Genomic DNA, 56,249 nt, shown 5'->3' on the forward strand with positions numbered 1-56,249 from the left:
ATGGATGCTTGGTCCCGTAGTCTCGAGCGCCTCGAAGCGGAGTTCCCGCCGGAAGACGTTCATACCTGGTTGAAGCCGCTGCAGGCCGATCTGCGCGTGGACAGCCTGGTGCTGTATGCACCGAATGCCTTCATCGTCGACCAGGTCCGCGAGCTGTACCTGGCCCGGATCCGCGAACTGCTGGCCCATTTCGCCGGTTTCAGCGACGTTTTTCTTGAAATCGGCTCGCGCCCGCGTCCCGTGGAGGCGCAGAACGCGCCGGTTTCCACGCCGTCGGCGCATGTGTCCAGCGAACCGCAGGTGCCGTTTGCCGGCAACCTGGACAATCACTACACGTTCGCCAACTTCGTCGAAGGCCGCAGCAACCAGCTGGGCCTGGCCGCCGCCTTCCAGGCAGCGCAGAAGCCGGGCGACCGCGCGCACAACCCGCTGCTGCTGTACGGAGGCACGGGCCTGGGCAAGACCCACCTGATGTTCGCCGCCGGCAATGCCATGCGCCAGGCCAATCCGGGTGCGAAGGTGCTGTACCTGCGTTCGGAACAGTTCTTCAGCGCGATGATCCGGGCTCTGCAGGAAAAGACCATGGATCAGTTCAAGCGCCAGTTCCAGCAGGTGGACGCGCTGCTGATCGATGACATCCAGTTCTTCGCCGGCAAGGACCGCACCCAGGAAGAGTTCTTCCACACCTTCAACGCGTTGTTCGATGGCAAGCAGCAGATCATCCTGACCTGCGACCGCTATCCGCGCGAGGTCGAAGGCCTGGAAGCACGCCTGAAGTCGCGGCTTGCCTGGGGCCTGTCGGTCGCGATCGAACCGCCGGACTTCGAGACCCGCGCCGCGATCGTGCTGGCCAAGGCACGCGAACGCGGTGCAGAGATTCCCGATGATGTTGCGTTCCTGATCGCCAAGAAGATGCGCTCCAACGTGCGCGACCTCGAAGGTGCGCTCAATACCCTGACCGCCCGCGCCAATTTCACCGGCCGCGCGATCACCACCGAATTCGCCCAGGAAACCCTGCGCGACCTGCTGCGCGCCCAGCAGCAGGCGATCAGCATTCCCAACATCCAGAAAACCGTTGCCGACTACTACGGCCTGCAGATCAAGGATCTGCTGTCGAAGCGTCGGACCCGCTCGCTGGCCCGCCCCCGCCAGGTCGCCATGGCCCTGACCAAGGAACTGACCGAGCACAGCCTGCCCGAGATCGGCGACGCCTTTGCCGGTCGCGACCACACCACGGTGCTGCATGCCTGCCGCCAGATCCGGACCCTGATGGAAACCGACGGCAAGCTCCGCGAGGACTGGGACAAGCTGATCCGGAAGCTGAGCGAATGATGCACGGATGCCGATGAGGCGTCATCGCACAAAACGGTGCAGAATCCGGTAGCAAGCGCGGGACACGTTGTGGATAAAAATGGCGTCTGAAATCGCGTCGAATTTATCCACAGCTTTCCCCACCCCCTGGGGGTCGGTAATACAGAGGGTTTCGAGGCATGAAATTCTTTTACTTACAAAGACTTAGCGTTGTTTTCCAGCGATTCTGTCTCTACCAGCACCACCAAGCTTTTGATTTATTCCACATTTTTTAAAGCATAGGGGCACGGAACCACATGCGTTTCACACTGCAGCGCGAAGCCTTTCTCAAGCCGTTGGCACAGGTCGTCAACGTGGTCGAACGCCGCCAGACCCTTCCGGTTCTGGCCAATTTCCTGGTCCAGGTGCAGAACGGCCAGCTGTCGCTGACCGGTACCGACCTGGAAGTGGAGATGGTGTCGCGGATCGCGGTTGAAGATGCCCAGGACGGCGAAACCACCATCCCCGCCCGCAAGCTGTTCGAGATCATCCGCGCCCTGCCCGACGGCAGCCGGATCACGGTCTCGCAGACCGGTGACAAGATCACCGTGCAGGCCGGCCGCAGCCGCTTCACCCTGGCCACCCTGCCCTCCAACGACTTCCCGTCGGTTGACGAAGTGGAAGCCACCGAGCGCGTGGCCATCGGCGAAGCGACCCTGAAGGAACTGATCGAACGCACCGCGTTCGCGATGGCCCAGCAGGACGTGCGCTACTACCTCAACGGTCTGCTGTTCGATCTGCGCGGCGATGCGCTGCGTACCGTCGCCACCGACGGCCACCGCCTGGCGCTGTGTGAAACCGATCTGGCCAAGCCCAGTGGTTCCAAGCGCCAGATCATCGTGCCGCGCAAGGGCGTGACCGAACTGCAGCGCCTGCTGGAGAGCGGCGATCGCGAGATCGAGCTGGAAGTCGGCCGCAGCCACGTCCGCGTCAAGCGCGACGATGTCACCTTCACCTCGAAGCTGATCGACGGCCGTTTCCCGGATTACGAAGCGGTGATTCCGATCGGTGCCGACCGCGAAGTGAAGGTTGATCGCGAAGCACTGCGTGCCTCGCTGCAGCGTGCCGCGATCCTGTCCAACGAGAAGTACCGCGGCATCCGCGTGGAAGTCTCGCCGGGCAACCTGAAGATCAGCGCGCACAACCCGGAACAGGAAGAAGCCCAGGAAGAGATCGAAGCCGACACCACGGTCAGCGATCTGGCCATCGGCTTCAACGTGAACTACCTGCTGGATGCCCTGTCTGCCCTGCGCGACGAGGAAGTCATCATCCAGCTGCGCGACTCCAACTCCTCGGCGCTGGTGCGTGAATCCAGCAGCGAGAAGTCGCGCCATGTGGTGATGCCGCTGCGTCTCTAACGGCAGCCTGTTCCACGTGGAACCGAACGACGCCCGGGATCTTCCCGGGCGTTTTTTTTTTGCAGGTTCCACGTGGAGCATCGCGATGGGCGGATCTCCAGGTGTGGGTGAATGGCTTCCTTGAGATCGCTGGTTGCCGATTGATCCTGGCTGCCCTTCCGATGCAATCGGCGCTGAGCGATTGGAATCCAGGTTGTGAGCTTGGGCGCTGTCCAGCCGCTCTCGATCGAGTATGCCGTTCTGGGTCTTCAGCCTGATGCACGTTCCCCGAACTTGCCGGAGGGGTGAAGCAGATCGTGGGTCGCAACGCTGCGGTTGCTTCATCTGCAGACGCCACTGTCCACAGGTCTCGTTGGGGTCGGATCGGGGCCGGCCTAGCTTCTAAATCTGGGTATAAATCTAAAGCATGGTGGTGATGGTAGGCCCAGATTTCGTGGAGAAATGCATTATCTAGTTGATTTTGAAGAGATTTATGCACCTGAAACCCCCTGTATAGAGGCCCCTCAGGCTGGGGGGGAACCTGTGGATAGTTTCGCAGGTCGGGCAAAAGGGCTTTTTTATCCACAGTTTGCCCATACCTTGTGTATAAGTCATACAGACCTGCTGTGGACAGTGTGAAACGGCGGGCTCGAAATCCTTGAAATCTGTGGAACCCTCCAGGGCATCGCATCGTAGATTTCAAGAAATCTGCGCGGTGTTCGCGCAAACCACCGTCGGGGCACCTGGCGATGCTCGCGGAATGAGGCTGAAATCGCTGAAATCTGAGGGCCGGTACCCTGCGCCGGCGCTCAGAATTCAAGGATTCCCGGGCGTATCCAGACCCAGGCGAGCCCAGGTGAGGGAGCGCCACCACGTGGAACACGCGTAGGGTTGCCAGACGGAGTCTTCAGCACAGTGGCGATGTCTGGCGCGGCACGGCTGGCTTGACCGATGCAGTAAGCTGATGGATTCCCTGCCCCTCTACCGCCTTGTGCGGATGGTCTTTCGCGCCCCATGCAGATCCGCCGCCTCGCCTTGCATCAACTGCGTCGTTTCAGTGCGGTGGACCTGTCGCCCCAGCCGGGATTGAACCTGCTGACCGGCGACAACGGTGCCGGCAAGACCAGCGTGCTCGAAGCCCTGCACTTGATGGCCTATGGCCGCAGCTTCCGTGGCCGGGTGCGTGACGGTCTGGTACGCCAGGGCCAGGAAGCGCTGGAAATCTTCGTGGAATGGGACGAACAGCGTGCCCATCACCCGCCCCACCGCCGAAAAGCCGGCCTGCGCCACAGTGGTCAGGACTGGAAGGGGCGACTGGACGGCGAGGATGTCGCACAGCTGGGTAATCTCTGCGCAGCGCTGGCCGTGGTGACGTTCGAGCCCGGGAGCCATGCACTGGTCAGTGGTGGTGGTGAACCCCGCCGCCGCTTCCTCGACTGGGGCTTGTTCCACGTGGAACCGGATTTTCTGTCCCTGTGGCGTCGCTACTCCCGGGCGCTGAAGCAGCGCAATGCCCTGCTCAAGCAGGGCGGGCCGTCGCGGATGCTCGATACCTGGGATCACGAGCTGGCCGAGGCAGGAGAACCACTGACCAGCCGCCGCCAGCACTACCTGGAGCGTCTGCAGCAGCGCACGGTCGCCTTGGCCGCCAGCCTCGCTCCACAGCTCGGTATCCAGGGATTGGGGCTGAGCCCCGGTTGGCGGCGGCACGAGCTTCCCTTGGCCGATGCCCTGCTTCTGGCCCGGGAACGTGACCGGCAGGCCGGGTATACCTCGGTGGGCCCGCACCGCGCGGACTGGAGTGTGGATTTCCACAGCATTCCAGGTCGTGATGCGCTGTCCCGCGGCCAGGCCAAGCTGACGGCGTTGGCGTGCCTGTTGGCACAGGCGGAGGACTATGCGGAACAGCGAGGCGAATGGCCGGTGATCGCATTGGACGATCTGGCCTCGGAGCTGGATCGCACCCATCAGGCGCGGGTACTGGAGCGCCTGCTCAATGGGCCGGCACAGATCTTCATCACCGCCACCGAAACCCCGGCGGCGCTGCAGGAACTGACCCACATCGCCCGGTTCCACGTGGAACATGCACAGATCGTGGCTGTGCCATAGTGGGCACACCAGGGCCGCTCGACCCCGGCTGGTATAATTCGGGTTGGAATCCTTTCATTCTCGGCGCATCGCCCCAAGCGGTGCCCGACCTGCGGAGCCTACGGCAAGCGCAATGAGCGACGAACAGAACACCCCGGCAAACAACGGCAATTACGACGCCAACAGCATTACCGCCCTGGAAGGCCTGGAGGCTGTCCGCAAGCGTCCCGGCATGTACATCGGCGACGTGCATGACGGCACCGGTCTGCACCACATGGTGTTCGAGGTCGTCGACAACTCGATCGACGAAGCGTTGGCCGGCCACGCCGACCACGTTGCAGTGACGATCCACGCCGACGGCTCGGTCTCGGTGTCCGACAACGGCCGTGGTATTCCGACCGGCAAGCACGAGCAGATGAGCGCCAAGCTCGGTCGCGAAGTGTCTGCGGCCGAAGTCGTCATGACCGTCCTGCACGCAGGCGGCAAGTTCGACGACAACAGCTACAAGGTTTCGGGCGGCCTGCACGGCGTCGGCGTCAGCGTGGTCAACGCGCTGTCGCAGAAGCTGCTGGTGGACGTGTTCCAGAATGGCTCCCACTACCAGCAGGAATTCAGCAACGGCGCAGCCGTGACTGCGCTGGCCAAGCTGGAAGCCACCACCAAGCGCGGTACCACCGTGCGCTTCTGGCCGTCGACCGTCGCCTTCCACGACAACGTGGAATTCCACTACGACATCCTGGCCCGCCGCCTGCGCGAGCTGTCGTTCCTGAACTCCGGCGTCAAGATCGTCCTTGCCGACGAGCGTGGCGACGGCCGTCGCGATGACTTCCACTACGAAGGCGGCATCCGCAGCTTCGTGGAGCATCTGGCCCAGCTGAAGACCCCGCTGCACCCGAACGTCATTTCAGTCACCGGCGAGCACAACGGCATCGTCGTGGACGTGGCGCTGCAGTGGACCGACTCCTACCAGGAGACGATGTACTGCTTCACCAACAACATTCCGCAGAAGGACGGCGGTACCCACCTGGCCGGTTTCCGCGGTGCGCTGACCCGTGTGCTCAACAACTACATCGAGCAGAACGGCATCGCCAAGCAGGCCAAGATCAACCTGACCGGCGATGACATGCGCGAAGGCATGATCGCAGTGCTGTCGGTGAAGGTGCCGGACCCGAGCTTCTCCAGCCAGACCAAGGAAAAGCTGGTCAGCTCCGACGTGCGCCCGGCGGTGGAAAACGCCTTCGGTGCGCGGCTGGAAGAGTTCCTGCAGGAAAACCCGAACGAAGCCAAGGCGATCGCCGGCAAGATCGTCGATGCCGCACGTGCACGTGAAGCCGCGCGCAAGGCCCGCGACCTGACCCGCCGCAAGGGCGCGCTGGACATCGCGGGCCTGCCGGGCAAGCTGGCCGACTGCCAGGAAAAGGATCCGGCGCTGTCCGAACTGTTCATCGTCGAGGGTGACTCGGCAGGTGGTTCGGCCAAGCAGGGCCGCAACCGCAAGAACCAGGCGGTGCTGCCGCTGCGCGGCAAGATCCTCAACGTGGAACGCGCGCGTTTCGATCGCATGCTGTCCTCCGACCAGGTGGGTACGCTGATCACCGCGCTGGGCACCGGCATCGGCCGTGACGAGTACAACCCGGACAAGCTGCGTTACCACAAGATCATCATCATGACCGACGCCGACGTCGACGGCGCCCACATCCGCACCCTGCTGCTGACGTTCTTCTACCGCCAGATGCCGGAGCTGATCGAGCGCGGTTACGTCTACATCGGCCTGCCGCCGCTGTACAAGATCAAGCAGGGCAAGCAGGAGCTGTACCTGAAGGACGACCCGGCGCTGGACAGCTACCTGGCCAGCAGCGCAGTGGAAAACGCTGCACTGGTGCCGGCCACCGGCGAGCCCGGCATCGAAGGCCTGGCGCTGGAGAAGCTGCTGCTGGCCTACGCGGCGGCGCTGGATTCGATCGAGCGCAACGCACACCGCTACGACCGCAACCTGCTTGAAGCGCTGGTCGACTTCGTCCCGATGGACCTGGAAAGCCTGCGCGCTGCCGGCGAAGGCGAGGGCCTGGATGCACTGGCCAAGCGTCTCAACCAGGGCAGCCTGGGCAGCCCGCGTTTCACGCTGGAACTGCAGGACGCCAACGATGAGCGCCCGGCCGCTGTGCTGGTGACCCGTCGCCACATGGGCGAACAGCACATCCAGGTGCTGCCGATGTCGGCCTTCGAAAGCGGCGAACTGCGCGCGATCCACCAGGCATCGAAGCTGCTGCACGGTCTGGTCCGCGAAGGCGCGACCATTTCCCGCGGTGCCAAGTCGATCGAAGTCGACAGCTTTGCCAAGGCACAGAACTGGCTGCTCGAGGAGGCCAAGCGCGGCCGACAGATCCAGCGATTCAAGGGTCTGGGTGAAATGAATCCGGAGCAGTTGTGGGACACCACGGTGAATCCGGAAACCCGTCGACTGCTGCAGGTGCGCATCGAAGATGCTGTCGCTGCCGACCAGATTTTCAGCACGCTGATGGGCGATGTCGTCGAACCGCGTCGCGACTTCATCGAAGACAACGCGCTGAAGGTCGCAAACCTGGATATCTGACACAATCGGGACACGGCCGGTGCGCGGGGAGGCGCGCCGGCCTTCGACTCTTGAACGCAGGTACCTGATGTCCGCATCCGCCCCGGTTTCCGCTCCGCCCCCGGTTCCGCCGGCTTCTGCCGCGCCGCGTGCCGTTTCGCCGTTGGCGGGGTTTTTCATCGACCTGGGTATCGCCGCTGTCACCCTGTTCGGCCTGAGCCTGATCAGCGGCCTGCTATGGGGCCTGTACCGTGGCGTGGTGGTTGGTTACGCGAACGCGCAGGCCGGCGCTGGCGCCCCCGACGCCAGTTCGGTAGCGGCATCACTGGGCCAGCCGGGCGCGCTTGCGCAGATTCTCATGGCGCTGTTTGCCACCGGCGGCGCCGCGCTGCTGCTGTACTTCTGGCGACGGCCGGCCAATGCCGCCGAGCGCCACGCGTCGCGCCAGGCGCTGCGCCGTCCCTCCACCTGGGGCTGGACCCTGCTGGTGGCGACCCTGATCGTGCTCGGCAGCAATGGCATCGCCTTCCTGGCCAAGCAGTTCGGCATCGAGCCGGTTCCCACCAATCTGGCGCTGATGCAGAGTGCGATCGCGCGCTTCCCGTTGTTCCTGGTGCTGTTCGCGGTGGTACTGGCACCGGCCTACGAGGAGCTGCTGTTCCGCCGCGTGCTGTTTGGCCGCCTGTGGAAGGCCGGACGCCCGTGGCTGGGCGTGGTACTGAGCAGCCTTGCTTTCGCCCTGATCCATGAAATCCCTGGCACCAGTGCCAACGGCCCGGCCGAGATCGCGCAGCTGTGGCTGGTCTATGGCGGCATGGGTGCCGCGTTCTGCTGGCTGTACCAGCGCACCGGCACGCTCTGGGCCGCGATCACCGCGCACGCGCTGAACAACGGCGTGGCGCTTGCCGCGCTTGTGTTCTTCGGGGCAACGTAACGCCGTGTCCGCTTGACGAAAGATTAAGCCGCTACGCTACACACTGCGCATATGAACACGGGGGTGGATCCATGAAACAACTGCTGCTGGCCCTTGTCATCACCACCCTGGTCAGCGCCTGCGCGACCACGACCTCCCCTACCGGCCGTCGGCAGATGGTGGGCGGGGTGTCGCAGGCGCAGCTGGACCAGCTCGGCGCACAGGCGTTCGCCGAAACCAAGCAGAAGGAAAAGATCAGCACCGACGGCCGCCAGAACGGTTACGTGCAGTGCGTGGTCAACGCCCTGGTCGCGCAGCTGCCGCCTCAATACCGTGGCGTACGGTGGGAGACGGCCGTGTTCGTCGACAAGGAGCCCAACGCCTTCGCCCTGCCCGGCGGCAAGGTCGGCGTGAACACCGGCATCTTCACCGTCGCCAAAAACCAGGATCAGCTGGCTGCCGTAATCGGCCATGAAATCGGCCACGTCATCGCCCGCCACCACGAAGAGCGCATCACCCGGCAGATGGGTGCGCAGACCGGGCTGGCCGTGCTCGGTGCGCTGGCCGGCGCGGCCTACGGAGAAGGCGCTGCCAGCACCGTCAACCAGCTCGGGGGCATGGGCGCGCAGACCGCCTTCCTGCTGCCCGGTTCACGCACCCAGGAAAGCGAGGCCGACGTGATCGGCCAGCGACTGATGGCCCAGGCCGGTTTCAACCCGGCGCAGGCGGTCGACCTGTGGCAGAACATGATGGCCGCCAGTGGCGGCCGCAGCCCGCAATGGCTGTCCACCCACCCCGATCCAGCCAACCGTATCCAGGAACTGCGACGCGATGCACCGGGACTGACGCCGGTCTATCAGCAGGCGCAGGCGGCCGGGCTGCGGCCAAAGTGCGGATGAGTGCGCAGTTCTATGCTGTATTGCAGCACATAAAACGATTTCTCACGCCATCTGTTTCTGATACGTTTGGCGGCTCAGATTTTTCTGACAGTCCGACTTTGCCGCTATCCGGCGGTTCGATCGAGGTGAACGATGATTTTCCGTAACCACAAAGCTGTGCTTTCCGTCCTCGTCGCGACCGCCCTGACCGGCGCCGTGGTCACCGATGCCTTCGCGCAGTCCTCGCGTTCCTCCGAGCGTGGCAACCGCGGCGGCAAGCAGGCCAAGGCCGAAGCGCTGTACCCGAACGCGACCCGCGAGGAGCCGACCGTCAAGGCATCGGCCAAGCTGGGCAGCAAGCTGCAGAAGATGATCGACAGCTACAACAAGGAAAAGTTCCCGGAGACGCGCACGCAGGCCGACGCGATCCTGGCTGACAGCGCCGCGAACGAGTACGACAAGTCGCTGGCCGCGCAGCTGGCCTCGCAGGCCGCCTACCAGACCGACGACACCCCGGCTGCCGTGGCCTACCTGAAGCAGGTCCTGCAGTTCAACGGCCTGGACAACAACGGCCACTTCCAGTCGATGCTGATGCTGGGCCAGCTGCAGCTGCAGGAAGACCAGACCGCCGAAGGCCTGGCGACCCTGGACAAGTACTTCGCCGAGAGCAAGTCGACCAAGCCGGAAGAGCTGATCGCCAAGGGCCAGGCGCTGTACCAGCTGGAGCGCTACCAGGAAGCGATCCCGGTGCTGAAGCAGGCCATCGCCGGTGCCACCGAACCGAAGGACAACTGGAACCAGCTGCTGATGGCGGCCCTCTCCGAAGCCGGCCAGTCCGGTGAAGCGGTGAAGGAAGCCGAAGCACTGGCCGCCAAGAACCCGAACGACAAGAAGGCCCAGCTGAACCTGGCCAGCATGTACATGCAGGCCGATCAGATGGAGAAGGCTGCCGCGGTGATGGACAAGCTGCGCAGCAGCGGCCAGCTCACCGAAGAGCGCGAGTACAAGCAGCTGTACTCGATCTATGCCAACACCGAACACAAGGAAAAGGACGTCATCGCGGTCATCAACGAAGGGTTGCAGAAGGGCATCCTGAAGCCGGATTACCAGGTCTACCTGGCGCTGGCCCAGTCCTACTACTACTCCGACCAGGTGCCGCAGGCGATCGATGCGTGGCAGAAGGCTGCCCCGCTGTCCAAGGACGGTGAGACCTACCTGAACCTGGCACGCGTCCTGCATGCCGAAGGTCGCATCCCGGAGGCCAAGCAGGCCGCCCAGCAGGCGCTGGCGAAGGGTGTGAAGAACCAGGCTGATGCCAAAAAAATCATCAACCTGAAGTAAGTAGGAATAACGCCTGAATGCCTGCACAGTTGATGCGCAGGCGCTCAGGATTGGTATAAGCTTGGAGGTTCCTGCGGTGTCATGCACCGCTGATCAGGGATTCCGCCCCCGGCATCCCGGCCCCACTATTGAGCTCTTGGCGCATGACGGAACAACTAGTCGTTCACCGGTACGAACAACCCGATGACAAGGGGCTGAGCTGGCCTCGCATCGTCGGCATCGCGTTTGTAATTGCCCTGCATCTGGCCGCGTTCATGATGCTCCTGATCCCCGCCGTGGCTCCCAAGGCCGTGGCTGAGAAGGAGCGCAACGTCATGGTGACGATCGTCGACGCCCCGCCGCCGCCGCCACCGCCGCCGCCGCCGCCGCCGCCGACGGATACTCCGCCGCCGCCGGTGAAGAACCTGTCGCCGCCGAAGCCGTCGCCGGTCCCGCCGCCGCCGCAGGCGCCGGTCGTGGACGTGCCGGAACCGCGCCCGAGCGATATCGTCACCCCGCCGTCGCCTCCGTCGCCGCCGGCTCCGCCGACCTCGATCGAGGCCAGCGTGGACATCTCGTCGAAGGCCATGAACCCGCCGCGCTACCCGCCGGCAGCCTTCCGCGCGGGTATCCAGGGCGAAGTGATCCTGATCATTGATGTCGATGCCAGCGGCAACGTCACCAATGTCACGGTGGAAAAGTCCAGCCGTAACCGCGACCTGGACCGTGCTGCGATGGAAGCAGCTCGCAAGTGGCGCTTCAACGCCGCTGAATCTGGCGGTAAGAAGGCGGCAGGTCGCGTTCGCGTCCCGGTCAACTTTGCGCTGAACTGATGCGTCCGGGTGGCCGCCTGGCCACCCCCGCTCCCAGTTCGATTGTTTAGCTTAGCTACACCCTTTATCACCACACACAACAAAGGTAAGCGTCATGCTGCAGGAAATTTTCATCGCCGCTGCTGCCGGGGGCAATCCGTCCAACGCCCTGTCGCAGATGGGCTTCGAGCACCTGATCCACGAAATGACCACCAAGCCGGGTGATTTCGCGGTTTCCTGGGTCGTGCTGCTGACCCTGGTCGTCATGTCGGCCATGTCCTGGTACTGGACCGTCATCAACATCTTCCGCGCCACCCGCCTGAAGAGCGCCGCTGATCGCGTCGTCAGCCTGTTCTGGGATACCCCGAACGCGCAGGACGCCATCCGTGCGATGGAAGAACAGCCGGCTTCCGAGCCGTTCTCCAAGATCGCCCTGGACGCTGCCCAGGCGGCTGCCCACCACCAGCGCGCTGAAGGCGGCGCCACCGGCGGCGTGGGTGAGAACCTGAGCCGTTCGGAGTTCGTCGACCGCGCTCTGCGTCAGGCCGTGACCCGCGAAAGCAACAAGCTGCAGTCGGGCATGACCCTGCTGGCCACCGTCGGCGCGACCGCTCCGTTCGTCGGTCTGCTGGGTACCGTGTGGGGCATCTACGGCGCGCTGATCAAGATCGGTGCCACCGGCTCCGCTTCGATCGACGCCGTTGCCGGCCCGGTGGGTGAAGCGCTGATCATGACCGCGATCGGTCTGTTCGTCGCGATCCCGGCCGTGTTCGCCTTCAACTTCTTCAGCAAGATCAACAGCGCGACCATCAGCAAGTTCGATACCTTCGCGCACGACCTGCACGACTTCTTCGCCACCGGTTCGCGCGTCCGCTAATTGCGACGCGCTGTACCCAGCGAGAACGTAGTCAACACGATCTAGACGGAGCCCGTTATGGCTTTCAGTAGTGGTAACAGCGGCGGCCCCATGGCCGACATCAACGTTACGCCCCTCGTGGACGTGATGCTGGTGCTGCTGATCATCTTCATCATCACGGCGCCCCTGATGTCCCACAAGGTCAAGGTGGATCTGCCGGAGGCCAACCTGGTCCAGAAGCCGGACGACACCAACGACCGCAAGGGCCCCATCACCCTGGCAGTCAAGGAAGATGGCTCGATCTACTGGAACGACGAAGAAATCAACAAGCAGACTCTCGAGTCGCGCTTGGCGACCGCCGCCCAGCAGACCCCGCAGCCGCCGTTGAACCTGCGTGGTGACCGCACCACCAAGATGCGTGTCATCAACGAGATGACCAAGATCGCGCAGGAACAGGGCATGCTGGACGTCGGCTTCGTCGCGACCAAAGAGAAGGGGCAGTAAGCCATGGCATTCAGTAGTGGTGGTGGCAAAGGCCCCATGGCAGACATCAACGTCACGCCCCTCGTGGACGTGATGCTGGTTCTGCTGATCATCTTCATCGTGACCGCGCCGATCATGACGTACCCGATCGCCGTGGACCTGCCGCAGCGCGTGCTCAACCCACCGCCGCAGCTGGTCGAACCGCCGCCGCCGATCGAACTCAAGATCGACGCCAGCAACCAGGTCTCGTGGAACAACAGCCCGATCAATGCGAGCGAGCTGCAGCAGCGGATGGAGAACGAGGTCCAGAAGGACCCGACCAACCAGCCGGAACTGCGCATCGATGCGAGCCCGGATTCCGAGTACGACGTGATGGCCAAGGTTCTGGCTGCCGCGAAGAACGCTCAGATGAAGAAGATCGGTTTTGTGCAGCAGTAACTGCTACACCGCAATACAACAGTCATGACGCGACTGCAGACGCCCCTGGAAACAGGGGCGTCTTTTTTATGGTTCTTCACCCAACTCCGGGGAAGGCGGCTCGGATTTTGAGGAAGAAATAGGCGTCGTCCCGGTATCCGTAGGCGACGCGCTTTATGACCTTTATCTTGTTGTTGATCCCCTCGACCAGATTCGTTCCGAGGGGCCACCGGCAATGAGCCAGAATGCCTGCCAGATAGGGCTGTAGGCGACGGACAAACGTTCGCAGGGGCTCCAGGCGGCTACGCAATGCGCGCTGTCGCCAGCTCTTCCACGCTTTTGCTGCCCAAGCCTGGCTGCGGTAGCGCCAGAGCTGCTTCAAGTCGTCTTTCAGCACATAGGCCGTCAGTAGTGCCTTGTTGGCAGCCAGCAGCTCCTTGAGCTTCACTCGTTGATCCGCCGGGACATTCTGCCGGTTGCGCAGCAAGAGCCAGCGAGAGGTCTTCACCACACGCCGAGCAGGTTTGTCCTGGCGCAGCCTGTTGGCTTCATCCACGCGGACCCTGTCGATGACCTCCCGGCCGTATTTGGCCACCACATGGAACAGGTCGTAGACCACTTCGGCATTTGGGCATTGGGCTTTCACTTCTAGGTCGAATGCCGAATTCATGTCCATGGCGACCGCTTGGATACGTTCGCAGCCCTCCCGGCCCAACAGCTCGAAAAAGGGGCGAACATCCGCTCGGCTACGACCACGCCCAACCCATAGCACTCGTTTGCGGGACGGCTCTACTATCACCGTGGCGTAGCGATGGCCCTTCTGGATCGCGAATTCGTCCATTGCAAGAATACGGATTCCGGAGAGGTCCACCGGTCCCAACGTCTGCTGCAAGTGCCTGAAATCAAGCGCCTTGACGGTTTTCCAGTCCAGTCCGTGCCATCTGGCTGTGGCATGGATCGACGTGGTAGCACACATCTGTGCAACGCTCTTTGCGAGTCGTTGCGTGACCCGGCAGTGCCGATCCAGCCAGTCCAGATGCTCCAGCTTCGGCCCGCAACGAGGGCAGGCCACGCGCTGCCGCTGCACCTCCAGCTCGACCGGCTCATCGAAAACAGGCAGATCACGGATACGCCGGATCACATGGTCGTGGATGGAGGTAACCCACTTGGAACAGCCGCTGCAGCGGTGCCTGCGGCGTCCATCGGGAAGCAGCGAAAGTACCAGCCACGAGACCCCATGACGAACCTCGCGTCTCCAACCATCCAGGCGATACCCCGCCCAGTCCCCCAACAACGGCATACAATCCAGCTTGGCCACGGCCGGCCCCAGTTTGTAGTCTCGACAACCACAATCTAGCGGGTCGGCCGTGAGCCTCTCCCCTCAGATGGGAGAAGAACCTTTTTTATGCCTGACGGCCTGGACCGTTATGATCGGCGGATGCTCGCCCTCTTCGACTCCCTGCGCCACTGGCTCGACGGCATCGCCCACCTTGGCACGATCCTGGCGGTCGCCTATCTGCTGTACCTGTTCGCGCTGGCGGGCTGGATCATGCTGCAGAAGCGCGAGCCGGTGGCCACCCTGAGCTGGATCCTGTCGCTGGCGCTGCTGCCCTACCTGGGTCTCTTCATCTACTACCTGCTGGGCCCGCAGAAGGTGAAGCGGCAGCGCCTGCGCCGTGGCCGTGCCCGCTCGGGGATGGAGCACTACAGCGATGTCTGCCCACCCGACGCCGACTGCACCGAGCTGGCCAAGGTCGCACAGGCCACGACCGGGCTCGCGCCGAGCAGCGCCACCGAAGTCACCTGGCTGGTGGATGGCGCGGCAACCTACGCGGCCCTGCTGGACGCCATCGCGCAGGCCCGCGATCACGTGCACCTGGAGTACTACATCTTCAACCCGGACCATGCCGGCACCGCGCTGCGCGACGCCCTGGTCGAGCGCGCCCGCGCGGGTGTGCAGGTGCGCCTGCTGCTCGACGCGGTGGGTTCGTCGGCCCTGCCCCGCCGCTTCCTGCAGCCGCTGCTCGACGCCGGTGGCGAAGCGATCTGGTTCCACCCACGGCAGCTGCTGAAGCCATTCAAGCGCCCGTGGTTGAACCTGCGTACCCACCGCAAGCTGGTGATCGTCGACGGCCGCCTCGCCTTCACCGGCGGCATCAACATCACCGACGACGAGGATGAAAGCCGCAGGGCGGATGCCTACCGCGACCTGCACATGCGCATCCGCGGCCACGTGGTGCGCAGCCTGCAGCTGGTGTTCGCCGAGGACTGGCTCTACGCCAGTGGACAGGATCCCTCGCGCATGGACATCGCGCGTCTGTGGCCAGCCGACATGCCGCTGCGCGGCGATGGTGCGATCAACGCCCAGGTGCTGGTCTCCGGCCCGGACTCGGGCTGGGAAACGATCCATCGCCTGCATGTGGCGGCGATCCAGGAAGCGCACGAGCGCGTCTGGCTGGTCACGCCCTACTTCGTGCCGGGCGAAGCGGCGCGGATGGCACTGACCTCGGCCGCGCTGGGCGGGCTGGACGTGCGCCTGCTGGTGCCGAAGATGAGCGATTCCTGGTTCGTCACCCAGGCCGCCCGCTCCTACTTCGACGAGCTGCTGCATGCCGGGGTGAAGATCTACGAGTACGGCCCACGCATGCTGCATACCAAGGCCTTCATCGCCGATGACGACGTCTGCATCGTCGGCAGTGCCAACTTCGATCACCGCAGCTTCCGGCTGAACTTCGAGCTGTCGATGATGATCAGCGACCGTGACCGGGTGGCTGCGCTGGCCGAACTGCTGCAGGGCGAATTCGACCGTTCCACGCGTGTGCACGACCAGGCCGGTCGTTCGCTGTGGCTGCACCGCCTGCCCGAGGCCTTCGCCCGGCTGGCCTCGCCGCTGCTCTGACGCAGCGCTACACTGCGCCGATCATCCGGGGAGCCCGACTATGTACTGGTTGTACCTGCTGCTGGCGCTGGGCTCTTTCGCCTTCGCGCTGAAGACCCCCAGCCCCGGGCTGATGACCCTGTGCCTGCTGGCCGCCCTCGCCTTCCTGTTGGCCTGGGTGCGTGGCCGCTACGTGGCCCGTTTCGGTGATCCACAGCGCGATCCGTCCACACTGGTCGATGCCGAAGAACTGCGCCGCCTGCGCGAACAGGCCCAGGCCCGCCGCGGTGACGACCCCAACGATCACGATCCATCCCCTCTTTCCAAGTAGTTTCGTTCCATGACCCAGCTCAGCGTCAACGTCAACAAGATCGCCGTCCTGCGCAATTCGCGCGGTGGTGCCGAACCGGACGTGGTACGCGCCGCCCAGGCCTGCCTGGATGCCGGCGCGCATGGCATCACCGTGCATCCGCGACCGGACCGCCGTCATATCACCGCCGAGGACGTGCTGGCCCTGTCCACGCTGACCCGTGCGCGTGGGGTGGAGTTCAACATCGAAGGCAATCCGTTCGCACCGCCGCGCGAGGGTTATCCGGGGCTGCTCCCGCTGTGTGCACAGACCCACCCGGCGCAGACCACCCTGGTACCGGATGGCGATGGGCAGATCACGTCCGACCACGGTTTCGACTTCGAGCGCGATGCCGAGCGGTTGCGCCCATTGATCACCGAACTGAAAGCGATGGGTTGCCGGGTCAGCCTGTTCGTCGATGCCGGCAACCCGTTGCTGGAGCAGGCGGCCGAGGTGGGTGCGGACCGCATCGAGCTGTACACCGGGCCCTATGCGGAGGCGCATGCGGCTGGTGATGCTGACGCGATGCTGGCGCTGTTCGCCACTGCCGCACGCCGTGCACAGGCCGTTGGCCTGGGCGTGAACGCCGGCCACGATCTGTCGCAGGACAACCTGCGCGATTTCCTGGCCAACGTGCCGGACGTGCTGGAGGTGTCGATCGGCCACGCGCTGATCGGTGAGGCGCTGTACGACGGGCTGGACGCCACGGTGCGCGGGTACCTGGCGCTGCTCTGACCCCTCCCCTGTAGCGTCGAGCCCTGCTCGACTTCGGTCTTGGGCCACCCTGGGTGGGAGTCGAGCACGGCTCGACTCTACGGGTGGCGCTGAACCCTTCAGGCGGCCGTCGCAGCCACTGAGACGGCCGCGACTTACCCTGCCGCAATGGGTATTGCGATCAAGGGCCGAGGTTCCACGTCCCACCTTGCCGGGCGCTTTGAAAGCACTGTCAGCGAGGCGGTGGACGACGGCTGGGCGGTCGACGAGAGCGAGGAGTTCCTTGCCCCTCGCCTGCGTACCGAAGTGCGTGCCGAGACCGCGCGCAGCATCATCAGCCGCAACACCTCGCCGGACGTCGGCTTCAGCCAGTCGGTGAATCCGTACCGCGGTTGTGAGCATGGCTGCTCCTACTGCTTTGCGCGCCCCTCGCATGCTTATCTGAACCTGTCGCCGGGCCTGGATTTCGAAACCAAGCTGTTCGCCAAGACCAATGCGCCGCAGCTGCTGCGCAAGGAGCTGTCGAAGCCGGGCTACGTGCCGCAGCCGATCGCGCTGGGCATCAACACCGACGCGTACCAGCCGATCGAGCGCAAGTTCAAACTCACCCGCCAGCTGATCGAAGTGATGCTGGAGACCAAGCATCCTTTCTCGCTGATCACCAAGAACGCACTGGTCGAGCGCGATATCGACCTGCTTGCACCGCTGGCGGCGGAGAACCTGGTCAGCGTGCATTTCTCGGTGACCTCGCTGGACCCGCACCTCTCCGCGAAGCTGGAACCGCGCGCATCGGCGCCGCACGCACGGCTGCGCGCGATGAAGCGCCTGCATGAAGCCGGTATTCCGGTGGGCGTGATGGTGGCGCCGGTGATTCCGTGGATCAACGACAGCGAACTGGAAGCCGTGCTGGAGGCTGCACACGATGCCGGTGCCAGCACCGCCGGTTATGTGCTGCTGCGCCTGCCGCTGGAAGTGGCACCGCTGTTCCGCGAGTGGCTGGACACCCATCATCCAGATCGCGCCGCACATGTGATGAGTACCATCCAGCAGCTGCGCGGCGGCAAGGACTACGACAGCCAGTTCGGCACGCGCATGCGGGGCCAGGGCGTGTATGCCGATCTGTTGAACAACCGCTTCAAGCTGGCGCGCAAACGTCTGGGCTTCAATGCGCAGAACAGCCATTGGCCGAAGCTGGATTGCAGCCGGTTCCAGAAGCCGCTGCCGCCGAAGAAGGATTCGCCGCAGGGGTCGTTGTTCTGAGTAGAGTCGAGCTTGCTCGACTGGAGACGTAAAGGCAGTCGAGCAAGCTCGACTCTACCCTCCAAACAACTTCTGCGCACTCTGGAACAGGATCCAGCTGGTCGCGATGAACTTGTCCCCACCCTGCGGCCGGTTGCCACGATGCGTGTGGGTGAACGCAGTCGGCGCAATCAGCAGGCTGCCGGTGCGCGGCGCGATCTTCCGCCCCTGGAACAGGAACTCGGTTTCGCCCTCTTCGAAGTCGTCGTTGAGGTACAGCGTCCACAGCACGTGCCGGTGCAGGGTCTCGGCCTGCGCATCCTTCGGGTACAGCTCGCAATGCCAGTACGGGTAGCCGCCCTCGCCCGCCGCATACCACTGCAGGTTGATCGCACCCGGGCGCAGGCAGGTGCGGGCCAGATCGGCCAGCTGCTGCTGCGGCATGTCGGGGAAGTCCTCGGCAGACAGGCGTCGCGGTTGGCCGTTGCTGTCCTGGATCTGCAACATCAGCGGCGCAATCAACGCCTGTGGATAACGGCGTAGATAAGTCAGCAGGCCGTTGAACACCGCGATCTGCAGCTGCTGATCGACATCCTGCCAGCCGTCCAGGCCACTGATGCGCAGATCCTTGCTGTGCTTGAGTTCCGGGAACACGCCACTGCCCACCGCACCGGGCTGCAGGCCACGCGTAGCGCGCAGGCGCTCAACGATGGCCGCGCAGACCTCGCTGGGGACGGCGTTGTGGATGACTTCGATGAAATCGACCGGGCCCTGCTCGTGCATGCGTGCATTCCTTAGGCGGCAACGGCTTGATGGTGCCGTTTGCCGCCCTCGGTGTCACCCCGCGGTCATGTCATCGAACTGCCATGACCGCTGTCAGGCGATAGGCCGTCAGCCCTGCGCGTCGTCGTGTGCGTGGTGGTAGCGCACGGCTTCAGCCACTTCCTCGCGCGAACCCAGGAACACCGGCACGCGCTGGTGCAGCTGGTCGGGCTGGATGTCGAGGATGCGCTCGCGGCCGGTCCAGGCAGCGCCACCGGCCTGTTCGACCAGCAGGCCCATCGGGTTGGCTTCGTACATCAGGCGCAGCTTGCCGGCCTTGGACGGATCCTTCTTGTCCCACGGGTAGATGAAGATGCCGCCGCGGGTCAGGATGCGATGCACGTCGGCGACCATGCTGGCGATCCAGCGCATGTTGAAGTTCTTGCCGCGCGCGCCTTCCTTGCCCGCCAGCAGATCACCGACATAGGCCTGCATCGGCGCTTCCCAGTGACGCTGGTTGGACATGTTGATGGCGAATTCCTGGGTGGCCGCCGGAATCTGCATGTTCTCGGTGGTCAGCACGAACTCGCCCTTCTCGCGGTCCAGGGTGAAGGCATGGGTACCGTGGCCGACGGTCAGCACCAGCTGGGTGCTGGGCCCGTAGATGCAGTAGCCGGCGGCGATCTGCTTGCTGCCCGGCTGCAGGAAAGCATCATCGCCCGGCAGTTCGACGTTGGTCGGGCAGCGCAGCACCGAGAAGATGGTGCCGACGGAGACGTTGACGTCGATGTTGGAGCTGCCATCGAGGGGATCGAACAGCAGCAGGAAATCACCGCGCGGATAGATGTCCGGCACCGGCTGGCTGTGGTCCATTTCTTCGGAGGCGCAGGCGGCGAGGTGGCCGCCCCAGGCGTTGGCTTCGAGCAGGATCTCGTTGCTGATCACATCCAGCTTCTTCTGCGCTTCGCCCTGCACGTTGCCGGTACCGGCGTCGCCGAGCACGCCACCGAGGGCGCCCTTGCTGACGGCGATGGAGATGCTGGTGCAGGCGCGGGCGACGACCGCGATCAGCTGGCGCAGGTCGGCATTGATGCGGCCGGCGTGCTGTTCCTGGATCAGGAAGCGGGTCAACGAAGTACGGGACATGAGCGGGCAGGTCTCGGCAGCGGGAAAACGCCTATTGTCGCCCGTATGGCGGTGCCGTGCGTGAGCGCGGGAAGGCGTAATCGTTTCCAGATGCGTTGCGCTCGTGGCGCCTTCCTTCATGGAGGCGCAGGGCGAGGCACACCGTGGCCAGGACACGCCGTAAACCCATCCATGGGGGCTCGATCGGCGCATCCATGCGCCTCACGGTCCTGGCCACGGTGTGCCTCGCCCTGCGCTTCAGGGTTCGCCGCGAGCGCGGTGGGGATGGCAAAGGCAAGAGCAAAAGCAAAAAAACAAAGGCGCCTTTCGGCGCCTTTGTCTTCAAGCTACTGGAGCGTTGTTTCAGCCCTTGGCCACAGTGGCCACGGCTTTGGCGACGTATTCCAGGTTGTTCTGGTTCAGCGCGGCCACGCAGATGCGGCCGGTGCCAACGGCGTAGATGCCGAACTCGTCGCGCAGGCGCTCGACCTGCTCACGGCTCAGGCCGGAGTAGGAGAACATGCCGGCCTGTTCGTTGATGAAGCCGAACTGCGGCGCACCGGCGGCAGCCAGCTTCTCGACCAGGCCCTGGCGCAGTGCGTGGATGCGCTCGCGCATCTCGGTCAGCTCCTGCTCCCACATCGCGCGCAGTTCCGGGTTGGTCAGCACGCCTGCCACCAGCGCGGCACCATGGGTGGACGGGCTGGAGTAGATGGTGCGGATCACGCGCTTGACCTGCGACTGCACGGCCTTGGCGTCAGCAGCGGTCGGCGCCACCATCGACAGCGCACCCACGCGCTCGCCGTACAGCGAGAACGACTTGGAGTACGAGTTGGCGACGATGAAGCTGTCGATGCCGGCTTCGGCGATGATGCGCACGGCGGCGCCGTCCTGCTCGATGCCCTTGTCGAAGCCCTGGTAGGCCATGTCGATGAAGGGGAACAGTTGCTTGTCCTTCAGCAGCTGCGCGACCTGCTTCCACTGGGTGACCGTGAGGTCGGCGCCGGTGGGGTTGTGGCAGCAGGCGTGCAGCAGCACCACGGTGCCGGCTTCCAGCTTGCCGAGGTCGGCCAGCAGGCCATCGAAGTTGACGCCATGGGTGGTCGGGTCGAAGTAGGTGTAATCCACCACCTCGAAGCCGGCGGCGCTGAACACCGCTCGGTGGTTTTCCCAGCTCGGGTTGCTCAGTGCAACGGTGGCGTGCGGCAGCAGCTTCTTCAGCACATCGGCGCCGACACGCAGCGCACCGCTGCCACCAACGGTCTGCGCGGTGGTCACGCGGCCAGCGGCCAGCAGCGGCGAATCCTTGCCGAACACCAGCTCACGCGTCGCCTGCGTGTACGCCGGCAGGCCATCGATCGGCAGGTAGCCGCGCGGTTTGGCCTCGGCGGCGAGCTGCTGCTCGATCTGCTTGACGGCGCGCAGCAGCGGAATGCGGCCGCTCTCGTCGTAGTAGATGCCCACACCCAGGTTGACCTTGGTCGGGCGGCTGTCGGCGTTGTACGCCTCGGTCAGGCCCAGGATCGGGTCGCCTGGGACCAGTTCCACGTTTGCAAAGAAGGACACGGCGGTACTCGTTCGGTAGACGGAAAGGGGGAGGAATTGCGCCACGCGGTCTGCGGCTTTTCGGCCGGAAACAGCCCATCGTAACAAAGCCTGCCGGGGCTGGCCGCCGCCATCGTCATCCGCGGCCCCGTACCATGGCGTGCGTTGCCGCCCGATCCATCAACCTGAATCATGAATCCTGCCGCACGACGCCGTTGCCTGCCGCTGTCCGTCCTGCTGCTGTCGCCCTGGGCGGCCATGGCCGAGCCTGCGCCCACCGCCCTGCCTGCGGTGCAGGTACAGGCCGCGCGGGTGCCGGGTATCGACCCGTTCGCGCTGCCGGCCAGCCTGGACACCGTCTGGATCGACGCCAGCCGCGCGGGCACCGGCGCGCAGCTGTCCGAGGCGCTGGCCGGCGTACCGGGACTAGTGGCGCGCGACCGGCAGAACTTCGCCCAGGATACGCAGCTGTCGATCCGTGGCTTCGGTGCGCGCTCGACCTTCGGTGTGCGCGGGGTGCGGGTGCTGATCGACGGGGTGCCGGCGACCATGCCCGATGGCCAGGGCCAGCTGTCGCACGCCAGCTTGTTGGGCGCCGAACGCATCGAGGTGCTGCGCGGGCCGTTCTCGGCGCTGTACGGCAATTCCTCCGGCGGCGTGCTGCAGGTCTGGAGCGCACAGGGCCAGGCCGGCGACCCGTGGCGGCTGCGCGTGAACGCCGGCGCCGACAACACGCTCAGTGTCGGCGCGCAACTGAAGGGTGCCGGCCAAGCGCTGGACTACAACATCGCCGCCAACCACTTCCGTACCGATGGCTGGCGCGACCACAGCCGTGCGCGCCGCGAATCGCTCAATGCGCGCATCGGTGGTGATCTGGGCGGTGGGCGGTTGGAGCTGCTGCTCAATGCGCTGGATGCCCCCGATGCGCAGGACCCGCTGGGCCTGAGCCGCGCCCAGGTGGCGGCGGATCCGCGCCAGGCCACCGCCGTGGCGCACCAGTACAACACCCGCAAATCGGTGCGTCAGCAGCAGGCCGGTCTGCGCTGGACCCGGGAAACCGGCGCGCAGCGCTGGCAGCTGATGGGCTATGCCGGCCAGCGCACGGTGACGCAATACCTGCCGATTCCGCCGACCGCCCAGGCGAACCCGCTGCACGCTGGCGGAGTGATCGATCTGGAGGGCGGCTATGGCGGCCTGGACGCGCGCTGGGGCTGGCACGGTGACCTCGCCGGCCGACCGTTGGACCTGGTGGCCGGGCTCAGCGCAGACCGCCAGCGCCAGCACCGCACCGGCTACGAGAACTTCATCGGCAGCGCCCTCGGCGTGCGTGGGCGCCTGCGCCGCGACCAGATCGACACGGTGCAGAACGTGGACCAGTTCGCCCAGGCCTGGTGGCAATGGAGCCCGCGCTGGTCGTTGCTGGCTGGGCTGCGCCACAGCGCCGTGCGATTCGAATCGAATGACCGCTACATCACCGATCGCAACCCGGACGACAGCGGCCGCCGCCGCTACCAGGCGACTACGCCGGTGGCAGGCGTCAGCTTCGAGGCCAACCCGCAGTGGCGGCTGCACGCCGCCGTGGGCCGCGGCTTCGAGACGCCCACCTTCAACGAGCTGGGCTATCGCGCCGATGGCCTGGCGGGTTTGGCGCTGGATCTGGCCGCTGCGCGCAGCCGCAATCTGGAGGTAGGCAGCAAGTGGCGCGCACAGGATGGAACCCAGCTTGATATCAGCCTGTTCCTCGCAGATACCGACGATGAGCTGGCAGTTGCCAGCAATTCTGGCGGGCGCAGCACCTATCGCAACATCGGCCGCACCCGCCGCCAGGGTGTGGAACTGCAGTACCGACAGCCGCTGGCCGAGCAGCTGGAACTGCAGCTGGCATGGACATGGCTGCAGGCGCAGGTGCGCTCGCCGTACCTGACCTCGAACAGCGTGGTCGCCGCGGGCAGCCGCCTGCCCGGTGTGCCGCGCCAGCAGGCCTTCGCCAGGCTGCAGTGGACCCCCGCCGACTGGCAGTGGGCGCTGGAAGCCTCGGCCAGTAGCGATACCGTGGTCAACGACGTGGCGACCGAACGTGCGCCCGGCTTTGCCCTGCTGCACCTGGAAGGCGGGCGTCGCTGGAACCTGCCGGGTGGCGAGCTGCGGGCCTTCGCACGGTTGGAGAACGTGCTGGACCAGGCCTACATCGGCTCGGTGATCGTCAATGACGGCAATGGCCGCTTCTACGAGCCGGGACCGGGACGGCGGGCCAACGTCGGCCTGCAGTGGTCGTGGCGCTAAAGTGGTAGTGCCAGCCGCTGGCCGGCATCGCGCCGTCCAGGATTTCAGGAAGTTGCCGGCCAGCGACCGGCACTACCCGTAAATCGGTGGCCCTGGCGGCATCGCGCCGTGCAGGACGTCAGGAGGTTGCCGGCCAGCGGCCGGCACTACCGGTCAGTCGGGGGCCTTGGCCGGCACGAACGGCGAGGTCGGGTCGCTGGCCGGGAACGTCTCCTCCAGCGCCTCGTCCTGGTTGTCGCTGGCGCGCTGCTTGCGCTCACGCCGCTTGAGCGGGCTTTCCTGGCCGCCACGATGGCGGTCGCCGCCGTCCTTGCGGTCCAGCGCGGCCTGTTCAGACTCGTGCTTCACCGGCAGATGCTCTCCGGCATGCTCGGCATCGAAGAACGGTGCACCGGTGCCGCGGTAGTCGGCATTGTCGGCATCGCGCTTGCCGCGCTGCTCGCCGGGAATGGGCGGGTGGTTTTCGCGCAGCGGGTCTCGTGAGGTCTCTCGGCTCATGGTCTGGTACCTGCACTCGGGGGCTCCCACTACACCGCCCTGCAGGTAAAGCCGCCGCGAACCTGGCGTCATGAACATCTCGCTCACCCCCCGGTAACGGCACCGCGCGTATTCCTGCCCACCCGCCCCCGCTGCAGGAGCCGGCCATGCCCCGTCTTGAACGACCCGCACCGTCCGTGTTCAACGCCCTGCTCGATCCGCTCGGCCAGCGCACCGCGCAGCGCCGCACGCGCCGCCAGGAAGATCCGCAGGCGGTGGCGCAGGACTACCTGCAGTACATGCTCAGTGACTACGAAGAGCGCCGAGGCCAGAGCCACCGCAACTGGCGCGATCTGTGCCCGGTGTATGCCTTCGCGCTGACCACCCATGCCGCGGATTGGCCACGCGGTGACGCCGCCGATACCTGCGAGGAACTGGCCGAGCATTGGGAGCAGATGCGCGGGCAGTCGCGGTTGAGCTGGTCGCAGGCGAGGCCGGTGGTGGAGGACGCCTGGCGCGCACTGGACCATATTCCGGCGGCGGCGGTGAGGCCGTTGCTGCAGTAGTGCCGGCCGCTGGCCGGCAACCCCAGGAAACTTCAGTCCGCGAGCCTCAGCCGGCCAGCGGCCGGCACTACCGTAGAACCCACGTGCACGGCATGGACACGGCTGGTTTACGCCCTCCGGCCCACGCTGGGCACCCTGCCCTGCCAAAGGTGCGCCCATGGCCCGCCCGATCTGGACCGGCACGTTGTCGTTTGGCCTGCTCAACGTGCCGGTGTCACTGATGTCCGGCGAACGCAAGGTCGATCTGCAGTTCCGCATGCTCGACTCCCGTGATCGCAAGCCGATCCGTTTCGAACGGGTCAACGCCGACACCGGTGAGGAAGTGCCCTGGAAGGACATCGTCAAAGCCTATGAGTACGACAAGGGCAGTTATGTCGTGCTGGAGGAAGGTGATATCCGTTCGGCGGCGCCGGAAAGCCACGAAGCGGTGGAGGTGGAATCGTTCGTGGATGCGGCGCAGATCGACCCACGCTACTACGAGAAACCGTATCTGCTGGTGCCCGGCAAGAAGGCCGAAAAGGGCTATGTGCTGCTGCGCGAAACGCTGCGCAGTACCGGCAAGGTGGGCATCGCGCGGGTGGTGGTGCGCACGCGCGAATACCTGTGCGCGGTGATGCCGCATGAGGACGCGCTGGTGTTGATGATCCTGCGCTATCCGCAGGAGCTGGTGGATCCCGAGGACTACAAGCTGCCCACCGGAAAACTGTCCGACTATCGCATCACCAGCAAGGAAACGGCGATGGCCGAACAGCTGATCGAATCAATGGCCGGTGACTGGGATCCTTCGGATTATCACGATGAGTTCCGCGAGCGTCTGCAGCTGGTATTGAACAAGCGCATCAAATCCAAGGGCGGCACTACCCGGGTGGAAGACGAGCCCGCACCGCGTGAAGATGCCACCACCAATGTGGTGGATTTCATGGCGTTGCTTCAGAAGAGCCTGGACGCGAACAAGCGCACGCCGGCGAAGAAGACGGCAATGCGCAAGGCACCGGCGAAGAAGGCTGCGAAGAAGGCCGCCAAAAAGGCCGCCAAAAAGGCCGTAAAGAAGACCACGCGGCGCAAGGCAGGTTGAACCATGTCGCTGCACCAGTACCGGCGCAAGCGCAGACTGGGTGGTGGCGCCGGGCAGACGCCGGAGCCTGACGACACGCCCGCACGCGGGAATCCGAAGCGGCGGCCGACCTTCGTCATCCAGCTGCATCACGCAAGCTCGCGTCACTATGACTTCCGCCTGGAAATGGACGGCGTACTGAAGAGCTGGGCCGTGCCCAAGGGGCCTTCGCTGCGCGTCGGTGAGAAGCGGCTGGCCGTGGAGGTGGAAGATCACCCGTTGTCCTACGCCGGTTTCGAAGGAGACATTCCTGAAGGCCACTATGGCGCTGGCCACGTGGATGTCTTCGATCACGGCACCTGGGCCTGTGAAGGTGATCCACTGCAGGCGCTGGCGGCTGGAAAGATCGACTTCGTGCTGCACGGGCAACGCCTGGCCGGTGGCTGGAAGCTGGTGCGTACCGCGATGAAAGGCCGTCAGGTGCAGTGGCTGCTGATGAAGCGCGACGACGGCGAAGCGCGCGACGCGGAGGCGGATGACCTGCTGACGGCACCCACGCCGAAACGAGCATCTGCGGCGAAGAAGCGTTCCACAGCGAAGGCGGCGCGTGCTGCACCCGTCGCACGCACGACCACGCGCAAGGCCGATGCGCGTTGGCATGCACGCGCGCTGCAACTGCACGGCGCACGTGATACGCCCTATCCCCTTGGGTTCAAACCGCAGTTGACCGATCATCGCGACAGTGCCCCCGAGGGCGAGCGCTGGCTGCACGAGATCAAGTGGGACGGCTATCGTCTGCTGGCCGATCTGCACGATGGCGAGGTGAAACTCCGCTCGCGCAACGGCCTGGACTGGACGGCCGATTTCCCCGAGGTCGCGCAGGCCGTGCTGGCGCTGCCGGTGCGCGATGCGCGCCTGGATGGCGAGCTGGTGGTTCTGGACAAGGAAGGACGCAGCGATTTCGCAGCACTGCAGCGCGTGATCGATGGAAGCTCGAAGCAACCGTTGCGTTACATCGTGTTCGATCTTCCGGGTGTGGCCGGCGTGGACATCAGTCGTGCGCCGTTGCTGGAACGCAAGGCGCTGCTGAAGGATCTCATCGGGCCGGCGCCCGGCACACTGGCCTTCAGCGAACACGTGGTCGACCATGGGCCGCAGGTGTTCGATGCCAGCGGCGAGGCCGGCTTCGAAGGCATCGTCAGCAAGCAGGTGGATGCGCCGTACGTAAACACCCGCGCGCGCAGCTGGGTGAAGGTGAAGCACGAAGACACCGACGAGTTCGTGATCGTCGGCTATACGGCACCCAAGGGTTCCCGGGTGGGATTCGGCTCGCTGCTTCTGGCCACGCCGGACAAGGCCGGGCTGCGCTATGTGGGCCGCGTGGGCACCGGCTTCGACGACGAGCGCCTGCGCGCGCTGCTCAAGGCACTGCAGCCGTTGGCCGTGAAGACGCCGGTGCTGCAGCTGCCGACGCATGTGCCGTTCCGCACCGCCAGCGTACGCTGGGTGAAACCGGTGACGGTGGCGGAGGTGGCGTTCCGTGGCTGGGGCAAGGAACGCCTGCTGCGCCAGGCCAGTTTCAAGCGGTTGCGCAGCGACAAGCAAAAGGAGGACCTGGGAATGAGCACCGCAGATGCCGAAGCCGGAGGTGAGGTCCAGATCACCCATCCTGAGCGGGTGGTGTTTCCAAAGCAGAAACTGAGCAAGGGCGACGTGGCCGACTACTACCAGCGCATGGCGCGCTGGATCCTGCCCGAAATCGCCGGACGTCCGCTGTCATTGCTGCGCTGTCCGGATGGCGTCGGCAAGGCCTGCTTCTTCCAGAAGCATCATGGCCCCGGCCTGGGCGATGCGGTACATGCGGTGCCCCTCCTGCAGAAGAGCGGCCGCGAGGATTACGTCTACATCGACGATGCGCGGGGCCTGCTGCAACTGGTGCAGATGAACACGCTGGAGCTGCATCCCTGGGGTGCGACCGTGGCCGACCCGGAGCATCCGGATCGACTGGTGTTCGATCTCGACCCTGGTGACGGCGTCAGCTGGGCACAGGTGAAAGCCGGTGCACGCGATGTGCGTGACCGCCTCCAGCAGGTGGGTCTGGAGAGCTTCGTACGCCTGTCTGGCGGCAAGGGGGTGCACGTGGTGGTACCACTGCAGCCCAAGGCTGGCTGGGACGAAGCCAAGGCATTCTGCGAGGCGTTCGCACAGGCGATGGCGGAGCAGGCGCCGGACCGCTACGTGGCGACGATGAGCAAGGCGAAGCGCAATGGCGTCATCTTCATCGACTGGCTTCGCAACACCCGAGGCGCCACCAGCGTGTGCTCGTGGTCGCTGCGTGCACGCGATTCTGGCGGCGTGGCGGTGCCGCTGCGCTGGGAAGAACTGGCGCGGGTGAGCGCGGCCGACGCGTTTCCGATGGCCAAGGCGCTGGCGCGTGCCAAGCGGCTGAAGGGGGACCCATGGCAGGGCATCGCGCGATTGAAGCAGACGCTGCCGTCGTTGAAGCGGTAGTGCCGGCCGATGGCCGGCACCTGTAGGATGGGCGAGGTTGCCGGCCAGCGGCCGGCACTACCTGGATGCGCTCAGCGCGGATCGCGCGACGCGCGGCGGCCGAACCACCAGCCGGCCAGCAGCTGCAACGGCAGCGATGCCAGCAGCGAAATGACGAACCAGAGCGGGAAATCCGCGCCTGCGGTCCACATTGCGTAGGCGCAGCCGAGCGCGATCAGCGACCAGATCGAGAACCCATGCGAACGCGGCCAGCACGGCGCGTAGTAGGTGGCGAAGGAAATGCCGGCGATGCCGCCCAGTACGCTGAAGGCCAGGTCCCACCCCAGCTGCACGCTGTTGTTGTCCGGCGACATGCCCACCAGCGGGGGCAGCCAGCTGGCGACGCTGCTGACCAGCGCAAGCGACAGCACGCCGCCGATCAGGGCGACGAGGGACAGGAACAGGGTCTTGAGCAGGCCGGGCATGCGCGCATTGTACGGCTGCCACAGAGTGCCCGGGTTGCCGGCCAGCGGCCGGCACTACCGAACCGACTGGGGTTTGCCGGCCAACGGCCGGCACCACCGGGGGATAGGCATGGCCGCCGCGTCCGTGGGAGAGGGGGACGGAGCGACGGCGGCCATGCACAGGCGGTCAGGCGGCGAAGTCGAGCACCACGCGGCCTTCAATGGTGCCCGCATGCATGCGCGCGAACACGTCGTTGATGTTTTCCAGGCGGTCGGTGCTGACCGTGGCCGCGACCTTGCCTTCGGCGGCGAACTGCAGCGACTCCTGCAGGTCCAGGCGGGTGCCGACGATCGAGCCGCGCACGGTGATGCCGTTGAGCACCATGCCGAAGATGTCCAGCGGGAAGTTGCCCGGCGGCAGGCCGTTGAGCGAGACGGTACCGCCACGGCGGACCATGCCCAGCGCCTGCTCGAAGGCCTTCGGCGAAACCGCGGTCACCAGCGCACCGTGCGCGCCGCCGATTTCCTTCTTCAGGAAGGCGGCGGGGTCGGTGGTGCGCGCGTTGACGGTGATCTGCGCGCCGAGCTGCCGGGCCAATGCCAGTTTGTTGTCGTCCACATCCACCGCGGCCACGTTCAGGCCCATCGCGCGGGCGTACTGCACCGCCATGTGGCCCAGACCGCCGATGCCGGAGATGGCGACCCAGTCCCCGGGCTTGGTGTCGGTCACCTTCAGGCCCTTGTAGACGGTCACGCCGGCGCACAGCACCGGCGCGATCTCGACGAAGCCCACGTCCTTCGGAAGCAGGCCGACATAGTTGGCATCGGCCAGTGCGTACTCGGCGAAGCCGCCGTTGACGGAGTACCCGGTGTTGCGCTGTGTCTCGCACAGCGTTTCCCAGCCACCCAGGCAGTGTTCGCAATGGCCACACGCCGAGTACAACCAGGGGATGCCGACCCTGTCGCCTTCCTTGACGTGCCCTACCCCGCCTCCCACGGCCACGATGTGCCCCACGCCCTCGTGACCGGGGATGAATGGCGGGTTCGGTTTCACCGGCCAGTCGCCCTCGGCGGCGTGCAGGTCGGTGTGGCAGACGCCACAGGCCTCGATCTTGACCAGTACTTCGCCCGCCCCCGGGCGCGGTACCTGGACTTCCTCGATCACCAGTGGCTTGCCGAACTCACGCACCACGGCGGCCTTCATGGTCGAATTCATGTTCGGATCTCCGTAGTGCGCTTGCCCACAGAATGACGCCGGCTCGAGGCCGGCGCTTTGATCACGATCAAACCTTTGACGATTCGTGCAGCGGTTCAGCCGGCCAGTACCGAGGCCTCGCGGGCCAGACGCTCGATCGCATCCCAGTCGCGGGTCTGCAGCAGCGCCGGGGTGGTCAGCCACGAGCCGCCCACGCACAGCACGTTGGGCAGGTGCAGGAACTGCGGCGCGGTCTGCGCGCTGATGCCGCCGGTCGGGCAGAAGCGCATATCGGCGAACGGGCCGTGCCAAGCCGCCAGCAACGCAGCGCCACCGGCCTGCACCGCCGGGAAGAACTTGAAGGTGTCGTGGCCGTGCTCCAAGCCCAGGATCAGGTCGGAGGCAGTGGCGGCACCTGGCAGGTAAGGCAGGTCGGCATCACGCGCGGCGGCATACAGCGTCGGCGTGGCACCGGGGGACACCGCGAAACGCGCACCGGCCTCCTTGGCTGCCTGCATCTGCGCGGCGTTGAGCACGGTGCCGGCACCGATTACCGCATCGGGCACGGCCTCGACCATCGCCTTGATCGCATCCAGCGCCTGCGGCGTGCGCAGCGTCACTTCGATCACCGGCAGGCCGCCGCGGAACAGCGCCTGGGCCACTTCGACCGCTTCATTCACATCTTCGGGGTTGTACACCGGAATCACCGGTGCCAGCTTCAACAGCGCGCGCAGGCGCGGATCAGCGCTGGACATCGTCTTGCTCCTTGCCCGACCGGGCATCGCGGATCGCCGCCGGGTCCGGCAGCGCAGCGGCGCATGATGCCACGTGGCTCACGACGGTGCTGGTGGTGCCCCGCCCTGCCCCCGGCTCAGGCCGGGTCGGCCTGCAATGCCTGGATGCGACGCTGGTACCAGTCACCACCGAGCGGATCGAACACCGCAGAGCGCTCCATCTGCGCCTCGTACACGTGTACCGAGATCGCCAGCGCTTCGTTGCTGGCGTTGCGCAGGGTGTGGTACTCGTGCGGCGGAATCAGGCTGCCGGCACTGCCGCAGCCCCCGCGCAGCACGGCGTGGCGGCGGAAGCGGCAGCGCTCACCGTTGCGCTCCAGCAGTTCATAGCGGGTGATCTCCAGCTCGCCTGACCACACTCCCTCCACACACCACATGGCATCGTGGTCGTGCAGCGGCGTGCCCTGCCCTGGGCCCCAGCTCATGGCAATCACGCTGTAGCCGTGTTCGCGGCTGTGGTACAGCGGGCGTCGCGCGTAATGATCACTGACCGGACGGTGTACGCACTCGGGCAATTCGATGCGGCTGTCCGCGATGGCTTCCTGCAGCGCCAGCTGCAGGTCGGCGGTGATGCGCTCGGCATCACCGGAGGTCATCGCCGCGTCGACCGCAGCGATCAACCTGTCGCGGCCACGGAACACCGGAAACGGAGAAGTCTGCAGGTCCATGCCCCGACTGTAGCGGAGCCTGGTTAAGGGAATGTTGGCGTTCGCGCGCGTCGCGCCCGCATTCAAGGTGAACACGCGCGGAAGAACGGTTCAGATGGACATCAAGTAGAGCGATCACAATGGAACCTCGCGCAGCAGAAGCGGTCGAACACGACGCGATCCATCTTCGCTGCGACATTCCGCAACTTCGCGCCCCACGGGCGCAAGGCTAGAATTCTCCGACTTACCTGGTTCTATACATGTCAGTGCGAATTATTAGCGATGCCGCGTTGCCGGCATCGAAGGGCAAGGCTGCCACGATCAACGACATCGCACGACTGTCGGGAGTTTCCAAGAAAACGGTTTCAAGAATCATCAACAACTCGCCGCTGGTGCGCAAAGACACCCGCGACAAGGTCGAGGCGTTGATGCGCGAGGTCGGTTACGTGCCCGACCCCCTGGCGCGCGGCCTCGCGTTCCGCCGCTCCTTCCTGATCGGCCTGGTGTATGACGACCCGGGCGCCCAATGCATCGTCGACCTGCAGCACGGCGCGCTGGAAGCGCTGCGCGGCACCGGCTATGAACTGGTGGTGCACCCGTGCAACAGCCAGGATGCGGACTGTGCGTACGGCGTGCGGCGCTTCGTGCAGCAGCAGAAGCTGCACGGCGTGATCCTGGGCCCGCGTGCCTCCGAGTCGGCTGCGTTGACGGAGATGCTCGACGGCATTGAATGCCGCTACGTCCGCATCAACGCGCATGTGTCGGATGACGAGGCACAGGCCGTGGTCACCCATGATCGCGACGGTGCAGCCGCGGCAGCGGGCTACCTGCTCTCGCTCGGCCACCGCGACATCGCGGTGATTGCCGGTCCGGGCGACCGCCGTACTGCACGCGAGCGCACCCATGGCTTCCTCGACCGGCTGGCGCAGGTGGGCCTGACCCTGCCGGGTGAACGCGTGCTGGAAGCGGGCGATACGTTCGAGTCGGGCGTGCATGCCGCCGAACGGCTGCTGATGGGCGGACAACGCCCCAGTGCGATCTTTGCCGGCAACGACGAAATGGCTGCCGGCGTGTACCAGGTGGCGTTGCGTGCGGGCATCGCGGTGCCGCAGCAGTTGTCGATCGTCAGCTACGACGACAGCCCGCTGGCGTCGCGGCTGTGGCCGCCGCTGACCTCGGTGCGTCGCCATGTGTCCGACATCGGACGCATGGCGGCGGCGATGCTGGTGCAGGCCGACGTGCCGGATGCGCCGACCGCAACCAGCGTGCATCCGCAATTGATGGTGCGCGGTTCCTGCCGGGCCGTGGACGCCTGATTGCCCTGCCCTCGCCTGCACCGCCGTAACGGTGCAGGCAGGCAGCAACGAAAACGGCGCATCCAGGTGCGCCGTTTTCAGTACGAAGCGGTGTGTGCCGTTCGCCTACACGTCGCCGCCGTCGGCCCAGCCTTCGCCGGTGCCCTTCTGGAACACGCGGTCATCGCGCTGCACATCGCCCGCCGGCAGATGCGCCTGATCAGACAGCGCCGCGTAGATCGGGGTGAAGTCCGGCGAGGTCGCCTGCATCAGCTGTTCGAAACTGTCGATGACGAAGTAGGTCTTCTGGAAGGTGTCGATGCGGTACTTGGTACGCATGATCCGCTGCAGGTCGAAGCCGATGCGGTTGGGCGCGGCCGATTCCAGCGAGTACAGCGATTCGCCCTTCGACGACACGATGCCGGCGCCGTAGATGCGCAGGCCGTCGGGCGTATCGATCAGGCCGAACTCCACCGTGTACCAGTACAGGCGGGTCAGGTTCTGCAGCGCGTCCGGGCCGATCGCGTGGGCTTTGACCCCGCCACGGCCGTACGCCTCCATGTAGTCGGCGAACACCGGGTTCATCAGCAGCGGCACATGGCCGAACAGATCGTGGAACAGGTCCGGTTCGGCGATGTAATCGATCTGGTCCGGGCGACGGATCCACCAGGTCACCGGGAAACGACGGTTGGCCAGGTGGTCGAAGAAGTCCAGTTCCGGTAGCAGGCCTTCCACGCCGACCAGGGTCCAGCCGGTGGCGGCGCCGAGCACTTCGTTGAGCTGGTCGAAGCGCGGAATCATGTGCGCGCTCATGCCCATCTCGTCCTGTGCATCCAGGAATTCCTGGCAGGCGCGGCCGACCAGCAGCTCGCGCTGGCGCTGGTACAGCGTGCTCCAGGTGGCGTGGTCGTCGGCGCTGTAGGTGTCCCACGGCTGCTCGACGAGCGCGGTGGTATACACCGGCACGTAGCCCTTGTCGGTCTGCTGGTGTTCGACGCGGCGGGGCTGGGCGAGGTCCATGGGGCACTCCTTGACGGGATACCCACGATGCTAGGGCAGGGCGCGCGCAACAGGGTTGCAAAAGTTGCGCCGATTGGCCTTGTTGGCGCAATATCCTTGCGTACTCACCATGTTGCGGGGCAACAATGGCCGGAGAAGTCCAGTTCGATCGCACGGATATACGCCTGCTGGCTGAAATCCAGCGGGATGGGCGCGCCACCAACGCCGAGCTGGCGACGCGGGTGAACCTCTCGCCCTCGGCCTGCCTGCGTCGCCTGCAGCGGTTGGAAAGCGAGGGCGTGATCGTCGGCTATGGCGCGCGGCTGGAGCCACGGCAGCTGCGGCTGGGCCTGCAGGCCTTCGTGCGCGTGCAGCTGGAAAAGCACGACCAGGCCGCCATCGGCCACTTCGTGGACAGCGTGCAGGGCTGGGATGAAGTGGTGGCCTGCCATGCACTGACCGGCGACATGGACTACCTGCTGCACGTCTACGTGCGCGACCTGGAGCACTTCTCGCACTTCCTGCTGGACCGGCTGCTCAATGCCGGCGGCGTGGCCGATGCCAATTCCAGCTTCGTGCTGCGCACGGTGAAGGGCTTCCAGGCATTGCCGCTTTCGCAGCTGGAATGAACGCGCCGCTGCGATTTGACGGCGCCGGGCGGGTAGCCGAGCATCTCCGCCCTGCGCGCGTCGCAGCGTTCCTTTCCGGTTCCACGCATGCCCGAACTCCAGCACCCGCTGCCCACCACCACGTTCCTGCCGCTGCAGCGCAAGTCGCTGGCGCGCTACGTTGCCCATGGCACGCCACCGCAGACCGCAGTGGAGCAGGCCGGCCTGATGGCCGCGCAGCTGTGCCGGACGCGCCTGCATCCGGCGGCCGAGATCGAGCGCCTGCTGCATGATGCCTGCGCGTTGTTTGCTGGCAACGAAGGCGCGGCTGCACAGCTGGCCGGGCCCGGTGGCGGTGGCCAACCGGAGCTGGATGCCTGGCTGAGCGCATTGGCCGGCCACGGCGTGCTGCTGACACCGGCGGAGATCCTGCAGGACGTCATCGCGCAGTCGCCACGGGAGTATCCGGGCCTGGCCCTGCAGCAGGCCTGTCAGGAAACCCTGGTCGAACATGAGATCCGCTTTCCCGCCACCTTTTCCAGTGACGATGACGAGGCCACGCAGGATGAGGTTGTCGCCGAGGATGCACGGTCGGTCGAACACCATGGCCTGTACACCTCCGAGCAGGCCCGCGTGCTGCGCGCCATCGCCGCCAACCCCGATGAGCTGATCGACCTCGATGGCTATGCCGGCACCGGCAAGGGCCACCTGGTGCTGGCGCTGATGGAGGCGCGGCCGGGCCGCTACACCTACGTGGCGCCCTCGCGTGGGCAGGTGGAAGCCTTCCGCGCCCGCGTGCCGGCCAGCACTGCGGTGCGCCTGCTGACCCAGATCGAGTTCGCCAACCGCGTGGCGCAGCACGCCGCGCGCAGCGGCCAGACCGGTGGCTTCGTTGCCAGCTACCGGCGCAGCACCCGTACTCCGCGCGAGATTGCCGGCCGCATCGGCCTGCAGGGCATCGGTGGGCGCAGCCCGGAGCAGGTGCTGCTGACCGCGTTCGAGGCCATCAACCGTTGGTGCGCGTCGTCGGCCCCGGGCTTGGCGTTCCAGCATTTCGACCGTTCGGTGCCCGCTGCGATGCTCGATGTGTCGCCGTACATGGCGGCCGCCGAGCACGTCTGGCGCTGCATGTTCGACGCCGAGCTGCAGCGGGGCACGCTGCTGAGCCTCAGCCCGGCGCACATCGGCAAGTGGCTGGCGCTGCGCGGCGTCACCCCGCCGCAGGACATGGGCATGCTGCTGGTGGACGAGGCGCACGACCTGAGCCCGTCGTGGAAGCAGGTGCTGGCCACGCATGCGCCGGGCGTGGTCAGCCTGGGTGACCCGCACCAGTGCCTGACCGGTACGGTGCCGCGCTGGGCCGCGTCGAAGGTGCTGGAAATGCACCAGTCGGTGCGCCAGGGCAACCAGGTCGAGGGCCTGGTCAACCAGACCCTGGCACTGGATGGACTGGGCCAGGACAGTGGGCCGTTCGTCGGTGCCACCGACCGCGCCACCGGTGTGCTGCATTACCGCGACTGGGCGCAGGTGCCGAGCGAGGGCCTGCGCATCCATGGCAGCGTCGCCGATCTGGCCCTGGACGCGGCACAGCTGCACGCACTCGGGCTGCGGCCCTACCTGCATCCGGCATCGCTGCGCGCGCTGCGCAGCGTGCTGCAGCGGCCACTGGATGCGTGGCGCCGGCGCCGCGACAGCGCATCGGACCAGGAATGGGAGCGCTTCCTGGCCACCCAGGCCGACGAAGGGCAGGGCGCGCTGGTCGAACTGTTTGCGTCTGCCGATCGGGTGCAGTCACTGCTGCTGGCGCTTGATGACCAGGACACGCCCGCTGAAGGGCGGGTGGCGCTGTGCCTGGCCGAACACGCGAAGAACCTGCAGTTCGACGTGGTCTCGCTGTCGCCCGGTTGCTTCAGTGCGGGGCAGGGCGGGCGCATCTGGCACAACCCGGTGCGCGCGGTCTATCTGGCGCTGACCCGTGCGCGACGCCAGCTGCACGTACCGGGCGATGGCATGGAACAGCTGCAGCACACGGCGACACTGCAGGAGCAGGCCCGCCAGATGCGCAGGCGCGAGCGGCAGCAGGCCAGCGGTTACCGGCCCGCGCGCTAGCACGCGCGTCGCTGTCTGGCAGCGACACGCTGGCTCAGGTCAGCACTTGTCCTTGCGGCCCATCAGCTTGCCCAGGCGCGAGGCTTCCTCGCACTTCGGCGCGGCCACCGGTGCCGGTGCGGCCGCCGCGGCACGTGCGCGCTGCAGCTGCTGGATTTTCGCGCGGATCTGCGGCATCGCGGCCATCGCGGCCTTCTCGCCTTCCAGGATCGCGGTGCCACGCTGGCTGAAGTCGGCGGCGCCGATGTCCAGCACCTTCGGGCGGATGACGATGTCGGCGCGTGCCAGTTCCTGTTCGCCCAGGCGCTGGCCCATGATCGAGATCGACTGGTTGACGATGCCCAGCATGTCGGTCGGCGCCTTGCCGCTGGCCTTGCTGGAGATGTCCACGGCGATCACGAAGTCGGCGCCAAGCTGGCGCGCGGCATCCACCGGTACCGGGCTGACCACGCCGCCATCGATGTAGTTGCGGCCACCGATCTTCACCGGTTCGAACACGCCGGGGATGCTGCTCGACGCGCGCACCGCCTGGCCGACGTTGCCGCGCACGAAGATCGCACGCTCGCCGGTTTCGAGCTGGGTGGCGACGGCGGCGAACGGCTTCTTCAGTCGCTCGGCAGGACGGTTGGCGACCTGCTCGTTGACGTAGTCCTGCAGCTTCTGGCCCTGCACCAGGCCGCCGGAGAACAGGCGCACGTCGCGGATGCTGGCTTCGTCCAGTGCCACCGCCTTGCTCTGCATCTGGAACGCGTCCATGCCGCTGGCGTACAGCGCACCGACCACGCTGCCGGCGCTGGTGCCGGACACCACGGCCGGTTCGAAGCCGTTGGCCTCCAGCATCTTGATCACGCCGATGTGCGCGAAGCCCTTGGCTGCGCCGCCACCGAGGGCGATGCCGATCTTCACCGGCTTGGCCTGCGGCACCACGGTCGGCGCCGGCGGCGGTGTGGGGCGGACCGGGTCGCCACCGCAGCCGGCCAGCAGGCCGATCAGGGCGACGGACAGCAGCATGCGGGGGCGGAACAGGCTCATCGGCAGTGCGCTCGCGGCGCCGGATTCAGGAAAGGGCGCCAGCATACCGAAGCCGTGGCGGGGCGGGCAGGGTGGGAAACATCGCCCATTCATAAAGGTAGTGCCGGCCGCTGGCCGGCAATCATTGGGAACCTGGCAGCGGTTCATGGGGCTGCCGGCCAGCGGCCGGCACTACCGGGATGCGCGCCAAGGTCCATGAGGCTGCCGGCCAGCGGCCGGCACGACCGGGGGCGGTCAGAACCGGTTGTCGCCGTCCAGCATCCGGCCCAGGCCGCCCAGCACCGAGCCTTCGCCGCGGTTCTGGCCACCGCCCTGCGGCGCGGCCATCCACATGCGGCCGGCCAGACGCGAGAACGGCAGCGACTGCAGCCAGACCTTGCCCGGACCGGTCAGCGTGGCCAGGAACACGCCTTCGCCGCCGAACAGCATGCTCTTGATGCCGGCCACCCGGCGCACGTCCATGTCTACGGTCGGGTGGTAGGCCACCACGCAGCCGGTATCCACATCCAGCCGCTCGCCCGCGGCCAGCTCGCGCTCCACCACGCAACCGCCGGCATGGATGAACACCCAGCCGTCGCCTTCCAGCTTCTGCATGATGAAACCTTCGCCGCCGAACAGGCCGGTCATGATCTTGCGCTGGAACTGCACGCCGATCTGCACGCCGCGCGCGCCGGCCAGGAAGCTGTCCTTCTGGCAGATCAGGCGGCCGCCATGCTGGTCCAGCTTCATTGCCAGCACGGTGCCGGGGTAGGGCGCGGCGAAGGCGACCTTGCCCTTGCCGTGGCCGCTCTGGGTGTAGACGGTGGCGAACAGGCTCTCGCCGGTCAGCACGCGCTTGCCGGCGGCCATCACCTTGCCCATGAAGCCGCCGCCCTGGTCGCCGTTGGCGGCGCCGAACACCGTGTCCATCTGCACGGTGGCATCCTTGAACATCAATGCGCCGGCCTCGGCAATGGCGCTCTCGCCGGGGTCGAGCTCGATCTCCACGAACTGCATTTCATGGCCGACGATGCGGAACTCGATGTCGTCGGCGCGGCCGCTGGCCGCGGCGGGGACCGGCGGCGGGGTGTTCGGCATGCCCGGGGCCGCGGACTGCAGTTCGGGCACCTCGGCAATCGAGGTCCACCCGCTCATGCCCTGGCACCAGGCCAGGGCGCGCGGGTTGGCCTGCGCATAACGGCGCGCGGCCTCGTCATCAAGCGGGCCGATACGCTCGGCCTGGGCGGAGGCATGGAAGTACCACTGGGTCATCGCGGCGGCTCTGCAGGGCTGGAAAACCCCGAGTCTAGCGAGGGCGCGGGGGCCGGGGCGACGCGGCCATGAACGGCAGGCATTTGCGGGGCAGGTGCTGTATTGCAACAATTATCTGGTAGCGCCGTTTTACCACCCCTCCAAACACAGCCTACCGCCATGTCTCCGACCCGCACTTCCCGTGGCCGCCTTCCGGTCGCGCGCCCCCTCGTTGCCGCTCTTTCCGCCCTGTTGCCGCTGGTAGCAGCCGCCCAGGAAACTCCCGCTGCCAAGGATCCGGTTGCCCTTGATGCCCTGCAGGTGACCGCGCAGCGCCGCGTCGAGAACGCCAAGGACGTGCCGGTCGCGATCAGCGCGATCCAGGGCGAGAAGCTCGATGTGCTGGGTTCGGCGGGCGACGACATCCGCTTCTTGGCCGCGCGCGTGCCCAGCCTCAACATCGAGTCGTCCTACGGCCGTGCCTTCCCGCGCTTCTACATCCGTGGCCTGGGCAACACCGACTTCGACCTCAATGCGTCGCAGCCGGTGTCGCTGGTGTACGACGACGTGGTGCAGGAAAGCCCGCTGCTGAAGGGCTTCCCGCTGTTCGACCTGGCCAATGTGGAAGTGCTGCGCGGCCCGCAGGGCACGCTGTTCGGCCGCAACACCCCGGCCGGCGTGGTCAAGTTCGACTCGGCGCGCCCGTCGCAGGATGCCGACGGCTACGTGCGCGTGGGCTATGGCAGCTACAACAGCTGGAACGTGCAGGGCGCCTATGGCGGCCCGCTGACCGACCGCTGGTCGGCACGTGTCTCGGCGATCTACCAGCGCCGTGACGACTGGGTCGACAACACCCGCGCCGGTGCGCCCAACAGCGGTTTCGAAGGTTATGACGAAGCCGCCGGCCGCGTGCAGTTCCTGTACGAAGGCGACGACTTCGAAGCGCTGTTCAACCTGCACAAGCGCAAGCTCAACGGTACCGCGCGCCTGTTCCGCGCCAACATCATCCAGAAGGGTGGCAACGGCCTGGTCGAGAACTTCGATCGCGACAAGGTGGCCAACGATGGCGTCAACTTCTCCGACCTGGAAACCTGGGGCGGCAGCGCGCGCCTGCAGTGGAACCTCGGTTCGGTGACCCTGCACTCGATCACCGGTTATGAAACCGCCGAATCGCTCAATCGTGGTGACATCGACGGTGGCTACGGCGACGCATCGCTGGGCGCTGGCAACTATGGGCCGGGCTTCATCCCGTTCTCGTCGGAGTCGGCCGACGGCCTGCCGCACCATCGCCAGTGGACGCAGGAATTCCGCGTTGAATCCAACGAATGGGGCCGCTTCGACTGGCAGGCCGGCGTCTTCTATTTCGACGAAGACGTGACCATCAACAACTTCAACTACAACTCGTTGAAGCCGGGCAATCCGCAGACCGGCCACGTGGTGCAGAACCAGCGCAACAAGGCCTGGGCGGTGTTCGCCTCGGGTGACTTCGATGTCACCGACCGCTTCAAGCTGCGCGCCGGCGTGCGCTACACCCAGGACAAGAAGGACTTCAACGCCAGCGTGCTGCAGGCCGTCCTTCCGTTCGGCACCCCGGTCAGTGGCCCGTACCTGGCCAACACCGACGTCAACGACGTCAGCTGGGATGTCAGCGGCGTGTACAAGCTGACCGACAACGTGAATGCCTACGCCCGCGTGGCCAAGGGCTTCCGTGCGCCGTCGATCCAGGGCCGCCTGGCCTTCGCGCCGGGCCTGTCGCAGGCCGATTCGGAGAAGGTGATCTCGTACGAAGCCGGCATCAAGGCCGACCTGTTCGAGCGCCGCGCGCGCCTGGGCCTGAGCGTGTTCCGCTACAACGTTGACGGCCAGCAGTTGATCGCGGTGGGCGGCACCAACAACACCGCCACCCTGCTCAACGCTGACAAGACCATTGGCCAGGGCGTGGAGCTGGACCTGGAAGCCTATCTGGCTGACAACGTGCTGCTGACCTTCGGCAGCAGCTACAACGACACCGAGATCAAGGACAAGGATCTGGCGGTAGCGATCTGCGGCGGTGGCTGCACCATCAACGACCCGACCACCGTCATCAACGGTGGCACCTATGCGCTGGTGAACGGCAACCCGCTGCCGCAGGCGCCGAAGTGGATCCACAACGCGACCCTGCGTGTCGGTTTCCCGCTCAGCGATGGCAGCGAGCTGTATGCCTACACCGACTGGGCCTACCGCAGCGCGGTGAACTTCTTCATCTACGAGTCGCCGGAATTCCGCGGCCGTAGTTCGCTGGAAGGCGGCCTGCGCCTGGGCTACAACTGGGATTACGGCCAGTACGACGTGGCCGTGTTCGGCCGCAACCTGACCAACCAGACCCGCGTGGTCGGCGCGATCGACTTCAACAACCTGACCGGCTTCCTCAACGAGCCGCGTACCTGGGGCGTGGAGTTCACCGCGAAGTTCTGATGCGGTTGCTGCGTTGATGCAATGAAGAAGGGCCGGCGCAATGCCGGCCCTTCTGCTTTACACCCATCGGTAGTGCCGGCCGCTGGCCGGCAACAATTGAACCGCCAGGCGCTTACAGCGCGCTCTGCGGGCGCACCTTCAGCACCGCTTCCTCGGCCGCGCAGTCGCGGCTGGAGTGCAGGCCGGCCTTGCGCGCGGCAGCGATCTCCTTGCGTGCGGCCAGCAGGTCCTTGTTGAACGCGGCGTTGTCATGCAGGCGGGCCACGGCGGCGGCGCCCATGAAGCGGCCTTCGAGGATGTCGCTCTGCCAGTGCACGTTGCAGACCAGGCGGCTCTCGCCGTAGTTGCGGCCGCGGGCCTGGATGGCATCGGCGCGATCCGGTGCGATCTCCGACAGGATCAGGGCCCAGGCCCAGCCGATCGAGGTGTGGCCGGACGGATACGAGCCGTTCTTGCGCAGGCCTTCTTCGTCCTTCGGCGAGCAGGTCGGTTCACCATTGACCATGAACGGGCGCGGGCGCTGGTAGTGGTTCTTGGCGGCCTTGGTGGCGGCGCTGGCGTCGATCCGGCTGCGCTCCAGCAGGCGGTACAGCGCCGGGGTCTTCACCGCATCGACGTCGATGTCGGCGGCGCAGGAGAAGTGGTTGGCGCCTTCTGGGAAGCCGAGTTCGGCATCGACACCGGCCTGGGCGAAGCGCGGGCTGCCACGCAGCGCGCGGGCTTCACGGCTGACCTGTTCGTCGAGGGCGAGGGCGGCCGAACCGGCCACCGGCGGTGCTGGCACCAGGTCGAGGCTGGCCGGTACCGCGCTCTTGTCCAGATAGCCCACCGCCTTGGTGGTGATGTTGGCTTCGACGGCGGTCGGCTTGGCGGCGGTGGCGGCACAACCGGCCAGGGCCGCGATGACGGCAAGGCCGAGCAGCGGGCGGGCAGGGTGGGAAATCAGCGACATGGACAGGCTCCGGAGGAAAAACATCGCGCCATGATCGCAGCCCGTATACGACACCGCAGTGGCCATCGGTCATACGGCCAGACCCGGCATGGTCATCCCGGCGATATGAAAAGCGTCATCGAGTGACGTCAGTCTCCTGAATCCGGGCGCAGCGCACGGACTTTCACGCGGCCTCGCCGCGAGCATCGGCACAACGGCAAGCACCAGGGGCCGTCCATTTCCAGCCGGGTCGGGGGGATCCGTTGACAGAGGGAGAGAAGCGATGCGCAGCACCGCAACAGGAAGTACCGTCCTGGCCCTGCTCCTCGGGCTGGCAACCGCGCCGGCACAGGCGGCCGACGTGGTCGGTGTGGCCTTCGTGCATGGCACCGGCGCACAGACCAACGCCACCCAGGACTACTGGCAGCCGGCGATCATCGACACCGTGCGCCAGGGCCTGCCGAACAGCAGCAACTATGTGGTCATCAACTGCGACTTCACCCAGTACATGTGGAAGCCGGAAGCGGCCGGCTGCCTGGCCAATCAGCTGACCGGCTTCATCGACAGCCGTGGCATCACCCAGCTGGTGGTGATCACCCACTCCAACGGCGGCAACGTGATGCGCTGGATCCTGTCCAACCCGACCTATGACAGCCGCTATCCGAAGATCATCCGCACGGTGCGCAAGGTCAACGCGCTGGCACCGTCTTCGGCCGGCACGCCGTTGGCCGATGCGGTGCTCAACGGCAACACCTTTGAAACCTCGCTGGGCTGGCTGCTGGGCTACAAGAACGACGCCGTGCGCCAGCAGCAGGTGGCGAGCATGGCCACCTACAACGCGCAGAACCTCTACGGCACCGCTGGCCGCCCGGCGCTGCCCAAACCGTTCCGTGCGGTGGTCGGCAGCGATGTGGAATCGGCGGTGTGGGACAGCAACAGTTACTGCGGTGGCTATGCCGCCAACGTCGGCCTGGAGTTCACCCAGAACTGGCTGTCGTCCTGCTCCGATGGCTTCCTGGAGTGCAGCAGCCAGAAGGCCGCCGGCACCACCTGGTTCACCGACAAGGCGCTTACCCAGGGTGCAGAACCGCTCAGCCACAACCAGAGCCGCCGCGAGTGCTTCGGCCTCGGCACCCTGCTGCGCAACGACCTGACCCAGTGAGGGAGACGACCATGACGATTCAATCCACCCTGCTGGCCGGCGCCACCCTGGCAGTGCTGTCCCTTTCCGCAGCGCAGGCCGCGGAGCCGCTGCAGGCCGCCCGTGCGGGCGATCAGGTGCCTGCCGCCCTGGTAGCCGCGCCGCTTCCCACCGATGAGAGCGAACACGCGCCACTGGCCTTTGCCTGGGCGCTGGACCCAGCACAACCGCTGCAGGCGGCCACGCCGTATGCCTCGGTCAGCCGCAGCTACTGGCAGCAGGTTGATGGCACGCAGCTGCAGCGAGGCCTGGACCTGCCACTGACGGCGCCGGATGCGGTGATCCAGCTGAGCCCGACCGCAGGTGCCCGCGCGCTGCCGGCCAACACGCTACAGGTGCGCGACCCGGCCGGCCGCAGCAGCGTGGCGCGCAGTGTCGATGCGCGCGCGCTGCAGGACGCCGGCATGCCGGTCAGCGATGGCAGCAGCATGCTGCGTACCGGCGCGACCAGTGCCGTCGGTGCCTACACGCTGCAGAGCGCGCAGGCCCAGGGCCGCTACGTGGTACAGGTGCTGGAGCCGAACAGCCCGCTGCGGCTGGAGGTGCAGGCCAACCAGGCCCAGGTGCTGGCCGGCGGTAACATGCAGCTGCAGGCACGCCTGCTGGAAGACGGCGCCACCACCGCGCAGCTGGCATCGCGTCGTGGTGGGCTGGGCGGTGAAGCCCTGCTGGTCGCACCGGATGGCCGCAGCTGGCCGCAGCGGTTGCTGCGAACCACCGATGGCAGCCTGCGCGCGCAGGTGCGGATCCCCGCCGATGTCGGCAGCGTGCAGGGGCTGTGGGAATTGCAGGTGTTCGCCCAGGCCGACGGTGTGCTGCGCGATGGCAAGGTCGCCTTTGCGGTGGCACGGCCGACTGCCCGCTTCAGTGGACAGGCCGCGCCGGACCCGGCCAGTCGGCAGGTGGCGCTGCCGCTGCAGGTGGCCGCCGCCGGCCGCTATGAGGCGCGGGGCACGCTGTACGCCACGGCCCGCGATGGCCAGTTGAAGCCGGTCGCACAGGCACATGCGGCCGCGTGGTTCGATGGCCCGGGCGCAGGCCAGCTGGTGCTGCCGTTCGACCAGGCCGCATTGCCGGCCGGTTTCGGCGCACCGTACGAGCTGCGCGACCTGCAGCTGCAGGACCAGAGCCGGATGGCACCGATCGAGTCGCGCGCACTGGCGTTGCGGTTCTGAGCAAAGCGGTGGCGGGCCGGAACATCCGGCCCGCTGCCCCGCCTTCTGTAGAGCCGAGCCATGCTCGGCTGCTTCTGCTCGCGGCGAACGGCAGTCGAGCATGGCTCGACTCTACAGACGGTTACGGAGAGCGATGCATCTGTCTATCCCGCGTACGCGGTCAGTCGGCCTTCCTGCTCGACCACCGTAATCGCACCGCCGAACACCGCCGACAGCGGTTCGTTGCGCAGCAGCTCGGCGCGGGTGCCATCGGCCAGTACGCGGCCGTCGCGCAGCAGCACCACCCGCTCGATCTCGGGAATGATCTCTTCGACGTGATGGGTCACCAGCACCAGGGTGATGCCCTGCTGTGCCAACACCCGCATGGTCGCCACCAGCTGCTCGCGGGCGACCAGATCCAAGCCGGTGGAGGGCTCATCCAGCAGCAGTGCCTGCGGCCGGTTGACCAGCGCGCGGGCGATCAGCACGCGGCGGGTCTCGCCGGCCGACAGCTCTGCGTAGGCGCGTTCACGCAGCGACAGCGCGCCGGTCATCGCCAGTGTCTCGCCGACGCGTGCACGCATGTCGGCGGTCACCTCGCGGAAGGCCGGTACCACGTAGCTGGCGAAGAAGCCGGACAGCACCGCCTGTTCCACGGTCAGCCCGGGCATGTCGGCCAGGTTGCTGCTGAGGTCGCCGGTGACGATGCCCAGCTGCGAGCGCAGCCGGTCCACCTGCCAGCGGTTCTGGCCCAGCACCTTCACCGCCACCGCGCCGTCGCCCTGGGCCAGCGGGTACAGCTCGCGGGTGATCAGCTTGATGAAGGTGGACTTGCCGCAGCCGTTGGGGCCGAGCAGGGCGGTGTGCTGGCCCTGCGCGATGCGCAGGCTGAGCCCGTGCAGCACCTTCACCTGGCCGCGTACCACGGTGGCGCGGTCCAGTTCGATCAAGGGGGGCAGCTCCGGCAGGGGCGGGGCGGCGGTCATGGCGCTGGCGCGTGGATCAAGGCTCGACAACTCAGGTCCCCAACTGTGAACGGTGCCTCGGATGGCGATGCAAAGCATCGCCGCAGGGATGCAGTTTGCAACGCAAGCGCCCATGATGTCTGCCATCCCCGCGTCGATCCGGAGAGCCGTCATGCCAGATGCCCTGATGTCCCTGTTGACCGGTGGTGTGCTCGGCCTGGGGTGGTGGGCCATGCTGGCGGTGCTGCTGGTCTTCACCCAGATCACCATCTTCTCGGTGACCCTGTACCTGCACCGCAGCCAGGCCCATCGCGGGGTCGATTTCCACCCGGCGCTGGCCCATGTGTTCCGCTTCTGGCTGTGGCTGACCACCTCGATGATCACCCGCGAGTGGGTGGCCATCCACCGCAAGCACCACGCCAAGGTGGAGACCGAGGACGACCCGCACAGCCCGGTCACCCGTGGCATCGGCAAGGTGTTCTGGCACGGCGTGGAGCTGTACCGCGAAGCGCGTGGCATGCGCGCGGACATCGAGCAGTACGGGCGCGGCACCCCGGATGATGCGATCGAGCGCCGCCTGTATACCCCGCATGCCACGTTGGGGCCGGTGCTGCTGTTCGCGATCAATACCGTGTTGTTTGGCCTGCCGGGCGTGGCCCTGTGGGCGATCCAGATGGCATGGATCCCGTTCTGGGCCGCGGGCGTGGTCAATGGCCTGGGGCACTGGTGGGGCTACCGCAACTACGAGTCCGCCGACACCTCCACCAATCTCACGCCGTGGGGGTTCTGGATCGGTGGCGAGGAGCTGCACAACAACCATCATGCCTTCCCCAGTTCGGCGCGCTTCGCGATGCGGCGCTGGGAGTTCGATATCGGCTGGAGTGCGATCCGCCTGCTGCAGGCGCTGCGCCTGGCCAAGGTGCTGCGGGTGGCGCCGGCCATGGACGTGCGCCCGAACATCGCGGTGCCCGATGCCGAAACCCTGAAGGCGCTGCTGTCGCACCGCTTCCAGGCGATGACCGATTACCAGCGCAATGTGTTCATGCCGGCCCTGCGCGAGGAAGCCGCGCAGGCCGGGGCCAAGCTGCGTCGCCTGCTGCCGCGTCGGTTGCGCCGCGGCCTGGTCAACGATGGCCGCTGGCTGAAGCCGGACAGTCGTGCCCAGCTCAGCGAATGGGTGGCGCAGCGCCCGCGCATCCGCACCCTGGTCGAGTACCGCGCGCGGCTGGCGGCGCTGCTCGAGGCCCGCGGCCACGATGCCGCTGAGCGCCTGCATCAGTTGCAGGCGTGGTGCCGTGAGGCCGAGGAAAGCGGGATCGCCGCGCTGCAGGCCTATGCCGCACGGTTGAAGGGCTACAGCCTGGTGGGCGCGTGAGGGCTGGGTACGGGGTTCTGCTGGCGGTGCTGCTGCCGGGCGTGGCGCTGGCCCAGGTCACCGACACCACCAGCTACCTGCAGCGGATGGACAGCGATGGCGACGGCCGGGTGAGTGAATCCGAGTACGTGCAGTGGATGCTGTATGCCTTCGACCGCATGGACCGCAATGGCGATGGCGTGCTGAGCGCAGACGAGCTGCCCGGCGGCAAAGGCAGGGCGATCAGCCGCGAGCAGCAGCGGCAGGTGATCGTGCAGCGTTTCCACAAGCAGGATGCCAACGGTGATGGCGTCCTGGATGCCCGTGAACTGGCGGCACCGCCACGCTGAGCGGGCGTAGAATCGGTTCATGCCTGAACTGCCCGAAGTCGAAACCACCCGCCGCGGCCTGGCGCCGCACCTGCAGGGTCGCCGCGTGCATGGCGTGATCCTGCGTCGCGCCGACCTGCGCTGGCCGATTCCGCCGGAAGTGGCCGAGCTGCTGCCGGGGCAGCGCATCGAGGAGATCCGCCGGCGCGCGAAGTACCTGCTGCTGGATACCGCCATCGGCAGCGCGGTGCTGCACCTGGGCATGTCCGGCAGCCTGCGCGTGCTGCCCGGTGATACGCCGGTGCGCGCCCACGACCACGTCGACATCAGCCTGGACAACGGCCGCCTGCTGCGCTTCAACGACCCGCGCCGCTTCGGCAGCCTGCTCTGGCAGCCCGCCGGTGAGATCCATCCGCTGCTGCAGGGGCTGGGCCCGGAGCCGCTGGACGACGCGTTCGACGGCGACTATCTGTTCGCCCGCAGCCGTGGCCGCAGCGCGCCGGTGAAGACCTTCCTGATGGACCAGGCGGTGGTGGTGGGCGTGGGCAACATCTACGCCGCCGAGAGCCTGTTCAAGGCCGGCATCAGCCCGCTGCGCGAGGCCGGCAAGATCTCGCGCGGGCGGTATCAGCGGCTGGCCGACGCGGTGAAGGAAACCCTCGGCTACGCCATCACCCGTGGCGGCACCACGCTGCGCGATTTCATCAGCCCTGACGGCGCACCGGGCTATTTCGAACAGGAACTGCTGGTGTACGGCCGCGATGGGCTGCCCTGCCCGAACTGTGGCCGCGCGCTGAAGCACGCCACCATCGGCCAGCGCGCCAGCGTCTGGTGCAGCCATTGCCAGCGCTGAGCCGGGCGGCCAGCGGCAGCTGAACGGGCAGGGTACGTCTCCGCTGCCCGTTAACGTTTGTCTGCCTATGATGGCCGACCTTCCCTCTGTGCCTGACGCGCCTGCATGCAACGACGCGACTTCATCCGCAATGCCTCCCTCGCCCTGGCTGCATTCGGCCTGCCGTCCCTGCCCGCGTGCGCGGCCAGCAAGAGCGGCCAGATGGGCCTGCGCCGCCTCGGCCAGCCGCAGCCGTTCGACTTCGCCACCCTGAAGGGCCAGGCGCGCGCGCTGGCACAGGCACCCTACAAGAGCCACAAGCGGGTGCTGCCGGGCCGCCTGGAAGGCCTGGACTGGGACCAGTACCAGTCGATCGGCTACCGCCAGGACCATGCGCTGTGGGCTGACCAGCCGGGCAAGTTCCAGGCCAAGTTCTTCCACCTGGGCCTGTACTTCCACTCGCCGGTGCGCATGTTCGACGTGGTCGACGGCAAGGCGCAGGAGCTGGCCTATGACGGCGCGGCGTTCAACTACGGCAAGAGCGGCATCAAGGACGGCGAGCTGCCGGCCGATCTGGGCTTCGCCGGCTTCCGCCTGAACACCCGCAAGGACACCGACCGCGACTTCGCCGCCTTCCTCGGCGCCAGCTACTTCCGCGCGGTCGGCAAGGAAGGCCAGTACGGCCAGTCCGCGCGCGGCCTGGCGATCGACACCGGCATGGGCAAGCCGGAGGAATTCCCGGACTTCATCGCCTACTACCTGGAGCAGCCGTCGGCCGATTCGGAGACGATCGTGGTCTACGGCCTGCTGGATTCGCCCAGCGTGGCTGGTGCGTACCGCTTCGCCATCACCAATGGCGACGTGCTGCTGATGGATATCGACAGCGCGCTGTACCCGCGCAAGGCGATCGAGCGGCTGGGCATCGCCCCGTGCACCAGCATGTACCAGGTGGGCGAGAACGACCGCCGCATGGCATGGGACTGGCGCCCGGAGATCCACGACACCGATGGCCTGTCGCTGTGGACCGGTGCCGGCGAATGGATCTGGCGACCGCTGCTGAACCCGCGCAACCTGCGCTTCAACATGTTCGTCGACCGCAACCCGCGTGGTTTCGGCCTGCTGCAGCGCGACCGCAACTTCGACCACTACCAGGACGACGGCGTGTTCTACGAGAAGCGCCCCTGCCTGTGGGTGGAGCCGAAGGGCGAATGGGGCGAGGGCTCGGTGCAGCTGGTGGAGATTCCCACCGTGGACGAGACCTTCGACAACATCGTGGCGTTCTGGAACCCGAAGGAAAAGCCGCAGCCGGGCCAGGAGCTGCTGGTCGGCTATCGCCTGTACTGGGGCGCCGAACCGCCGGCACGGCCGCCGCTGGCGCACTGCGTGGCCAGCCGCACCGGCCTGGGTGGCGTGGTCGGCAAGAAGCGCGAGTATTTCAGCTGGCGCTTCGCGGTGGACTTCGAAGGCGGCGAACTGGCCAGGCTGATCGACAAGGGTGAGGTCGAGGCCGTGGTGGAAGCCAGCCGCGGCCGGGTCGAGATCGTGTCGGCGCGCCCGCTGCGCGAGATCAACGGCTACCGCGCGATGTTCGACCTGGTGCCGCCGGAAGGCAGCACCGAGCAGATCGACATCCGCCTGTTCCTGCGCAGTGGCGGCAAGACCCTCACCGAGACCTGGCTGTACCAGTACACCCCGCCGCCGGCAGGTGCGCCGGAGCGCACGCTGTACTGAATGGATGCGGCCCGGTGCCGGCTACACGCCGGCACCGTTGTTTCAAGGCTTGCTGTCGGTGGCGTGCGACTGGGTCGGCACACCCACTTCCACCGTGCCCCGGCGGATCTTCATCCAGGTTTCGTCCTGCCAGCGTTCGTACTGCTTCGGGTCCCAGTACTTCGGGTCGTAGAGGCGATCGGCCTTGATGGTGCGGGAGATTCCGCCGTCCATGTACACGATGTCGACGTTGTTGGACATCGAGCCGACGCGGCTGCCGGTCATCTCGCGGCGCCCCTTTCTGAGCACTTCGGCCATGCGTGGGCGCGCGACTTCGTCACCATACTCGGCGCGCAGCGCGCTTGCCTGCGCGCGCGCCGCATCATGCTGCTCCAGCGGCAGCGTGGCCCAGTACTCGTTGCGCAGCTCGACGAACAACGGATAGCCACGTTCGGCCGCCACCTCCATCCAGGCATAGGCCATGACCGGATTGCGCGGCTGCTCTACCCCGTACCAGTACATCTCGCCGAGGTAGCCCTGGGCAGGCTTGTCCGCATACCGCGCGGCCAGCCGGAAGTTGTCCATCGCGCCGTTGACATCGTTGCGACGCAGCGCGTTGACGCCCCATTGCCGGTACATCATGTCCGGGTGGCTGTCCATGAAACCGGCGCCGATCACCGCCGCATCGTCTTCACCTGACGGGCGCTCGGCCGCGGTGGCCAGCAGGGGCAGCAACAGCAGCGGCAGCAGCAGGAGGGCAGAGCGCATGTCGGACGTCCAGTTCGGCAGCAGGGGAGCCGCAGCCTAGGCGCGACAGCGCTTGCTTGTAAACCGCTGGAGGTCATGGCGCACCGGCGCGCCTGCTACAGCGGCAGCGGCGCCTGCGCCGGATCGATCCGCCCTTCGCCGCGGGTGATCTTCTTGAACTCGGCGCGACTGACCGACACGTAGCGGTCGTTGCCGCCGATCTCCACCTGCGGGCCGTCCTGCACCGCGTGGCCATGCTCGTCCACACGCACCGTCATCGTCGCCTTCTTGCCGCTGTGGCAGATGGTCTTGATCTCCTGCATCTCATCGGCCCAGGCCAGCAGGTACTGGCTGCCCTCGAACAGCTCGCCGCGGAAGTCGGTGCGCAGGCCGTAGCACAGCACCGGAATGCGCAGCTGGTCGACCACTTCGCTGAGCTGCCAGACCTGGGCGCGGGTCAGGAACTGCGCCTCGTCCACCAGCACGCAGCCCATCGGGCCGTTGGCTGCCAGATCCTGCTCGACCCAGCGCTGCAGGTCGGTATCGCGGTCGAAGGCCATGCCGTCCGCACGCAGGCCGATCCGCGAGGCGACCACGCCGGCGCCGGCACGATCGTCCAGGCGCGGGGTCAGGATCGCCACCCGCATGCCGCGCTCGCGGTAGTTGTGCGCGCTCTGCAGCAGGGTGGTGGTCTTGCCGGCGTTCATCGCCGAATAGTAGAAGTAGAGCTTGGCCATCGACGGATTGTACGCCGCAGCCCCGCTTTGCCGAAGCCGTTCAGCAACCCCACCGGCGGCCCGCTGTGGTCGTCACCCGGCCCCGCTACAATCCCCATCCCATGCACGGTCTCAATCCCCCCCAAGCCGCCGCCGTCCTGCACATCGAAGGTCCATTGCTGGTGCTCGCCGGCGCGGGCAGCGGCAAGACGCGTGTGATCGTGGAAAAGATCGCCCACCTGATCGGCTGCGGCCGCTATCCGGCGCGCCGCATCGCGGCGATCACCTTCACCAACAAGTCGGCCAAGGAAATGCGCGAGCGCGTGGCCAAGCGCCTGCGCGAGCAGGACGCCGACGAGGTGACCATCTGCACCTTCCATGCGCTGGGCCTGAAGTTCCTGCAGATCGAGCACGCGGCCGTTGGCCTGAAGCGCGGCTTCTCGATCTTCGATGCAGACGATGCCGCTGCGCAGATCAAGGACCTGATGTATGGGGCCAAGCCTGATGACATCGAGGACATGAAGAACCTGGTGTCGCGCGCGAAGAACGCCGGCCTGTCGCCCGAACAGGCGATGGCCGCCGCGCGCAGCAATCGCGAAAAGGAGGCGGCCAGCGTCTACGAGCGCTACCAGCTGCGCCTGACGGCGTTCAATGCGGTCGACTTCGATGACCTGATCCGTCTGCCGGTGCAGATCCTGGAAGAAAATCCGGAGATCGCGCTGGCCTGGCGCGAGCGCATCGGCTACCTGCTGGTGGACGAATGCCAGGACACCAACGACGCGCAGTACCGGCTGCTCAAGCAGCTGGCCGGTGACAAGGGCAACTTCACCTGCGTGGGTGACGATGACCAGTCGATCTATGCCTGGCGCGGCGCCAATCCGGAAAACCTGCAGCAGATGGGGCGCGACTATCCCACGCTGGAGATCATCAAGCTGGAGCAGAACTACCGCTGTTCCAACCGCGTGCTGCGCGCGGCCAATGCGCTGATCGCCAACAACCCGCACGAGCACCTGAAGAAGCTGTGGAGTGACCAGGCCGACGGCGAACGCATCCGCGTGTGGGAATGCCGCAACAGCGAACATGAGGCGGAAAAGGTTGCCGCCGAGATCGCCTTCGTGGCGCAGTCGCGCAATGTGCCGTGGAGTGATTTCTGCATCCTGTTCCGCGGCAACTTCCAGTCGCGCCCGCTGGAAAAGGCGATGCAGCTGCTGCGCATTCCCTACCACCTGACCGGCGGCACCATGTTCCTGGAACGCCAGGAAGTGAAGGACACGCTGGCCTGGCTGCGCCTGCTGGTGAACCCGGACGACGACACCGCGTTCATGCGTGCGGTGCAGTCACCCAAGCGCGACGTCGGTGCCGGCACGCTGGCCAAGCTGGCCGAGCTGGCGCAGGAGAAGGACATGCCGATGGCGCAGGCTGCCGAGGCGATCGGTGCCCTGCAGCAACTGGCCCCCGCGCGCGGCCAACAGCCTGGCGCGCTTCACCGACATCCTGCGCGACCTGCGCGCGCAGATGCGTCAGGTCACCTCGGGCGACATGATCCGCAAGGTCGCCAAGGAATCCGGCCTGCTCAGCGAACTGCGCCAGCAGGCCAAGGAAGAGGCAAGTTACCAGCGCCGTGCCAACAACATCGAGGAACTGGCGCAGTGGTTCGAGGGGGGCCCGCGCGGTGCCACTGCCGCCGACCTGGCCGGCCAGCTGGCGCTGCTGTCGCGCAGCGACAAGGACGAGGGCGGCAACCAGGTGCGCATGATGACCATGCACGCCTCCAAGGGCCTGGAATTCCCGTACGTGTTCATCGTCGGCTGCGAGGATGGCGTGCTGCCGCACCAGGTCAGCCTGGACGAGGGCAACCTGCAGGAAGAGCGGCGCCTGCTGTACGTGGGCATCACCCGCGCCAAGATCCAGTTGTGGATGAGTTACAGCAAGCTGACCCGCAAGTTCGGTGAGCACGTGCGGTTGAAGCCGAGCCGGTTCTTCGAGGAGATTCCGGCGGAGGAGATCCAGCGCGATGGTGCTGATCCGGTGGCCGATGCGGTGCGCAAGAAGGAACGGGCGAGTGCGGGGTTGGCGGCGATCGAGGCGCTGTTCGATTGACCGGCGAACGGCGCAGCCCCTCGTGGCTGCCGCCGTTCGCAGCGCATTCGTGGTGGGCCGGGCGGGTGGGCTGGTCGGGACACGCCGTAAACCCGTCCATGGGGGCTCGGCCGCGGCATCCATGCCGCGGACGGTCCCGCCCAGCCCACCCGCCCGGCCTCTGACAGGTTCCGTGCGCGCCAGCCACGGAAAAGAAAAAAGAAAATCAAAAGCAACAGCCGGGGGTTGAGGCAGAATCGGGGTTTCGGCTGGAGGTCTGCGCGTGCATCCCATTGAAAGTGAACGCCTGCGCCTGCGTGCGATTGAACCTGATCGCGATGCGGCGCCGATGCTGGCGCTGTTGAATGATCCGGGCTTCGTGCGCTTCATTGGTGACCGCAATGTGCGCAGTGAAGAACAGGCGCGTGAGTACATCGCGCTGCGGGTGCTGCACAGCTATGCGTTGAATGGGTTCGGCATGTATGCCATCGAGCGGTTGTCCGATGGGGCGTGGCTGGGCAATGCCGGGCTGGTGCGCCGCGATGGCTTGCCGGGGCCGGACATCGGCTACGCGGTGCTGTCTGAATTCGCCGGGCAGGGCTATGCCGGTGAGGCGGCGCGGGCGGTGTTCGCGCATGCGCGCGCTGAGCTGGGCCTGCAGGATCTGTACGGCATCACCGATCTGGACAACGTGGTGTCCGGGAAGATCCTGCTGGGCCTGGGCATGCAGGAGCGCGGGGTGATCCAGTTGCCGGGCATCGAAACGCCCAGCCGGCTGTACGCCACCTTGGGTGCGGCTGACGTCGGGTAGTGCCGGCCGCTGGCCGGCACAGTAGCAGCTGACGGTGGGTGCCGACCGTTGGTCGGCACGATTCAGATGCAGTGCCGACCAACGGTCGGCACCCACCATCAACCGCGCAGTTCGGCCAGCTGCGCCTGCAGCTCGGCCACGGCCGCTTCCAGCTGGGCCACGCGCTCGGCCAGGCCCGGATCGGCCGCGTCGCTGCCACCGCCGCTGCTGGCGTATTTGGCCGCAAGCGCCGCGCCGTCCACTTCACCGCACAGCAGGTGCATGTAGCGGTCTTCGCGCTGGCCGCTGGCGCGCGGCAGTACTACCAGCAGCGCGCGCTGCTGCAGGCGCTCGATGGCGTGGCGGGCTTCGTCGGCGTCGGCGAAGCGGTGCAGGCGCTCGCTGCGCGTGACCAGTTCGCCCAGGGTCTGCGGCCCACGCAGCAGCAGCATCGCCAGCAGAACGGTCTGCTGCCGGGTCAGGTCCAGCGCGGCCTGCAGGCGGTGCTCGTAACGGTCTGCACGGGAGGAGAAGTGCTGGCGGGCCAGGCCCAGTGTTTCCAGCTGGCGCAGCGCGTGCTGCACGCTGCCGGCATCGACGTTCATCACCGGCTCGCGGGCGGTCTTCTGGTTGGCGGCCGATTGGGCGGCGTTGACCGTCAGCGGATAGGTGTCCGGGGTGGTTGCCTCCTTCTCCACCAGGCAGCCCAGCAGGCGGGCCTGCACGGCGTCGAGCAGGGGGACGTCGGGGGTCTGGGTGGAATCGGTCATGGCGGCCTCCGGAAGGGCAACGGGTCAACCGCCAAGCATAGCCGTCCCGGGACCGCCTTTGCCGGTAAAATGCGCCGGTATATCTGATTGCCGGTGAATCCATGCGTCGTCCCGTTTCCCTGTCCCTGACCCTGCTCGCCACCGCGGCGCTGGGCCTGTCCGCCTGCAAGCGCGTGGATGCGCCTGCCGCCGAAGCCGCTGCACCGGAGGCCCCGGCCGCCGCTGCCAAGGCCGACGGCGCGCTCGATGCCACTGCCAACGACAATCTCAATGCGGTGCTGTGGATGCAGCGCGCGCAGGAGTACAAGGCGATCACCGAGCAGACCTACCGTGCCGCCGCCGACCACCTGGATGCCGCGCTGAAGGAAGCCCACTGGGATGCGCTGGTGCCGGAAGAACGCGGCAACGAGGCCAAGGGCCTGAAGCCGGCCGTGGTGCTGGACGTGGATGAGACCGTGCTGGACAACTCGCCCTACCAGGCGCGCCTGGTGCGCGACGGCAAGGAATACGACGAGCTGACCTGGGACCAGTGGGTGGCCGAAAAGAAGGCCAAGGCCATTCCGGGCGTGGTTGATTTCGCCAAGGCCGCCAACGCCAAGGGCGTGACCCTGCTGTACATCTCCAACCGTGCCGTGCACCTGAAGGACGCAACCCTGGCCAACCTGCGCGAGCAGGGCCTGCCGGTGGCCGATGACAGCGTGTTCCTGGGCCTGGGCACCGTGGTCGAAGGCTGCGAGCAGGCCGGCAGCGAGAAGAACTGCCGCCGCCGCCTGGCCGGGCAGAAATACCGCGTGCTGATGCAGTTCGGCGACCAGCTGGGCGATTTCGTCGAAGTGACCGCCAACACCAACGACGGTCGTGACGCGCTGCTGCACCAGTACCACGACTGGTTCGGCGAGCGCTGGTGGATGCTGCCGAACCCGACCTACGGCGGCTTCGAGCCGGCGCAGTTCAACAACGACTACAGCCAGTCGCGCCAGGCCCGTCACGACGCCAAGCGCGCTGCGCTGGACTACGCACCGTGAGCCGCGCGCCGCTGCCGCTGCGCGATGACGAGCGCCTGATCTTCGCGCTGGACGTGCCTGACCGCGTGCAGGCGCTGGAGTGGGTCGACCGCCTCGGCGACAGCGTGGCGTTCTACAAGATCGGCATGGAACTGCTCGCCTCCGGCGAGTACTTCCAGGTGCTGGACGAGCTGGCCCGCCGCGACAAGCGCGTGTTCGTCGACCTGAAGTTCTTCGACATCCCGGCCACCGCCGCGGCGGTGATCAAGCGCCTGTCGCAGTGGCCGGTCAGCTACGCCACCATCCACGGCTGGCACCCGGCGATGATGGAA

General features: G+C 66.4%; 49 protein-coding genes and 1 pseudogene (1 of these 50 running past the window's edge). 33 read left to right on the plus strand and 17 right to left on the minus strand.

Features of this window, described 5'->3' with window-relative positions; translation table 11 throughout:
• The 11 genes from dnaA to ACZK3W_RS00055 all read left to right on the plus strand — a co-directional run bounded on the left by dnaA (position 1) and on the right by ACZK3W_RS00055 (position 13,047).
• Positions 1–1,332, plus strand: a complete 1,332-nt coding sequence (gene dnaA / locus ACZK3W_RS00005; RefSeq protein ID WP_005411730.1) for a chromosomal replication initiator protein DnaA — start codon at positions 1–3, stop codon at positions 1,330–1,332.
• A gap of 275 nt (positions 1,333–1,607) precedes the next feature.
• Complete coding sequence (gene dnaN / locus ACZK3W_RS00010; RefSeq protein ID WP_005411731.1) at positions 1,608–2,708, plus strand: DNA polymerase III subunit beta; 1,101 nt, start codon at positions 1,608–1,610, stop codon at positions 2,706–2,708.
• Between the two features lie 993 nt (positions 2,709–3,701).
• On the plus strand, positions 3,702–4,796 hold the full coding sequence (recF, locus tag ACZK3W_RS00015; RefSeq protein ID WP_121504964.1) for a DNA replication/repair protein RecF: 1,095 nt from the start codon (positions 3,702–3,704) through the stop codon (positions 4,794–4,796).
• A 112-nt stretch (positions 4,797–4,908) separates the two neighbouring features.
• Entirely contained in the window at positions 4,909–7,368 is a 2,460-nt protein-coding gene (gene gyrB, locus ACZK3W_RS00020) for a DNA topoisomerase (ATP-hydrolyzing) subunit B (protein WP_032128508.1), read from the plus strand.
• Positions 7,369–7,435: 67 nt separating this feature from the next.
• Positions 7,436–8,281: a CPBP family intramembrane glutamic endopeptidase gene (locus ACZK3W_RS00025; RefSeq protein ID WP_049399023.1), complete on the plus strand. Its 846-nt coding sequence runs from the start codon at positions 7,436–7,438 to the stop codon at positions 8,279–8,281.
• Positions 8,282–8,352: 71 nt separating this feature from the next.
• Positions 8,353–9,159: a M48 family metallopeptidase gene (locus ACZK3W_RS00030; RefSeq protein ID WP_032128510.1), complete on the plus strand. Its 807-nt coding sequence runs from the start codon at positions 8,353–8,355 to the stop codon at positions 9,157–9,159.
• Between the two features lie 132 nt (positions 9,160–9,291).
• Positions 9,292–10,479: a tetratricopeptide repeat protein gene (locus tag ACZK3W_RS00035; RefSeq protein WP_032128511.1), complete on the plus strand. Its 1,188-nt coding sequence runs from the start codon at positions 9,292–9,294 to the stop codon at positions 10,477–10,479.
• 143 nt (positions 10,480–10,622) lie between these two features.
• Positions 10,623–11,291, plus strand: coding sequence for an energy transducer TonB (locus ACZK3W_RS00040; RefSeq protein WP_049399022.1), 669 nt, complete (start codon positions 10,623–10,625; stop codon positions 11,289–11,291).
• 94 nt (positions 11,292–11,385) lie between these two features.
• Entirely contained in the window at positions 11,386–12,147 is a 762-nt protein-coding gene (gene exbB / locus ACZK3W_RS00045; RefSeq protein ID WP_004132614.1) for a TonB-system energizer ExbB, read from the plus strand.
• Between the two features lie 57 nt (positions 12,148–12,204).
• Positions 12,205–12,630, plus strand: a complete 426-nt coding sequence (locus ACZK3W_RS00050) for an ExbD/TolR family protein (protein WP_012509603.1) — start codon at positions 12,205–12,207, stop codon at positions 12,628–12,630.
• A 3-nt stretch (positions 12,631–12,633) separates the two neighbouring features.
• Complete coding sequence (locus ACZK3W_RS00055) at positions 12,634–13,047, plus strand: ExbD/TolR family protein (RefSeq protein WP_032129281.1); 414 nt, start codon at positions 12,634–12,636, stop codon at positions 13,045–13,047.
• Between the two features lie 76 nt (positions 13,048–13,123).
• Here the strand turns inward: ACZK3W_RS00055 and ACZK3W_RS00060 are convergent, their stop codons facing one another.
• Positions 13,124–14,326 carry an ISL3 family transposase gene (locus ACZK3W_RS00060; protein ID WP_049422456.1) on the minus strand — a complete coding sequence of 401 codons (1,203 nt, stop codon included), beginning with the start codon at positions 14,324–14,326 and terminating at the stop codon, positions 13,124–13,126.
• A 138-nt stretch (positions 14,327–14,464) separates the two neighbouring features.
• Between ACZK3W_RS00060 and cls the strand changes: the two genes are divergently transcribed.
• From cls to ACZK3W_RS00080, 4 genes are all read left to right on the plus strand, one after another.
• The gene (gene cls, locus ACZK3W_RS00065) at positions 14,465–15,925 is read left to right on the plus strand and encodes a cardiolipin synthase (RefSeq protein ID WP_032129285.1); all 1,461 of its coding nucleotides are present in this window, start codon (positions 14,465–14,467) and stop codon (positions 15,923–15,925) included.
• Between the two features lie 40 nt (positions 15,926–15,965).
• Positions 15,966–16,235, plus strand: a complete 270-nt coding sequence (locus ACZK3W_RS00070; RefSeq protein WP_125892595.1) for a hypothetical protein — start codon at positions 15,966–15,968, stop codon at positions 16,233–16,235.
• A gap of 9 nt (positions 16,236–16,244) precedes the next feature.
• Positions 16,245–16,988, plus strand: coding sequence for a pyridoxine 5'-phosphate synthase (locus tag ACZK3W_RS00075; RefSeq protein ID WP_125892597.1), 744 nt, complete (start codon positions 16,245–16,247; stop codon positions 16,986–16,988).
• Between the two features lie 147 nt (positions 16,989–17,135).
• Positions 17,136–18,227: a PA0069 family radical SAM protein gene (locus ACZK3W_RS00080; RefSeq protein ID WP_253143499.1), complete on the plus strand. Its 1,092-nt coding sequence runs from the start codon at positions 17,136–17,138 to the stop codon at positions 18,225–18,227.
• Positions 18,228–18,281: 54 nt separating this feature from the next.
• Here the strand turns inward: ACZK3W_RS00080 and ACZK3W_RS00085 are convergent, their stop codons facing one another.
• The 3 genes from ACZK3W_RS00085 to ACZK3W_RS00095 form a co-directional block, all read right to left on the minus strand.
• Complete coding sequence (locus ACZK3W_RS00085) at positions 18,282–18,989, minus strand: 2OG-Fe(II) oxygenase (RefSeq protein ID WP_065724008.1); 708 nt, start codon at positions 18,987–18,989, stop codon at positions 18,282–18,284.
• Between the two features lie 108 nt (positions 18,990–19,097).
• Positions 19,098–20,114: a class 1 fructose-bisphosphatase gene (locus ACZK3W_RS00090; protein WP_014035428.1), complete on the minus strand. Its 1,017-nt coding sequence runs from the start codon at positions 20,112–20,114 to the stop codon at positions 19,098–19,100.
• A gap of 342 nt (positions 20,115–20,456) precedes the next feature.
• A complete protein-coding gene (locus tag ACZK3W_RS00095; RefSeq protein ID WP_478450276.1) occupies positions 20,457–21,659 on the minus strand; it encodes an amino acid aminotransferase in 1,203 nt (400 codons plus the stop codon).
• A 171-nt stretch (positions 21,660–21,830) separates the two neighbouring features.
• On the opposite strand from ACZK3W_RS00095, the gene ACZK3W_RS00100 reads away from it, so the two are divergent.
• Positions 21,831–23,921 (plus strand): TonB-dependent receptor family protein, encoded by a 2,091-nt coding sequence (locus ACZK3W_RS00100; protein ID WP_478450277.1) that lies wholly within the window; start codon positions 21,831–21,833, stop codon positions 23,919–23,921.
• Between the two features lie 153 nt (positions 23,922–24,074).
• Here ACZK3W_RS00100 and ACZK3W_RS00105 read toward each other — a convergent pair whose 3' ends face one another.
• The gene (locus ACZK3W_RS00105; RefSeq protein WP_032129273.1) at positions 24,075–24,419 is read right to left on the minus strand and encodes a hypothetical protein; all 345 of its coding nucleotides are present in this window, start codon (positions 24,417–24,419) and stop codon (positions 24,075–24,077) included.
• 146 nt (positions 24,420–24,565) lie between these two features.
• Here ACZK3W_RS00105 and ACZK3W_RS00110 point away from each other — a divergent pair, with 146 nt between their 5' ends.
• The 3 genes from ACZK3W_RS00110 (at position 24,566) to ligD (ending at position 28,529) form a co-directional block, all read left to right on the plus strand.
• Positions 24,566–24,964: a hypothetical protein gene (locus tag ACZK3W_RS00110; protein WP_010487387.1), complete on the plus strand. Its 399-nt coding sequence runs from the start codon at positions 24,566–24,568 to the stop codon at positions 24,962–24,964.
• 157 nt (positions 24,965–25,121) lie between these two features.
• Positions 25,122–26,039, plus strand: coding sequence for a non-homologous end joining protein Ku (gene ku, locus ACZK3W_RS00115; RefSeq protein ID WP_180837982.1), 918 nt, complete (start codon positions 25,122–25,124; stop codon positions 26,037–26,039).
• A gap of 3 nt (positions 26,040–26,042) precedes the next feature.
• Complete coding sequence (gene ligD, locus ACZK3W_RS00120; RefSeq protein ID WP_478450278.1) at positions 26,043–28,529, plus strand: DNA ligase D; 2,487 nt, start codon at positions 26,043–26,045, stop codon at positions 28,527–28,529.
• A 71-nt stretch (positions 28,530–28,600) separates the two neighbouring features.
• On the opposite strand, the gene ACZK3W_RS00125 is transcribed toward ligD, so the two are convergent.
• The 4 genes from ACZK3W_RS00125 to ACZK3W_RS00140 form a co-directional block, all read right to left on the minus strand.
• Positions 28,601–28,993, minus strand: a complete 393-nt coding sequence (locus ACZK3W_RS00125) for a hypothetical protein (RefSeq protein ID WP_478450279.1) — start codon at positions 28,991–28,993, stop codon at positions 28,601–28,603.
• Between the two features lie 166 nt (positions 28,994–29,159).
• Positions 29,160–30,188: an alcohol dehydrogenase AdhP gene (gene adhP, locus ACZK3W_RS00130; protein ID WP_182266977.1), complete on the minus strand. Its 1,029-nt coding sequence runs from the start codon at positions 30,186–30,188 to the stop codon at positions 29,160–29,162.
• Positions 30,189–30,283: 95 nt separating this feature from the next.
• Entirely contained in the window at positions 30,284–30,922 is a 639-nt protein-coding gene (eda, locus tag ACZK3W_RS00135) for a bifunctional 4-hydroxy-2-oxoglutarate aldolase/2-dehydro-3-deoxy-phosphogluconate aldolase (protein WP_478450280.1), read from the minus strand.
• 116 nt (positions 30,923–31,038) lie between these two features.
• Positions 31,039–31,629 (minus strand): cysteine dioxygenase family protein, encoded by a 591-nt coding sequence (locus tag ACZK3W_RS00140; RefSeq protein ID WP_049399007.1) that lies wholly within the window; start codon positions 31,627–31,629, stop codon positions 31,039–31,041.
• Positions 31,630–31,868: 239 nt separating this feature from the next.
• On the opposite strand from ACZK3W_RS00140, the gene ACZK3W_RS00145 reads away from it, so the two are divergent.
• A complete protein-coding gene (locus tag ACZK3W_RS00145) occupies positions 31,869–32,924 on the plus strand; it encodes a LacI family DNA-binding transcriptional regulator (protein ID WP_285302187.1) in 1,056 nt (351 codons plus the stop codon).
• Positions 32,925–33,029: 105 nt separating this feature from the next.
• Here ACZK3W_RS00145 and phhA read toward each other — a convergent pair whose 3' ends face one another.
• Positions 33,030–33,923 (minus strand): phenylalanine 4-monooxygenase, encoded by an 894-nt coding sequence (gene phhA / locus ACZK3W_RS00150; protein WP_071228653.1) that lies wholly within the window; start codon positions 33,921–33,923, stop codon positions 33,030–33,032.
• 125 nt (positions 33,924–34,048) lie between these two features.
• Here phhA and ACZK3W_RS00155 point away from each other — a divergent pair, with 125 nt between their 5' ends.
• Both ACZK3W_RS00155 and ACZK3W_RS00160 read left to right on the plus strand, forming a co-directional pair.
• Positions 34,049–34,531 carry an Lrp/AsnC family transcriptional regulator gene (locus tag ACZK3W_RS00155; protein WP_004153377.1) on the plus strand — a complete coding sequence of 161 codons (483 nt, stop codon included), beginning with the start codon at positions 34,049–34,051 and terminating at the stop codon, positions 34,529–34,531.
• An 87-nt stretch (positions 34,532–34,618) separates the two neighbouring features.
• Positions 34,619–36,619: a hypothetical protein gene (locus ACZK3W_RS00160; RefSeq protein ID WP_478450281.1), complete on the plus strand. Its 2,001-nt coding sequence runs from the start codon at positions 34,619–34,621 to the stop codon at positions 36,617–36,619.
• Positions 36,620–36,658: 39 nt separating this feature from the next.
• Here ACZK3W_RS00160 and ACZK3W_RS00165 read toward each other — a convergent pair whose 3' ends face one another.
• Together ACZK3W_RS00165 and ACZK3W_RS00170 are read right to left on the minus strand one after the other, a co-directional pair.
• Positions 36,659–37,651 (minus strand): patatin-like phospholipase family protein, encoded by a 993-nt coding sequence (locus ACZK3W_RS00165; RefSeq protein ID WP_019337382.1) that lies wholly within the window; start codon positions 37,649–37,651, stop codon positions 36,659–36,661.
• A 234-nt stretch (positions 37,652–37,885) separates the two neighbouring features.
• Positions 37,886–38,902, minus strand: coding sequence for a TIGR00266 family protein (locus ACZK3W_RS00170; RefSeq protein ID WP_032129262.1), 1,017 nt, complete (start codon positions 38,900–38,902; stop codon positions 37,886–37,888).
• A 159-nt stretch (positions 38,903–39,061) separates the two neighbouring features.
• Here ACZK3W_RS00170 and ACZK3W_RS00175 point away from each other — a divergent pair, with 159 nt between their 5' ends.
• On the plus strand, positions 39,062–41,335 hold the full coding sequence (locus tag ACZK3W_RS00175; RefSeq protein ID WP_071228650.1) for a TonB-dependent receptor: 2,274 nt from the start codon (positions 39,062–39,064) through the stop codon (positions 41,333–41,335).
• A gap of 112 nt (positions 41,336–41,447) precedes the next feature.
• On the opposite strand, the gene ACZK3W_RS00180 is transcribed toward ACZK3W_RS00175, so the two are convergent.
• Positions 41,448–42,287: an acid phosphatase gene (locus tag ACZK3W_RS00180; RefSeq protein WP_049399001.1), complete on the minus strand. Its 840-nt coding sequence runs from the start codon at positions 42,285–42,287 to the stop codon at positions 41,448–41,450.
• A gap of 262 nt (positions 42,288–42,549) precedes the next feature.
• Between ACZK3W_RS00180 and ACZK3W_RS00185 the strand changes: the two genes are divergently transcribed.
• Both ACZK3W_RS00185 and ACZK3W_RS00190 read left to right on the plus strand, forming a co-directional pair.
• Positions 42,550–43,428 carry a hypothetical protein gene (locus ACZK3W_RS00185; protein ID WP_293799242.1) on the plus strand — a complete coding sequence of 293 codons (879 nt, stop codon included), beginning with the start codon at positions 42,550–42,552 and terminating at the stop codon, positions 43,426–43,428.
• 11 nt (positions 43,429–43,439) lie between these two features.
• Complete coding sequence (locus tag ACZK3W_RS00190; protein ID WP_180837738.1) at positions 43,440–44,642, plus strand: DUF4785 domain-containing protein; 1,203 nt, start codon at positions 43,440–43,442, stop codon at positions 44,640–44,642.
• 143 nt (positions 44,643–44,785) lie between these two features.
• Here the strand turns inward: ACZK3W_RS00190 and ACZK3W_RS00195 are convergent, their stop codons facing one another.
• Positions 44,786–45,607: an ABC transporter ATP-binding protein gene (locus ACZK3W_RS00195; RefSeq protein ID WP_293799245.1), complete on the minus strand. Its 822-nt coding sequence runs from the start codon at positions 45,605–45,607 to the stop codon at positions 44,786–44,788.
• A gap of 151 nt (positions 45,608–45,758) precedes the next feature.
• On the opposite strand from ACZK3W_RS00195, the gene ACZK3W_RS00200 reads away from it, so the two are divergent.
• From ACZK3W_RS00200 to ACZK3W_RS00215, 4 genes are all read left to right on the plus strand, one after another.
• Positions 45,759–46,961 carry a DesA family fatty acid desaturase gene (locus ACZK3W_RS00200; RefSeq protein WP_100467666.1) on the plus strand — a complete coding sequence of 401 codons (1,203 nt, stop codon included), beginning with the start codon at positions 45,759–45,761 and terminating at the stop codon, positions 46,959–46,961.
• A complete protein-coding gene (locus ACZK3W_RS00205; RefSeq protein WP_180837739.1) occupies positions 46,958–47,290 on the plus strand; it encodes an EF-hand domain-containing protein in 333 nt (110 codons plus the stop codon). Before ACZK3W_RS00200 ends, ACZK3W_RS00205 begins: the two co-directional genes overlap by 4 nt.
• A 19-nt stretch (positions 47,291–47,309) precedes the next feature.
• The gene (mutM, locus tag ACZK3W_RS00210) at positions 47,310–48,122 is read left to right on the plus strand and encodes a bifunctional DNA-formamidopyrimidine glycosylase/DNA-(apurinic or apyrimidinic site) lyase (protein ID WP_180837740.1); all 813 of its coding nucleotides are present in this window, start codon (positions 47,310–47,312) and stop codon (positions 48,120–48,122) included.
• 105 nt (positions 48,123–48,227) lie between these two features.
• Positions 48,228–49,832 carry an OpgD/OpgG family glucan biosynthesis protein gene (locus ACZK3W_RS00215; RefSeq protein ID WP_012509627.1) on the plus strand — a complete coding sequence of 535 codons (1,605 nt, stop codon included), beginning with the start codon at positions 48,228–48,230 and terminating at the stop codon, positions 49,830–49,832.
• 42 nt (positions 49,833–49,874) lie between these two features.
• Here the strand turns inward: ACZK3W_RS00215 and ACZK3W_RS00220 are convergent, their stop codons facing one another.
• Entirely contained in the window at positions 49,875–50,579 is a 705-nt protein-coding gene (locus tag ACZK3W_RS00220; protein ID WP_032128680.1) for an SEL1-like repeat protein, read from the minus strand.
• 95 nt (positions 50,580–50,674) lie between these two features.
• Positions 50,675–51,295: a thymidine kinase gene (locus ACZK3W_RS00225; protein ID WP_008264720.1), complete on the minus strand. Its 621-nt coding sequence runs from the start codon at positions 51,293–51,295 to the stop codon at positions 50,675–50,677.
• 101 nt (positions 51,296–51,396) lie between these two features.
• On the opposite strand from ACZK3W_RS00225, the pseudogene ACZK3W_RS00230 reads away from it, so the two are divergent.
• Positions 51,397–53,374 (plus strand): annotated as a pseudogene (locus ACZK3W_RS00230) (UvrD-helicase domain-containing protein).
• 262 nt (positions 53,375–53,636) lie between these two features.
• Complete coding sequence (locus ACZK3W_RS00235; RefSeq protein ID WP_049422378.1) at positions 53,637–54,164, plus strand: GNAT family N-acetyltransferase; 528 nt, start codon at positions 53,637–53,639, stop codon at positions 54,162–54,164.
• Between the two features lie 98 nt (positions 54,165–54,262).
• Here ACZK3W_RS00235 and ACZK3W_RS00240 read toward each other — a convergent pair whose 3' ends face one another.
• The gene (locus ACZK3W_RS00240; RefSeq protein WP_032128686.1) at positions 54,263–54,913 is read right to left on the minus strand and encodes a YceH family protein; all 651 of its coding nucleotides are present in this window, start codon (positions 54,911–54,913) and stop codon (positions 54,263–54,265) included.
• Between the two features lie 101 nt (positions 54,914–55,014).
• On the opposite strand from ACZK3W_RS00240, the gene ACZK3W_RS00245 reads away from it, so the two are divergent.
• Both ACZK3W_RS00245 and pyrF read left to right on the plus strand, forming a co-directional pair.
• A complete protein-coding gene (locus ACZK3W_RS00245) occupies positions 55,015–55,938 on the plus strand; it encodes a 5'-nucleotidase, lipoprotein e(P4) family (RefSeq protein ID WP_478450282.1) in 924 nt (307 codons plus the stop codon).
• Positions 55,935–56,249 carry the start of an orotidine-5'-phosphate decarboxylase gene (gene pyrF, locus ACZK3W_RS00250; protein WP_478450283.1) on the plus strand. It continues 411 nt past the right edge of the window, so the window shows 315 of its 726 coding nt (coding positions 1–315); its start codon is at positions 55,935–55,937; the stop codon falls past the right edge of the window. The genes ACZK3W_RS00245 and pyrF overlap by 4 nt, the downstream gene beginning before the upstream one ends.

This window comes from Stenotrophomonas sp. 80084_Sma (assembly GCF_056481995.1).

Excerpts from the sequence above, each read along its gene's own strand:
- ACZK3W_RS00160 (WP_478450281.1), top strand. The coding sequence starts at position 34,619 with ATGCCCGAACTCCAGCACCCGCTGCCCACCACCACGTTCCTGCCGCTG.
- ACZK3W_RS00040 (WP_049399022.1), top strand. The coding sequence starts at position 10,623 with ATGACGGAACAACTAGTCGTTCACCGGTACGAACAACCCGATGACAAG.
- dnaA (WP_005411730.1), top strand. The coding sequence starts at position 1 with ATGGATGCTTGGTCCCGTAGTCTCGAGCGCCTCGAAGCGGAGTTCCCG.
- eda (WP_478450280.1), bottom strand. The coding sequence starts at position 30,922 with ATGTCCAGCGCTGATCCGCGCCTGCGCGCGCTGTTGAAGCTGGCACCG.
- ACZK3W_RS00050 (WP_012509603.1), top strand. The coding sequence starts at position 12,205 with ATGGCTTTCAGTAGTGGTAACAGCGGCGGCCCCATGGCCGACATCAAC.
- ACZK3W_RS00155 (WP_004153377.1), top strand. The coding sequence starts at position 34,049 with ATGGCCGGAGAAGTCCAGTTCGATCGCACGGATATACGCCTGCTGGCT.
- ku (WP_180837982.1), top strand. The coding sequence starts at position 25,122 with ATGGCCCGCCCGATCTGGACCGGCACGTTGTCGTTTGGCCTGCTCAAC.
- ligD (WP_478450278.1), top strand. The coding sequence starts at position 26,043 with ATGTCGCTGCACCAGTACCGGCGCAAGCGCAGACTGGGTGGTGGCGCC.
- adhP (WP_182266977.1), bottom strand. The coding sequence starts at position 30,188 with ATGAATTCGACCATGAAGGCCGCCGTGGTGCGTGAGTTCGGCAAGCCA.
- ACZK3W_RS00060 (WP_049422456.1), bottom strand. The coding sequence starts at position 14,326 with ATGCCGTTGTTGGGGGACTGGGCGGGGTATCGCCTGGATGGTTGGAGA.
- mutM (WP_180837740.1), top strand. The coding sequence starts at position 47,310 with ATGCCTGAACTGCCCGAAGTCGAAACCACCCGCCGCGGCCTGGCGCCG.
- ACZK3W_RS00035 (WP_032128511.1), top strand. The coding sequence starts at position 9,292 with ATGATTTTCCGTAACCACAAAGCTGTGCTTTCCGTCCTCGTCGCGACC.
- ACZK3W_RS00240 (WP_032128686.1), bottom strand. The coding sequence starts at position 54,913 with ATGACCGATTCCACCCAGACCCCCGACGTCCCCCTGCTCGACGCCGTG.
- ACZK3W_RS00165 (WP_019337382.1), bottom strand. The coding sequence starts at position 37,651 with ATGAGCCTGTTCCGCCCCCGCATGCTGCTGTCCGTCGCCCTGATCGGC.
- cls (WP_032129285.1), top strand. The coding sequence starts at position 14,465 with ATGCTCGCCCTCTTCGACTCCCTGCGCCACTGGCTCGACGGCATCGCC.
- exbB (WP_004132614.1), top strand. The coding sequence starts at position 11,386 with ATGCTGCAGGAAATTTTCATCGCCGCTGCTGCCGGGGGCAATCCGTCC.
- ACZK3W_RS00185 (WP_293799242.1), top strand. The coding sequence starts at position 42,550 with ATGCGCAGCACCGCAACAGGAAGTACCGTCCTGGCCCTGCTCCTCGGG.
- ACZK3W_RS00190 (WP_180837738.1), top strand. The coding sequence starts at position 43,440 with ATGACGATTCAATCCACCCTGCTGGCCGGCGCCACCCTGGCAGTGCTG.
- gyrB (WP_032128508.1), top strand. The coding sequence starts at position 4,909 with ATGAGCGACGAACAGAACACCCCGGCAAACAACGGCAATTACGACGCC.
- ACZK3W_RS00200 (WP_100467666.1), top strand. The coding sequence starts at position 45,759 with ATGCCAGATGCCCTGATGTCCCTGTTGACCGGTGGTGTGCTCGGCCTG.
- ACZK3W_RS00025 (WP_049399023.1), top strand. The coding sequence starts at position 7,436 with ATGTCCGCATCCGCCCCGGTTTCCGCTCCGCCCCCGGTTCCGCCGGCT.
- ACZK3W_RS00220 (WP_032128680.1), bottom strand. The coding sequence starts at position 50,579 with ATGCGCTCTGCCCTCCTGCTGCTGCCGCTGCTGTTGCTGCCCCTGCTG.
- ACZK3W_RS00140 (WP_049399007.1), bottom strand. The coding sequence starts at position 31,629 with ATGGACCTGCAGACTTCTCCGTTTCCGGTGTTCCGTGGCCGCGACAGG.
- ACZK3W_RS00215 (WP_012509627.1), top strand. The coding sequence starts at position 48,228 with ATGCAACGACGCGACTTCATCCGCAATGCCTCCCTCGCCCTGGCTGCA.
- ACZK3W_RS00075 (WP_125892597.1), top strand. The coding sequence starts at position 16,245 with ATGACCCAGCTCAGCGTCAACGTCAACAAGATCGCCGTCCTGCGCAAT.
- ACZK3W_RS00105 (WP_032129273.1), bottom strand. The coding sequence starts at position 24,419 with ATGAGCCGAGAGACCTCACGAGACCCGCTGCGCGAAAACCACCCGCCC.
- ACZK3W_RS00170 (WP_032129262.1), bottom strand. The coding sequence starts at position 38,902 with ATGACCCAGTGGTACTTCCATGCCTCCGCCCAGGCCGAGCGTATCGGC.
- ACZK3W_RS00175 (WP_071228650.1), top strand. The coding sequence starts at position 39,062 with ATGTCTCCGACCCGCACTTCCCGTGGCCGCCTTCCGGTCGCGCGCCCC.
- ACZK3W_RS00195 (WP_293799245.1), bottom strand. The coding sequence starts at position 45,607 with ATGACCGCCGCCCCGCCCCTGCCGGAGCTGCCCCCCTTGATCGAACTG.
- ACZK3W_RS00110 (WP_010487387.1), top strand. The coding sequence starts at position 24,566 with ATGCCCCGTCTTGAACGACCCGCACCGTCCGTGTTCAACGCCCTGCTC.
- ACZK3W_RS00085 (WP_065724008.1), bottom strand. The coding sequence starts at position 18,989 with ATGCACGAGCAGGGCCCGGTCGATTTCATCGAAGTCATCCACAACGCC.
- ACZK3W_RS00225 (WP_008264720.1), bottom strand. The coding sequence starts at position 51,295 with ATGGCCAAGCTCTACTTCTACTATTCGGCGATGAACGCCGGCAAGACC.
- ACZK3W_RS00125 (WP_478450279.1), bottom strand. The coding sequence starts at position 28,993 with ATGCCCGGCCTGCTCAAGACCCTGTTCCTGTCCCTCGTCGCCCTGATC.
- ACZK3W_RS00030 (WP_032128510.1), top strand. The coding sequence starts at position 8,353 with ATGAAACAACTGCTGCTGGCCCTTGTCATCACCACCCTGGTCAGCGCC.
- ACZK3W_RS00055 (WP_032129281.1), top strand. The coding sequence starts at position 12,634 with ATGGCATTCAGTAGTGGTGGTGGCAAAGGCCCCATGGCAGACATCAAC.
- ACZK3W_RS00080 (WP_253143499.1), top strand. The coding sequence starts at position 17,136 with ATGGGTATTGCGATCAAGGGCCGAGGTTCCACGTCCCACCTTGCCGGG.
- ACZK3W_RS00100 (WP_478450277.1), top strand. The coding sequence starts at position 21,831 with ATGAATCCTGCCGCACGACGCCGTTGCCTGCCGCTGTCCGTCCTGCTG.
- ACZK3W_RS00180 (WP_049399001.1), bottom strand. The coding sequence starts at position 42,287 with ATGTCGCTGATTTCCCACCCTGCCCGCCCGCTGCTCGGCCTTGCCGTC.
- ACZK3W_RS00245 (WP_478450282.1), top strand. The coding sequence starts at position 55,015 with ATGCGTCGTCCCGTTTCCCTGTCCCTGACCCTGCTCGCCACCGCGGCG.
- ACZK3W_RS00090 (WP_014035428.1), bottom strand. The coding sequence starts at position 20,114 with ATGTCCCGTACTTCGTTGACCCGCTTCCTGATCCAGGAACAGCACGCC.
- phhA (WP_071228653.1), bottom strand. The coding sequence starts at position 33,923 with ATGGACCTCGCCCAGCCCCGCCGCGTCGAACACCAGCAGACCGACAAG.
- recF (WP_121504964.1), top strand. The coding sequence starts at position 3,702 with ATGCAGATCCGCCGCCTCGCCTTGCATCAACTGCGTCGTTTCAGTGCG.
- ACZK3W_RS00145 (WP_285302187.1), top strand. The coding sequence starts at position 31,869 with ATGTCAGTGCGAATTATTAGCGATGCCGCGTTGCCGGCATCGAAGGGC.
- ACZK3W_RS00070 (WP_125892595.1), top strand. The coding sequence starts at position 15,966 with ATGTACTGGTTGTACCTGCTGCTGGCGCTGGGCTCTTTCGCCTTCGCG.
- dnaN (WP_005411731.1), top strand. The coding sequence starts at position 1,608 with ATGCGTTTCACACTGCAGCGCGAAGCCTTTCTCAAGCCGTTGGCACAG.